This is a genomic window from Streptomyces cyslabdanicus (assembly GCF_052663305.1).
The window spans coordinates 55863-102546 of the sequence record NZ_JBQRUW010000004.1 but is presented as its reverse complement, the minus strand read 5'-3'; the positions used below and the strand labels follow the sequence as shown (position 1 = coordinate 102546).

At 72.9% G+C, this 46684-nt stretch carries 34 protein-coding genes (1 of these 34 running past the window's edge); 25 read left to right on the top strand and 9 right to left on the bottom strand.

The window, feature by feature from the left end; translation table 11 throughout:
• Positions 1–108: 108 nt before the first annotated feature.
• The gene (locus ACTYVM_RS03975; RefSeq protein WP_400025149.1) at positions 109–690 is read right to left on the bottom strand and encodes a biotin transporter BioY; all 582 of its coding nucleotides are present in this window, start codon (positions 688–690) and stop codon (positions 109–111) included.
• A gap of 407 nt (positions 691–1097) precedes the next feature.
• Here ACTYVM_RS03975 and ACTYVM_RS03970 point away from each other — a divergent pair, with 407 nt between their 5' ends.
• A complete protein-coding gene (locus ACTYVM_RS03970) occupies positions 1098–2480 on the top strand; it encodes an amino acid permease (RefSeq protein ID WP_445524566.1) in 1383 nt (460 codons plus the stop codon).
• Positions 2481–2641: 161 nt separating this feature from the next.
• Here ACTYVM_RS03970 and ACTYVM_RS03965 read toward each other — a convergent pair whose 3' ends face one another.
• A complete protein-coding gene (locus ACTYVM_RS03965; protein ID WP_445524565.1) occupies positions 2642–3316 on the bottom strand; it encodes a mycothiol-dependent nitroreductase Rv2466c family protein in 675 nt (224 codons plus the stop codon).
• A 135-nt stretch (positions 3317–3451) separates the two neighbouring features.
• Here ACTYVM_RS03965 and pepN (ACTYVM_RS03960) point away from each other — a divergent pair, with 135 nt between their 5' ends.
• The 4 genes from pepN (ACTYVM_RS03960) to ACTYVM_RS03945 all read left to right on the top strand — a co-directional run bounded on the left by pepN (ACTYVM_RS03960) (position 3452) and on the right by ACTYVM_RS03945 (position 12195).
• Complete coding sequence (pepN, locus tag ACTYVM_RS03960; RefSeq protein WP_445524564.1) at positions 3452–6052, top strand: aminopeptidase N; 2601 nt, start codon at positions 3452–3454, stop codon at positions 6050–6052.
• 203 nt (positions 6053–6255) lie between these two features.
• Complete coding sequence (locus ACTYVM_RS03955) at positions 6256–7317, top strand: amino acid adenylation domain-containing protein (protein WP_445524563.1); 1062 nt, start codon at positions 6256–6258, stop codon at positions 7315–7317.
• A 294-nt stretch (positions 7318–7611) separates the two neighbouring features.
• The gene (locus tag ACTYVM_RS03950; RefSeq protein ID WP_445524562.1) at positions 7612–10938 is read left to right on the top strand and encodes a S8 family serine peptidase; all 3327 of its coding nucleotides are present in this window, start codon (positions 7612–7614) and stop codon (positions 10936–10938) included.
• Positions 10939–11178: 240 nt separating this feature from the next.
• A complete protein-coding gene (locus tag ACTYVM_RS03945) occupies positions 11179–12195 on the top strand; it encodes an aspartate-semialdehyde dehydrogenase (RefSeq protein ID WP_445524561.1) in 1017 nt (338 codons plus the stop codon).
• Positions 12196–12243: 48 nt separating this feature from the next.
• Here ACTYVM_RS03945 and ACTYVM_RS03940 read toward each other — a convergent pair whose 3' ends face one another.
• Positions 12244–12750, bottom strand: a complete 507-nt coding sequence (locus tag ACTYVM_RS03940) for a DUF1203 domain-containing protein (protein ID WP_445524560.1) — start codon at positions 12748–12750, stop codon at positions 12244–12246.
• Positions 12751–12862: 112 nt separating this feature from the next.
• Between ACTYVM_RS03940 and pepN (ACTYVM_RS03935) the strand changes: the two genes are divergently transcribed.
• Positions 12863–15490, top strand: a complete 2628-nt coding sequence (gene pepN, locus ACTYVM_RS03935; protein WP_445524559.1) for an aminopeptidase N — start codon at positions 12863–12865, stop codon at positions 15488–15490.
• A 268-nt stretch (positions 15491–15758) separates the two neighbouring features.
• On the opposite strand, the gene ACTYVM_RS03930 is transcribed toward pepN (ACTYVM_RS03935), so the two are convergent.
• Positions 15759–17216 carry an FAD-dependent monooxygenase gene (locus ACTYVM_RS03930; RefSeq protein ID WP_445524558.1) on the bottom strand — a complete coding sequence of 486 codons (1458 nt, stop codon included), beginning with the start codon at positions 17214–17216 and terminating at the stop codon, positions 15759–15761.
• A 113-nt stretch (positions 17217–17329) separates the two neighbouring features.
• On the opposite strand from ACTYVM_RS03930, the gene ACTYVM_RS03925 reads away from it, so the two are divergent.
• The gene (locus ACTYVM_RS03925; protein ID WP_445524557.1) at positions 17330–17935 is read left to right on the top strand and encodes a TetR/AcrR family transcriptional regulator; all 606 of its coding nucleotides are present in this window, start codon (positions 17330–17332) and stop codon (positions 17933–17935) included.
• Between the two features lie 142 nt (positions 17936–18077).
• Here the strand turns inward: ACTYVM_RS03925 and ACTYVM_RS03920 are convergent, their stop codons facing one another.
• The 3 genes from ACTYVM_RS03920 to ACTYVM_RS03910 all read right to left on the bottom strand — a co-directional run bounded on the left by ACTYVM_RS03920 (position 18078) and on the right by ACTYVM_RS03910 (position 20983).
• A complete protein-coding gene (locus ACTYVM_RS03920; RefSeq protein ID WP_445524556.1) occupies positions 18078–18359 on the bottom strand; it encodes a hypothetical protein in 282 nt (93 codons plus the stop codon).
• An 86-nt stretch (positions 18360–18445) separates the two neighbouring features.
• Complete coding sequence (gene malQ, locus ACTYVM_RS03915) at positions 18446–20650, bottom strand: 4-alpha-glucanotransferase (protein ID WP_445524555.1); 2205 nt, start codon at positions 20648–20650, stop codon at positions 18446–18448.
• Complete coding sequence (locus ACTYVM_RS03910) at positions 20651–20983, bottom strand: hypothetical protein (protein ID WP_445524554.1); 333 nt, start codon at positions 20981–20983, stop codon at positions 20651–20653. It abuts the gene before it with no gap.
• 239 nt (positions 20984–21222) lie between these two features.
• Between ACTYVM_RS03910 and ACTYVM_RS03905 the strand changes: the two genes are divergently transcribed.
• The 4 genes from ACTYVM_RS03905 (at position 21223) to ACTYVM_RS03890 (ending at position 26970) form a co-directional block, all read left to right on the top strand.
• The gene (locus tag ACTYVM_RS03905; RefSeq protein WP_445524553.1) at positions 21223–24258 is read left to right on the top strand and encodes a glycoside hydrolase family 84 protein; all 3036 of its coding nucleotides are present in this window, start codon (positions 21223–21225) and stop codon (positions 24256–24258) included.
• A 131-nt stretch (positions 24259–24389) separates the two neighbouring features.
• Positions 24390–24932 (top strand): PadR family transcriptional regulator, encoded by a 543-nt coding sequence (locus ACTYVM_RS03900; protein ID WP_445524552.1) that lies wholly within the window; start codon positions 24390–24392, stop codon positions 24930–24932.
• Positions 24929–25618, top strand: a complete 690-nt coding sequence (locus tag ACTYVM_RS03895; protein ID WP_445524551.1) for an ABC transporter ATP-binding protein — start codon at positions 24929–24931, stop codon at positions 25616–25618. Before ACTYVM_RS03900 ends, ACTYVM_RS03895 begins: the two co-directional genes overlap by 4 nt.
• Positions 25615–26970, top strand: a complete 1356-nt coding sequence (locus ACTYVM_RS03890) for an ABC transporter permease (RefSeq protein WP_445524550.1) — start codon at positions 25615–25617, stop codon at positions 26968–26970. The genes ACTYVM_RS03895 and ACTYVM_RS03890 overlap by 4 nt, the downstream gene beginning before the upstream one ends.
• 134 nt (positions 26971–27104) lie before the next feature.
• Here the strand turns inward: ACTYVM_RS03890 and ACTYVM_RS03885 are convergent, their stop codons facing one another.
• The gene (locus ACTYVM_RS03885) at positions 27105–27641 is read right to left on the bottom strand and encodes an HNH endonuclease (protein WP_445524549.1); all 537 of its coding nucleotides are present in this window, start codon (positions 27639–27641) and stop codon (positions 27105–27107) included.
• Positions 27642–27952: 311 nt separating this feature from the next.
• On the opposite strand from ACTYVM_RS03885, the gene ACTYVM_RS03880 reads away from it, so the two are divergent.
• The 10 genes from ACTYVM_RS03880 (at position 27953) to ACTYVM_RS03835 (ending at position 40215) form a co-directional block, all read left to right on the top strand.
• The gene (locus tag ACTYVM_RS03880; RefSeq protein ID WP_445524571.1) at positions 27953–29068 is read left to right on the top strand and encodes a mechanosensitive ion channel family protein; all 1116 of its coding nucleotides are present in this window, start codon (positions 27953–27955) and stop codon (positions 29066–29068) included.
• 278 nt (positions 29069–29346) lie between these two features.
• A complete protein-coding gene (locus ACTYVM_RS03875) occupies positions 29347–30606 on the top strand; it encodes an ROK family transcriptional regulator (protein ID WP_445524548.1) in 1260 nt (419 codons plus the stop codon).
• Positions 30607–30676: 70 nt separating this feature from the next.
• On the top strand, positions 30677–32023 hold the full coding sequence (locus ACTYVM_RS03870; RefSeq protein WP_445524547.1) for an ABC transporter substrate-binding protein: 1347 nt from the start codon (positions 30677–30679) through the stop codon (positions 32021–32023).
• 6 nt (positions 32024–32029) lie between these two features.
• Positions 32030–32971, top strand: a complete 942-nt coding sequence (locus ACTYVM_RS03865) for a carbohydrate ABC transporter permease (protein WP_445524546.1) — start codon at positions 32030–32032, stop codon at positions 32969–32971.
• Between the two features lie 2 nt (positions 32972–32973).
• The gene (locus ACTYVM_RS03860) at positions 32974–33879 is read left to right on the top strand and encodes a carbohydrate ABC transporter permease (protein ID WP_445524545.1); all 906 of its coding nucleotides are present in this window, start codon (positions 32974–32976) and stop codon (positions 33877–33879) included.
• A 7-nt stretch (positions 33880–33886) separates the two neighbouring features.
• Positions 33887–35152, top strand: coding sequence for a 6-phospho-beta-glucosidase (locus ACTYVM_RS03855; RefSeq protein ID WP_445524544.1), 1266 nt, complete (start codon positions 33887–33889; stop codon positions 35150–35152).
• Positions 35143–36114, top strand: a complete 972-nt coding sequence (locus tag ACTYVM_RS03850) for an N-acetylglucosamine kinase (RefSeq protein ID WP_445524543.1) — start codon at positions 35143–35145, stop codon at positions 36112–36114. Before ACTYVM_RS03855 ends, ACTYVM_RS03850 begins: the two co-directional genes overlap by 10 nt.
• A 205-nt stretch (positions 36115–36319) precedes the next feature.
• Positions 36320–37768, top strand: coding sequence for a GlnX family signal transduction membrane protein (locus ACTYVM_RS03845; protein ID WP_445524542.1), 1449 nt, complete (start codon positions 36320–36322; stop codon positions 37766–37768).
• Positions 37769–37803: 35 nt separating this feature from the next.
• Positions 37804–38820, top strand: a complete 1017-nt coding sequence (locus ACTYVM_RS03840) for a glutamate ABC transporter substrate-binding protein (RefSeq protein WP_445524541.1) — start codon at positions 37804–37806, stop codon at positions 38818–38820.
• 81 nt (positions 38821–38901) lie between these two features.
• Positions 38902–40215: a hypothetical protein gene (locus ACTYVM_RS03835; protein ID WP_445524540.1), complete on the top strand. Its 1314-nt coding sequence runs from the start codon at positions 38902–38904 to the stop codon at positions 40213–40215.
• 19 nt (positions 40216–40234) lie between these two features.
• Here ACTYVM_RS03835 and ACTYVM_RS03830 read toward each other — a convergent pair whose 3' ends face one another.
• Positions 40235–40546, bottom strand: coding sequence for a hypothetical protein (locus tag ACTYVM_RS03830; protein WP_445524539.1), 312 nt, complete (start codon positions 40544–40546; stop codon positions 40235–40237).
• Between the two features lie 16 nt (positions 40547–40562).
• Between ACTYVM_RS03830 and ACTYVM_RS03825 the strand changes: the two genes are divergently transcribed.
• The 4 genes from ACTYVM_RS03825 to ACTYVM_RS03810 all read left to right on the top strand — a co-directional run.
• The gene (locus tag ACTYVM_RS03825) at positions 40563–42794 is read left to right on the top strand and encodes a serine/threonine-protein kinase (protein WP_445524538.1); all 2232 of its coding nucleotides are present in this window, start codon (positions 40563–40565) and stop codon (positions 42792–42794) included.
• A 3-nt stretch (positions 42795–42797) separates the two neighbouring features.
• Entirely contained in the window at positions 42798–44477 is a 1680-nt protein-coding gene (locus ACTYVM_RS03820; RefSeq protein WP_445524537.1) for a PP2C family protein-serine/threonine phosphatase, read from the top strand.
• A 135-nt stretch (positions 44478–44612) separates the two neighbouring features.
• Entirely contained in the window at positions 44613–45959 is a 1347-nt protein-coding gene (locus tag ACTYVM_RS03815; protein WP_445524536.1) for a vWA domain-containing protein, read from the top strand.
• A gap of 93 nt (positions 45960–46052) precedes the next feature.
• A protein-coding gene (locus tag ACTYVM_RS03810; RefSeq protein ID WP_445524535.1) for an FHA domain-containing protein crosses the window boundary here: on the top strand, positions 46053–46684 show its 5' portion. 625 nt of this gene lie beyond the right edge of the window; the window shows 632 of its 1257 coding nt (coding positions 1–632); the start codon lies at positions 46053–46055; its stop codon lies beyond the right edge, outside the window.

Genomic DNA, 46684 nt, shown 5'->3' with positions numbered 1-46684 from the left:
GGGAAAAAAGGAAGGAAAGAAAAAAGGGAGCGGGAGAAGATCCGACCCAATCCCCCCCCCCCCCCCGGGCCTCTTCCGGTGGGGACTACGACTTGGCGAAGCGGACGGTCACTTGCCGGCCAGCTTCCAGGCGGTGGGGAGCAGGCCCATCGCCAGGGCGGCCTTGAGGGCGTCGCCGATCAGGAACGGGACGAGGCCGGCGGCGAGCGCGGCGGACGCGGACATGCCGGTGGCCAGGGCCAGGTAGGGCACGCCGACCGCGTAGATGACCGCCTGGCCCAGCACCATCGTGCCGGCCGTGCGCCAGACGTTACGGTCGCCGCCGCGGCGGGCCAGGGCGCCCACGACGGTGGCGGCGAGCAGCATGCCGACCACGTAGCCGAAGGAGACGGAGCCCACGCCCGAGGCGCCGCCGGCGAACCACGGCATACCCGCCGCGCCCAGGAGCGCGTACAGCGCCAGGGAGAGGAAACCGCGGCCGGCGCCCAGCGTGGTGCCCACGAGCAGCGCCGCGAAGGTCTGGCCGGTCACCGGCACCGGGGAGTGCGGCACGGGCAGCGAGATCTGGGCGGCGAGTCCGGTGAGCGCGGCGCCGCCCACCACGAGGGCCGCGTCCCGGACACGGGAGGAGGGCAGCAGGTCGGCGAGGACGACCCCGGTACGGGCGGGGGCGGCGGCAGCGGTGCTCATGGGGACTCCGCGGGGTGAGGACGGTTCGGGACAGCGTGACGCTATCCCAGCGGCGGCGCGACGATCACCGTCAGCGCCCGACAAGGGGGGAACGGACGCTTGGTCGGTTCCACACAAAGGAGCGGCCGTAGACCCGGTGGGGCGTGACGCCTGTCACTGAGTTGACGCGGTTTCCGCCCCGCTCGCCGAGGGAAGCGCGACTGTAGGATCCCGCCAAACGGCCCGGCTGCTCGATCATGCACGGCACCTCGCACCGCGCCGCGGCCGCGGCCACCCGGCGCGGGGTAGTCGCCGTCTCACGCTGTGCACGGAGCGCGTCCGGATGGTGAGCGGCCGATCCTTCGCGGTGCGGCGGCCGCCCAGACTGTGGGGGCTTTCGAATCCGCCCCCCACCGGACGAGCCGCCCATGCCAAGCAGCACCCGTGTCGAAACGCCCCCGCGGGCGGACGACGCCTCCCTGTCCCACGGTCTGAAGCAGCGCCACCTGTCGATGATCGCCCTCGGCGGTGTGATCGGCGCCGGCCTGTTCGTCGGCTCCGGCGCGGGCATCGCCGCCGCCGGACCCTCGATCGTCGTCGCCTACGCCCTGTCCGGCACGCTCGTGATGCTGGTCATGCGGATGCTGGGGGAGATGTCGGCCGCGTATCCGTCGTCGGGCTCGTTCTCCGCGCACGCCGAGCGGGCGTTCGGCCCGTGGGCCGGTTTCACCGCGGGCTGGTCGTTCTGGGTGCTGCTGTGCACCGCGGTCGGTCTGGAGGGCATGGGCGCCGCGAAGATCGTCACGGGGTGGCTGCCGGGCACGCCGGAGTGGGTGTGGGTGGCGCTGTTCATGGTGGTGTTCTGCGGCACGAACCTGGCCGCGGTGAAGAACTTCGGCGAGTTCGAGTTCTGGTTCGCCGCGCTGAAGGTCGGCGCGATCGCCCTGTTCCTGGTCCTCGGCGTGCTGGCCGTCGCGGGCGTGCTGCCCGGCACGCACTCCCCGGGCGCCTCGAACCTCACCGACTTCCTGCCGCACGGCGGCCACGGCCTGGTCGTCGGCCTGCTCGCCTCCGTCTTCGCCTACGGCGGCCTGGAGACGGTCACCATCGCGGCGGCCGAGTCGGAGAACCCGGTGCGCGGTGTGGCGAGTGCCGTGCGCACGGCGATGTGGCGCATCGCGCTGTTCTACGTCGGTTCCATGGCGGTGATCGTCACGCTCGTCCCCTGGGACTCCGAGGAGGTCGTCGGGAGGGGCCCGTACGTGGCCGCGCTGGACCACCTCGGCATCCCCGGGGCCGGCCAGCTGATGAACGTGGTGGTGCTGGTCGCGCTGCTGAGTGCGATGAACGCCAACATCTACGGCTCCTCGCGCATCGCGTACTCGCTGGTCGAGCGCGGTCAGGGCCCGAAGGCGCTGGCGAAGGTGTCCGGCGGGGTGCCCCGGCCGGCGGTGCTCGCCAGCTCCGTCTTCGGTTTCGTCTGCGTGCTGCTGAGCTACTGGCGGCCGAGCGACGTCTTCCCCTGGCTGCTGAACATGATCGGCGCGGTGATCCTCGTCGTCTGGATCTTCATCGCCGTCTCGCAGCTGCGCCTGCGCCGCAGGCTGGAGCAGGAGGCGCCGGAGAAGCTGGCGGTCCGGATGTGGGCGTTCCCGTGGCTGACCTGGGTGGCCCTGGCCGGTATGGCGGCGGTCTTCGTCCTCATGGCCGGTGAGTCCGGCACCCGGGTGCAGCTGTACTCGACGGGCGGCATGACGATCTTCCTGGCGGCGATCGGGTACGTCCGGCAGCGCACGCGCACCCGGAGCTGACCCGGCGCCGGGCGTCGCCCCGGAGCGGAGAGAAAGCCCCCACGGGCAGGAGAAAGCCCCCGCGAGAAGGCGACTCGCGGGGGCTTTCGCCGATCGGAACGCCTCAGAGGGTGACCGGACGGCTCAGAGGGTGACGGGTCGAAGGTCGCGGACCTGTCGGGTCACAGGTTGCTGAAGTCCGGTCCCACCGTGCGGGTGCGCTTGATCTCGTAGAAGCCCGGGACGGAGGCGACCGCGAGGGTGCCGTCCCAGAGCCGGGCGGCCTGCTCGCCCTTGGGGGTGGGGGTGACGACCGGGCCGAAGAAGGCGAGCTGCTCGCCGTCCGGGCCGGGCACCGCGATGACCGGGGTGCCGACGTCCTGGCCGACCTTCTCGATGCCCTCCTTGTGCGAGGCGCGCAGCTCGGCGTCGAACTCGAAGTCCTCCTGGTCGGCGTACTCGATCAGGTCGGCGGGCAGGCCCACCTCCTCGAGCGCGGCGACCAGGGCCTCGCGGGTGGGGCCCTCGCCGCGGTTGTGGAAGCGGGTACCGAGCGCGGTGTACAACGGGCCGAGGACGTCATGGCCGTGCTTCTGCCAGGCCGCGGTGACCACCCGGACCGGCGCCCACGCCTTGGTGGTCAGCAGCTCCCGGTACTCCTCGGGCAGCTCGTCCAGCCTCGGCTCGTTGAGCACCGCGAGGCTCATGATGTGCCAGCGGACCTCGATGTCCCGCACCTTCTCCACTTCCAGCACCCACCGGGACGTGATCCAGGCCCAGGGACACAGCGGGTCGAACCAGAAGTCGACGGGAGTCTTGCCGGACGACGGGGTCGCGGCGGAGGCGGTCTCGGACATGGCTCTCCTCGGTAAGGGGTCGTTGAAGTGCCAACATCAACGATCGCGTACGGCATTCCCGGCTGCCGCGCGGCAAACCCGCATGGCAGGATCGGTGCTGTCCACATCGTGAAACCATCCGAGGGAGTGCCGCCTGTGCCCGGTGAGAATCTGTCCCGCGACGAGGCCCGGGAGCGGGCCGCCCTGCTGTCCGTCGACGGATACGAGGTGTCCCTGGACGTACGGTCCGCGGTGGGCGAGGACACCGGGGACGGTCCGCGGACGTTCCGGTCCGTGACGACGATCCGGTTCCGCTGCAACGAGCCGGGCGCGTCGAGCTTCGCCGACCTGCTCGCGCCGAGCGTCACCGCCGTCTCGCTCAACGGCAGGGACCTCGACCCCAGCGAGGTCTTCGACGGCTCCCGGATCCTCCTGGAGGACCTGGCCGCCGACAACGAGCTCGTCGTGGACGCGCAGTGCGCCTACTCGCGCACCGGCGAGGGCCTGCACCGCTTCGTCGACCCGGAGGACGGCGAGGTCTACCTCTACACGCAGTACGAGCCCGCCGACTCCCGCCGGGTCTTCGCCAACTTCGAGCAGCCCGACCTCAAGGCGCCGTACCGCTTCGAGGTGCGGGCGCCGGAGGGCTGGACGGTGTGGAGCAACGGGGCGGGCGAGGTCCAGGACGGGGTGTGGCGGTTCGCCGAGACCAAGCCGATCTCGACGTACATCACCTGCGTGGTCGCGGGCCCGTACCACTACGTCACGGACTCCTACGAGCGGGTGTTCGAGGACGGCACGCGGCTGGAGATCCCGCTGGGCGCGCTGTGCCGCAAGGGACTCGCCAGGCACTTCGACGCCGACGACGTCTTCCTGGTCACCAAGCAGGGCCTGGACTTCTTCCACGACTACTTCGACTACCCGTACCCGTTCGGCAAGTACGACCAGGCGTTCGTGCCCGAGTACAACCTCGGCGCCATGGAGAACCCGGGTCTGGTCACCTTCCGGGAGGAGTACATCTTCCGCGGGAAGGTGACGCAGGCCTCCTACGAGGCCCGGGCCAACGTGATCCTGCACGAGATGGCGCACATGTGGTTCGGCGACCTGGTCACCATGGAGTGGTGGGACGACCTGTGGCTGAAGGAGTCCTTCGCTGACTTCATGGGCTCCTTCTCGCTGGTCGGCGCGACCCGCTTCACGGACGGCTGGATCACCTTCGCCAACCGCCGCAAGGCCTGGGCGTACCGCGCGGACCAGCTGCCCTCCACGCACCCGGTCACCGCGGACATCCGTGACCTGCAGGACGCCAAACTGAACTTCGACGGCATCACCTACGCCAAGGGCGCCTCGGTGCTCAAGCAGCTGGTGGCGTACGTCGGCCAGGACGCGTTCCTGGAGGGCGCGCGGCGCTACTTCAAGCGGCACGCCTACGGCAACACCCGGCTGGGCGACCTGCTCGCGGTGCTGGAGGAGACCAGCGGCCGGGACATGGGCGCGTGGGCGCGGTCGTGGCTCCAGACGGCCGGGGTCAACTCGCTGACCCCGCAGGTGGTGCTGGGCGCCGACGGCCGGATCGAGGAGCTGGCGGTGGTGCAGGAGGCCTCTGCCATCGCCCCGGCGGACCACCCCGAGCTGCGCCCGCACCGGGTGGCGGTGGGCCTGTACCAGCGGTCCGAGGTGGGGGCGCTGGAGCGGTACGCGCGTGCCGAGACCGACGTGGCCGGCGCCCGTACGGTGGTGTCCGAGCTGGCGGGTGCGGACGCGCCCGATCTGGTGCTGGTCAACGACGACGACCTGACCTACTGCAAGATCCGCTTCGACGAGACCTCGCTGGCGGTCCTGCGGGAGCACCTGGGCGCCCTGACCGACCCTCTGGCCCGTGCGCTGTGCTGGTCGGCGCTGTGGAACCTGACCCGGGACGCGCTGCTGCCGGCGCGGGACTTCGTCGACCTGGTGCTGCGCTTCGCCGGCCGGGAGACCGACATCGGTGTGCTCCAGATGCTGCACGCCTGGGCGGAGTCGGCGCTGGTGCACTACGCGGCGCCGCAGTGGCGGGAGACCGGCGGGCGGGCGCTGGCCGAGGGCGCGCTGGCCGAGTTGCGGCAGGCCGAGCCGGGCAGCGAGCACCAGCTCGCGTGGGCGCGCTTCTTCGCCACGACGGCCTCCGCGCCGGGCGACCTGGAGCTGCTGAAGTCGCTGCTGGACGGCACGGAGGAGATCGCCGGCCTGGACGTCGACCAGGAGCTGCGCTGGGCGTTCCTGGAACCGCTGGCGGCGCACGGGGTGGCGGACGAGAAGGCGCTCGCCGCCGAACTCGCCCGGGACGACACCGCCTCCGGCAAGCGGCACCAGGTGCGCTGCCTGGCCGCGCGGCCCTCCGCCGACGTCAAGGCGCGGGCCTGGGAGCAGGTGGTGGACTCCGACGCGTTGTCGAACGCGCTGGTGGAGGCGACGATCGCGGGCTTCGGGCAGGCCTCCCAGCGGGAGCTGCTCGCGCCGTACGCGTCGAGGTACTTCGAGGCGATCGAGCGGGTGTGGACCGAGCGGTCCATCCAGATCGGCATGGATGTCGTGCAGGGTCTTTTCCCGGCGTTGCAGGACTCGCCGGGGACGGTGGAGGCGGCCGACGCGTGGCTCTCCGCGCACGAGGGAGCCGCTCCCGCCCTGCGCCGCCTGGTGCTGGAGGCCCGGGACGACCTGGCCCGGGCACTGCGCGGACAGGCGTGCGACGCGGCGGCCGGAACCTCCGCTGCCTGAGCCGTAGTTCTGGCCAACGGTCGGGCGCGCCTCAGCTGTTACAAGATGCGTGCCCGGCTCGCCGTAACCCCTGGTCCACCCGCGTGGGGATCAGGGGTTTCCGGCATCCGAACAACCGTCCTTCAGGGCGGGCTTGTCCAGGTTTGTCGACGGGCCTGTAACAGCGGTTGAAGGCCGGACACGGGGCGGGGAACGTGCCGGACATGAACCACGAAACCCCGCTCTCCCCCCGCCCCCTGCACCATCTGGCCGAGGCGCCCCGCCGGGTCCTGACCGCCGCTCAGCTGCGCGAGCACGGAGTGTCGGCGGCCGAGGCGGCCGTGCGGTGCCGCGCCGGCGGGCCCTGGCGGCAGCTCCTGCCGGGGGTGTTCCTGCTCCATCCCGGCCCACCGACGAGTGAGGAACGGCTGCACGCGGTCCTCCTGTACGCGGCGCGCGGGCCCCTTCCGCGCACGGCCGCCGGGGTGCCGGCGCAGCCGACCGCCGGGGATCCGCAGCGCCCGGTGTACGCGGACGTGATGGTGACCGGTCTGGCGGCGCTCACCCTGCACGGCTTCGCCACGTCTCCCGGCCTGCCGGCGCTGGAGGAGATCGACGTCCTGGTGGAGCGCGGCCGGCGGCTGCGCTCGGCCGGCTGCGCGCGGATCGTCCGGGCGGCCGGGCTGCCCGCCGCCGAGGCGGTCACGGGTCTGCCGGTCGCGCCGGTGCCGCGCGCCCTGGCGGACGCGGTGGCCGGCCTGTCCGACGCGGGCACGGTACAGCGGCTGCTGACGGAGGCGGTGCGTGGCGGGTACTGCGAGCCGTCCGCCGTGGTCCGCGAGTTGGCCGGGGCCGGGCTGCTTGGCCGGCCGTACGTGGTGGACGCGGTGGACCTGCTGCTGGCGGAGGGGCGGGCGCTCGCGGAGGGCCGGCTGTACCGGATGGTGCGTGAGCACGGCCTGCCGGACCCGGTCTGGAACGTGGACCTCCGCCTGCCGGGCGGGCCCCGTCTCGGCGGCGTGGACGCCTACTGGCCACAGCAGGCGGTCGCGCTGGAGCTGGACACCCGCGCACCCCGCCCGGGCGGCCGGCCCGACGACGGGTCCCCGTGCTCCGAACACGCCCGCAGGCGCGAGCACCTGGAGCGGCTGGGCATCACGGTCGTCCACATCAGCCCCAGGAAGCTTCGGGAGTCCCTGGACCAGCAGGCGATCGTCGTCCGCACCGCCCTGATGGCAGCCGCCGACCGCGATCCTGCCGCATCCGTGGCAGTGCTTCCCCGGTAGCGGCCGGGCGCCCACGGGGGCACGTCGGGCAGGTCCGGGCGCGACGGAGTGAACGCCCGTGCCGGCAGGGGCGGTTGGGGCCCCGCGCCGTCGAGGGAAGTGGCACGGTTTGGGCCTCTATGCCTCTCGTGGCGCATGGCGGAAGTACGCCATGCTTCCATCCCGACAAGACCAAGTCTCGTCAAACATCTTTCCCTTGGGTAAAGCTGAGCGATCATCCGACCCCGAAATCCGGACGATCGCGATCGACCTCGATCGCACCTCGCTTGGTTCCTTTACCTGCAAGGGATGCCGATGACCCCCGACCCCCAGCGCGCACCGATCACGGGCGCGAGACGCCTGGCCCGCATCGCCATGGCCGCCGGCGTGGTGGCCGCGCTCTCCGTGGCCGGCCCGATACCCCTGGCCGTCGCCCAGGACGGCCCCGCGTCCGCCGACCCGACCGCCAAGTCGGCGCGCCACCACAAGTTCGGTTCGGCCGGCGCCGAACTGCTCGCCGAGGCCAAGGCCGAGGGCGCCAAGAACGTCACCATGATGATCGCGACCGAGCCCGGCAAGACCGAGCAGGTCGCCGAGCAGCTGGACGCCGTCAGGGGCGGCGCCGTGGGCCGCACCTACGACAAGCTCGGCTACGTCCGCGCCACCGTGCCGACGGACAAGGCGGACTCGGTGATCGACGCCGCCACGAAGCTGTCCTCCGTACAGGCCATCGACCTGAAGCAGGACATCCCGCTCGACGACCCGAGGCCCGAGGCGGACACCGCCCAGGGCAAGGACAAGGGCAAGGACAAGGGGAAGGGCACCTACCCGGCGCCGGACAAGAACACCCCCGCCGAGAACCCGTACAACCCGTCCTTCGAGACGGGCGCCGTCGACTTCGTGAAGAAGAACCCGAAGGCGGACGGCCGGGGCATCACCATCGGCATCCTCGACTCCGGCGTGGATCTCGGCCACCCGGCGCTCCAGAAGACCACCACCGGCGAGCGCAAGATCGTCGACTGGGTCACCGCCACCGACCCGATCGTCGACGGCGACGGCACCTGGCGGCCGATGACCACCGGCGTCACCGGTCCCCAGTTCACCGCGGGCGGCAAGACCTGGAAGGCGCCGAGCGGCAACTTCCTGTTCAACACCTTCAGCGAGTCCGCGACCAAGGGCGGCGACGCCAACGGCGACCTGGACCGCGACGGCAAGACCACCAGCGTGTGGGGCGTCCTGTACGACCCGGCCAACGGCACCGTCCGCGTCGACCTGAACAACAACAACGACTTCACGGACGACGTCCCGATGAAGCCGTACAAGGACGGCTACCAGGTCGGTTACTTCGGCCAGGACAAGAAGGACCCGGCCACCGGCGCCGACCTGCGCGTGCCGTTCGTCGTGGAGATCCGCAAGGACGTGGCGATGGACCCCTACGGCGGGTCCTGGATCGGTCAGAAGGCCGACTTCGTCAACATCGGTGTGATCGAGTCCGAGCACGGCACGCACGTCGCCGGCATCACCGCCGCCAACAGCCTGTTCGGCGGCAAGATGAACGGCGCCGCCCCGGGCGCGAAGATCGTCTCCTCCCGGGCCTGCAACTGGAACGGCGGCTGCACCAACGTCGCGCTCACCGAGGGCATGATCGACCTCGTCGCCAACCGCGGCGTGGACATCGTCAACATGTCCATCGGCGGCCTGCCGGCGCTCAACGACGGCAACAACGCCCGCGCGAAGCTGTACACGCGGCTCATCGACACCTACGGCGTGCAGCTCGTGATCTCCGCGGGCAACAGCGGCCCGGGCCTGAACACCATCGGTGACCCCGGCCTCGCCGACAAGGTCCTCTCGGTCGGCGCGAGCATCTCCAAGGAGACCTGGGCGGCCAACTACGGCTCCATCATGGACACCAAGTACTCCATGATGCCGTTCTCCTCGCGCGGTCCGCGTGAGGACGGCGGCTTCGCGCCGATCATCTCGGCGCCCGGCGCGGCCATCAACACCACCCAGACCTGGCTGCCCGGCGGCCCGGTCGCCGAGGCCGGCTACTCGCTGCCGGCCGGCTACTCGATGCTCCAGGGCACCTCGATGGCGTCCCCGCAGGCGGCCGGCGCGTCCGCGCTGCTCCTCTCCGCGGCCAAGCAGAAGCACATCGACCTCACCCCGGCGAAGCTCCGCACCGCGCTGACCTCGACCGCCCAGCACATCAAGGGCGAGCAGCCGCACAGCGAGGGCGCGGGCCTGATCGACATCGTCAAGGCCTGGAAGTCGATCGAGAAGGGCGCCTCGGCGCAGGAGTACACGGTCAAGGCCCCGGTCAGCACCTCGCTGTCCTGGGCACTGGAGACCCCCGACTTCGGCACCGGCCTGTACGACCGCGAGGGCGGTCTGAAGAAGGGCCAGAAGAAGACCTACGAGGTCCAGGTCACCCGCACGACGGGCCAGACCGGTTCGGTCAAGCACCACCTGAGCCTGCAGAACGGCGACGGCACCTTCAAGATCGTCGGTTCGCCCGAGGTCTCGCTGCCGCTGAACAAGCCGGTGACGGTCAAGATCGAGGCGAAGCCCGGCTCCGCCGGTGTGCACAGCGCGATCCTCGAGGTCGACGACCGCGGCACCGAGGGCGTGGACAAGCAGATCATGCTGACCGTGGTGGTCTCCACGGAGATCGCCAAGCCGTCGTACGCCTACTCGGTCTCCGGTGTCGCGCAGCGCAACAGCACGCTGTCGTACTTCGTGACGGTCCCGCAGGGCGCGAAGACCCTCGAGGTCTCGATGAGCGGGCTCAAGGGCCAGAGCCAGACCCGCTTCATCGCGATCCACCCCTACGGCACCCCGGTGGACGACACCTCGACCCCGAGCTGCTACCCGAACTACAACCCGGCCAACACCTGCCGTCCGGACGTGCGTTCGTACGCCAGCCCGATGCCGGGCGTCTGGGAGATCGAGGTCGAGGCGCGTCGCACCTCGCCGCTGCTGGACAACCCGTTCACGCTGAACGCGGCGGTGTACGGACTGGACTTCGACCCCGCGGTGCAGACGGTCGAGGAGGCGAAGGCCGGTACGCCGGCCCCCGTGACCTGGACGCTGACGAACAAGCTCGCCGGGCTGGACGCCAAGCTGAAGGGCGGCTCGCTGGGCTCGGCGAAGTCGGACCGTCCCACCATCCGTGACGGCGAGGAGCAGTACCTGACCGTCGACGTGCCCGCGGGTGCCGAGCGCCTCGACATCGCCATCGGCAACGTCTCGGACGCCGGGGCCGACCTGGACCTCTACGTGTACAACGCCGCCGGCACGCGCGTCGCCTACTCGGCGGCGGGCGGCTCGGAGGAGTCCGTCTCCATCGCCAAGCCCGCCGCGGGCACCTACACCGTCCTGGTCGACGCCTACTCGGTGCCGGCCGGCACCACGGCCTACGACTACCGGGACGTGTACTACTCGGCGGCGCTGGGCTCGGTGAAGGTCGACGAGTCGAAGGTGTACTCGCTCGCCCCGAACGGCACGGCGCAGATCACCGCCGAGGTCGTCGCGAACGCGTCGGCCCCCGCGGGCCGCGAGTTCTTCGGCGAGGTCCAGGTGCTGAACACCCGGGACACCGTCGCGGGCGTCGGCAGCGTGAAGATCGGCAAGGTCGTCCCGTAACGGCGGTCTCCACCTCCGGTACGTGACGGCGGGGCGGGCTCCACTCGGAGCCCGCCCCTTGCGTGTGCGGCGGAGCGTTCGCCGCGGAGCCCAGCCACCGGGCCGTCCCGCACCGCCCCGTCCCGGTCCGTCCCACTACGTGGCGATGATTGGACAGACCGGCCCGGGACAGACGCATGATGGAAGCGTCGTCCGCGTACCGCGTACGCGGAACCAGTGAAGTGAGCAGAAGGAGTCCCCGTGAGGATCGGAATCGTCGGAGCCACCGGTCAGGTCGGCACGGTCATGCGCGGCATCCTCACGGAGCGCGATTTCCCGGTCACCGAGCTTCGCCTGTTCGCCTCGGCCCGCTCGGCGGGAACGGTCCTCGACGGGGTCACGGTGGAGGACGCGGCCACCGCGGACTACAGCGGCTTGGACATCGTGCTGTTCTCGGCGGGCGGCGCGACCTCGAAGGCGCTGGCCGAGAAGGTCGCCGCGCAGGGCGCCGTGGTGATCGACAACTCCTCGGCGTGGCGCAGGGACCCGGACGTCCCGCTGGTGGTGTCCGAGGTGAACCCGCACGCGATCGCCGACCGCCCCAAGGGCATCATCGCGAACCCGAACTGCACGACGATGGCCGCGATGCCGGTCCTCAAGCCGCTGCACGCGGAGGCGGGTCTCGAGGCGCTGGTCGTCGCCACCTACCAGGCGGTGTCCGGATCGGGCCTCGCGGGCGTCGCCGAGCTGCACGGCCAGACCCAGAAGGTCGTCGCGGAGGCCGACAGGCTGACCCACGACGGCGCGGCCGTGGACTTCCCCGAGCCGTCCGTCTACAAGCGCCCGATCGCCTTCAACGTGCTCCCCTTCGCGGGCAACCTCGTCGACGACGGCCTGAACGAGACCGACGAGGAGCAGAAGCTCCGCAACGAGTCCCGCAAGATCCTGGAGATCCCGGAGCTGAAGGTGTCCGGCACCTGCGTGCGCGTGCCCGTCTTCTCCGGCCACTCCCTCCAGGTCAACGCCCGTTTCGCGCGCCCGATCGACGTGGAGCGCGCGACCGAGCTGCTGGCCGGCGCCCCCGGTGTCGCCCTCTCGGACATCCCGACGCCGCTCCAGGCGGCCGGCCAGGACCCGTCGTACGTCGGCCGCATCCGCCGCGACGAGACGGTGGACAACGGCCTGGCCCTGTTCATCTCCAACGACAACCTCCGCAAGGGCGCGGCCCTGAACGCGGTGCAGATCGCGGAGCTGGTGGCGGCGGAGCTCAAGGGCTAGCCGGCTCGAGGACCGGTCGGCCCGAAGGCCGGTCGGCCCGAAGGCCGGTCACCGGTCACCGGTCCTGCGCACCTCGTAGAGGAAGCAGCCGTACTCGACGGCCCGGACGTGGACGAGCGCCACGGCCGGGTCGTCGAACGCTTCCGCGAAGGCCGCGTCGAACCGCGCGGAGCCCTCCTGGGCCAGCCGCCCGCCCAGGATGCGCCCGTCGGCGCCGTAGCGCCGGACCACACGGTGGGCGTTGGTGAACGGGTGGCCTTCGCCGACCGACCCCGCGCACTCCCGCGCGTGGACGAAAACCGGCCCTTGTTCGTCGTACGCCCCCGGGGTGGCGCCCGTCCGGGCCGCCCAGCGTCGCAGCGGGGCGTAGGTGACCAGCGCGATCCGCTCCCCCGGCACGCTCCTGCGCAGACAGCAGCGCAGGGGCGCGCCGCCCTCCTCGTCGGTGAACGGGGCCGCCGGGCGTCCGGCGTCGTCCCGCTCCCGCAGCTGCGCCAGCGTGGCCGGTGCGATGGCACGCGCGCCGTGTCCCGTCGTTTCCCTCAGTGTCGTCATGCGTCCAGGCTCGCGCCCCGCCGACCCGGCCACCGGCGCATTCCGGTCGTCGCGCTCCGCGCGCGTCACGTGGAAGGATGGCGCAATCCACACATCACGAGGAGATGACCGCGTGCCTGGCACAAACCTGACTCGCGAAGAGGCGCAGCAGCGGGCGAAGCTGCTCACCGTTGACTCGTACGAGATCGATCTCGACCTCTCCGGCGCGCAGGAGGGCGGCACCTACAGGTCCGTGACCACGGTGCGCTTCGACGTCGCGGGTGGGGGCACCTCCCGCTCGAGCGAAGCCGAGAACGGCGGAAGCACCGCCTCCTTCATCGACCTGGTGGCCCCGGCCGTCCACGAGGTGACCCTCAACGGCGAGTCCCTGGACCCCGCCGAGGTCTTCGAGGACTCCAGGATCGCCCTGCCTGGCCTGCTCCAGGGCCGCAACGTGCTGCGGGTCGTCGCCGACTGCGCGTACACCAACACCGGTGAGGGCCTGCACCGCTTCGTCGACCCGGTCGACGACCAGGCCTACCTCTACACCCAGTTCGAGGTCCCGGACGCCCGCCGGGTCTTCGCCTCCTTCGAGCAGCCGGACCTGAAGGCCACCTTCCAGTTCACGGTCAAGGCGCCCGAGGGCTGGACGGTCGTGTCCAACTCGCCGACCCCCGAGCCCGAGAACAACGTCTGGGTGTTCGAGCCGACGCCGCGCATCTCGACGTACATCACGGCGCTGATCGTCGGGCCGTACCACAGCGTGCACAGCGTGTACGAGAAGGACGGGCAGTCGGTCCCGCTCGGCATCTACTGCCGGCCCTCGCTGGCCGAGTTCCTCGACGCGGACGCGATCTTCGAGGTGACCCGGCAGGGCTTCGACTGGTTCCAGGAGAAGTTCGACTACGCCTACCCGTTCGAGAAGTACGACCAGCTCTTCGTGCCCGAGTTCAACGCGGGCGCGATGGAGAACGCGGGCGCGGTGACCATCCGCGACCAGTACGTCTTCCGGTCCAAGGTGACCGACGCGGCGTACGAGGCGCGGGCCACCACGATCCTGCACGAGCTGGCCCACATGTGGTTCGGCGACCTGGTCACCATGGAGTGGTGGAACGACCTGTGGCTGAACGAGTCGTTCGCCACCTACGCCGAGGCCGCCTGCATGGCGTACGCCCCCGGCTCGAAGTGGCCGCACTCGTGGACCACGTTCGCCAACCAGATGAAGACCTGGGCGTACCGGCAGGACCAGCTGCCCTCCACCCACCCGATCATGGCGGACATCCGCGACCTGGACGACGTGCTCGTCAACTTCGACGGCATCACCTACGCCAAGGGCGCCAGCGTGCTCAAGCAGCTGGTGGCGTACGTCGGCATGGACGAGTTCTTCCGGGGCGTGCAGGCGTACTTCAAGCGGCACGCGTACGGCAACACGCGCCTGTCCGACCTGCTGGGCGCGCTGGAGGAGACCTCCGGACGCGATCTGAAGACCTGGTCGAAGAAGTGGCTGGAGACGGCCGGGATCAACGTCCTGCGTCCGGAGATCGAGACAGACGGTGAGGACGGGGCGGGCGTCATCACCTCCTTCGCGATCCGCCAGGAGGCCCCCGCCCTGCCCGCCGGCGCCAAGGGCGAGGCGACCCTGCGCCCGCACCGCATCGCGGTCGGCCTGTACGACCTCGACGCGGCGAGCGGCAAGCTGGTGCGCGCCGCGGACGGCCGGATCGAGCTGGACGTGGACGGCGAGCTGACCGCCGTGCCGCAGCTGGCCGGCCGGCGCCGTCCGGCGGTCGTCCTGCTCAACGACGACGACCTGTCGTACGCCAAGGTGCGCCTGGACGAGGCGTCGCTGGCCGTCGTCACCGAGCACCTGGGCGACTTCGAGTCCTCGCTGCCGCGCGCTCTGTGCTGGGCGTCGGCCTGGGACATGACCCGGGACGGGGAGCTGGCGACCCGCGACTACCTGTCGCTGGTGCTGTCCGGGATCGGCAAGGAGTCCGACATCGGCGTCGTGCAGTCGCTGCACCGCCAGGTGAAGCTGGCCGTCGACCTGTACTCCGACCCGGCCGCCCGGGAGGCCCTGCTCACCCGCTGGACGGACGCCACGCTGGCGCACCTGCGCGCGGCGGACGCGGGCAGCGACCACCAGCTGGCGTGGGCGCGCGCCTTCGCGGCGACCGCGCGCACGCCGGAGCAGCTGGACCTGCTCGAGTCCCTGCTGGACGGCTCGCACACCGTCGAGGGCCTGGTCGTGGACACGGAGCTGCGCTGGGCGTTCGTGGAGCGGCTGGCGGCCGTCGGGCGGTTCGACGAGGCGGAGATCGCGGGCGAGTACGAGCGCGACAGGACCGCGGCCGGTGAGCGGCACGCGGCCACCGCGCGGGCGGCCCGTCCGACGACGGAGGCCAAGGCCGAGGCGTGGGCGTCGGTCATCGACTCCGACAAGCTGCCGAACGCCGTCCAGGAGGCGGTCATCGAAGGCTTCGTCCAGACCGACCAGCGGGAGCTGCTCGCACCGTACGCCGACCGGTACTTCGAGGTGGTCGAGGACATCTGGGAGTCCCGGTCGTACGAGATCGCCCAGCAGATCGCGGTCGGACTGTACCCGTCGGTCCAGGTGTCCGAGGACACCCTGCGCAAGACCGACGCGTGGCAGGCCTCGGCCGGGCCGAACGCCGCCCTGCGCCGGCTGGTCGCGGAGTCGCGGTCGGGCGTCGAGCGCGCCCTGAAGGCCCAGGCGGCGGACGCGGCGGCGCGGTCGTAACACCGACCCTGCGGTGACAGGGGGCGCCCGGTGCTCGACCGGGCGCCCCCTGTTCCGCTCTCGCGGGGAAACAGGAAAGGCGCGGGCCTGCCGTGCCGCTCACGAAGCTCTCGGCGCGGGGGCCGGCCGTACCAGACGGCGGCACGGTCCTCACCCCGGACGCCGAGCGGGCGGGCCGACCGCCCTGCCCGCTCATGGAGATACCGGCGGGGACTGGCTCGAAGCCGGCGTTCCTGCGCAGGCCCGCCGAGGTCGTCGAGTGGACCGCTCAGCCCACATGGGCGGCGAGCGCGGCGTCGATCGCGGCCGGGTCGGCCGAGTCCGCCGCCCAGGCCACGTAGCCGTCGGGGCGCACCAGCACCGCCGTGCGGCGCCCACTCGCCCAGCGCGCCGCGGTCAGCCGGCCGGCCCTGTCCTGCCCGACCTGGTGCGCGCCCGGCGCGATGAGCACGAACCGGCCGCCGCGCAGGGCCTCGTGGAGCCGGCCGCCACCGGCCAGGGCGACGTCCGGGACGCGGGTGCCGACGAGCCGGTGGGCGCCTCGAGGAGCGGGGTACCGGTAGCCGATGCCGGTGATCTGGGCCGCCGCCCTGCGGCGGACGGGGCCCACCTTGTCGAGGACGGTGGCGAGCGCGGCGCGCAGGGCCAGGCTCCAGGGGCGGTGGGCCATGGCGAGGCGGATGATGCCGCCGCTGCTGCGGAGTACGGACCTGCCGACGGGGTGACGTTCGGCCTGGTAGGTGTCCAGGAGTGCCTCGGGGGCGTGCCGGGTGACGACCTGGGCGAGCTTCCAGCTGAGGTTGGCCGCGTCCTGCAGACCGGTGTTCATGCCCTGCCCGCCGGCCGGGCTGTGGACGTGGGCGGCGTCGCCGGCGAGGAGGACCCGGCCGACGCGGTAGGCGGGCGCCTGACGCTCGTCGCTGTGGAAGCGGGACATCCAGCGGGCGTCGTGCATGCCGAAGTCGGTGCCCAGGGCGAGCCGCGTGATCTCCCGGATCTCCTCCAGGCCGACGGGCGCGCCGGCGGCGGCCTCGGTGCCGCGGCGCCAGCCGATGGCGCGGTAGTAGCCGTCGCCGAAGGGAGCGAGGAAGGCGAAGGCGTCAGCGGCGGCGTTGACAGTCAGCAGGGTCTCGGGCGGCTGGGCGAGGCGTACGTCCGCGAGGACGACGGAGCGGATCACCGAGCGCCCCGGGAAGGGCAGCCCGACCGCCTGCCGCACGCGGCTGCGCATCCCGTCCGTGCCGACGGCGTACGCCGCCCGCAGCGACTCCGCACGGCCGCCGGGCCCGCGGACCTGGACCGTGACGCCGTCCGCGTCCTGGGTCAGGCCGGTCAGCTCGGTCTCGTACCGGAAGTCCACCCCGGCCTTGACCGCACGCCCCTCCAGGGCCCCCTCCACCTCGTACTGCGGAAGGATGAGCACATGGTTGAACCGGGAGGGCAGGGCGGAGAGGTCGATGCCGAGCCGGCCGAAGAGCCGGAGCCGGGTCAGGGGGCGGCCGACGGCCTCCAGGCCGTCGGCGAGGTCGCGGGCGTCGAGCTGTTCGAGGGTGCGGGCGTGCAGGGCGAAGGCGCGGGACAGGTTGCTGACGCGGTGCGGCCGCTTCTCGACGAGGGTGACGGGGACGCCGGCGGCGGCGAGGTCACCGGCCAGGAGCAGCCCGGTGGGGCCGGCGCCGACGACGATCACGGGGGTGCGGTTTCCAGTTCCAGTTGTGCCGGTCATGGGGACCTCCCGGGTCCAACACCTGTTGGCCAACAGCCGTTGACCAACGCTTGTTGGCAAACGTAGTGCGGCAGAGTGGACGTGTCAACACCTGTTGGCCTACGTTTGTTGGCATGCGTGACAGTGCCCCCATCACTCCCAGAACGTCCGCGGCGGCGCCCACACCCGTCCGCCGCTCCGACGCGACCCGTGCCGCCATCCTCGACGCCGCCCGCGAGCGCTTCGCCGCCGACGGGTACGAGCGGGCCACCATCCGGGCCATCGCCAAGGACGCGCACATCGACCCGTCGATGGTCATGCGGTACTACGGCAACAAGGAGGGCCTGTTCGCGGCGGCCGTCACTCTTGATCTACAGCTTCCCGACCTGGCCGCGCTGCCCCGCGACGAGGCCGGACGGACGCTGGTGTCGCACTTCCTCGACTTCTGGGAGGCCAACGGGGAACTCACGGCGATCCTGCGGGTCGGCGTCACGAACACGGCCGGGGCCGAGCGGATGCAGCGGGTGTTCCAGGACCAGTTGCTGCCGATGGCCCGGCAGGTGTGCCCCGACCCCGAGCAGGTCCCGGCTCGGGCCGCGCTGTGCGCGTCGCAGCTGCTGGGGCTCGCGCTCACCCGCTACGTGCTGCGGGTGCCGTCGACCGTCGCCCTGGCACGCGAGGAGATCCTGGCGTGGCTCGCACCCACCGTGCAGCGGTACCTGACCGCACCGCACCCCTGACGAACGCACGCCCCCGGAACACGCCGAGGGCGCCCACCTCGCCCACGTACGGCAGTGCGCGTACGTGCGACGGGGTCGGCGCCCTCGGGTGAGCGTGCGGCGGGCCGCCTCGGGGGCGGGCCCATGGGGGAGGAGAACTCGGTCAGGCCTTGGCGTCGGCCTTGGCCTTGACGTCCACGTCCTGGCTCACGCGCGGCTTCCGGTCCTTGGACTTGTCCAGGGCCATGACCAGGCCGGTGATGACCAGGAACAGCAGGAGGGGGAGACCGACGAACAGACCCAGCGTCTGGATGACGCTCAGGCCCGGGCCGGGGTCGTCGCCGTCGTCGCGGGTCAGCGCGAGCGCGGGAGACGACATGAGCAGCATCATCAGCGTCGTACCGGCGGCCAGAGCGCCGGCGCGCAGGGCGTTCTTCTTGTCCACGGTGCAAACGTAGCGAACGCCGGAACCGGTCGCGCGCGCGGGGTACCGTATCCGCGCCCGAGCACCGGCGTGAGCGGCCCGGCAGGTCAGCCCGCGTCGCCCGGCGCGGTGCGCGCGTCCGTGCGCAGCACGTCCGTCAGGGCATGCAGCCGAGGGGAGGCGGCAAGGTCCTCCAGGGTCACCGGACGGCCCTCGGCATCCGCGACCGGCAGGCGCCAGTTCGGGTACTGGTCCCAGGTGCCGGGCAGGTTCTGCGGACGCCGGTCGCCGACCGCGTCCGGCAGCCACAGGCCGATCATGCGGGCCGGGGTGCGCAGCAGGAAGCGGTGGACGGCCTGGATCCCGGCCTCCTCCGAGGCGGCGCCGGCACCGCCGCCCGCGTCCCGCAGCAGTCCCAGTTCCGCCAGCAGCGCCAGCCACTCGTCCGTGTCCGCGGCCGCCTCCGCGCGCTCCTCCGCCGGCGGGCGGGTGAGCAGGCCGAGGCGGTGGCGCAGTGCGACGTGTTCGCCGGTGAGGCGGGCCGCGGTGGACGGCAGGTCGTGGGTGGTGGCGGTGGCCAGGCAGTCCGCGCGCCAGCGTTCGGGGGGCAGCGGGCGACCCGAGCCCTCCCAGTCCCGTTCGAACCACAGCACCGAGGTGCCGAGCACCCCGCGCCGGTCCAGGGTCTCCCGCACCCCGGGCTCCACCGTCCCCAGGTCCTCGCCGATCACCACGGCCCCCGCCCGCGAGGCCTCGAGGACCAGCACGGCGAGCATGGCCTCGGCGTCGTAGCGGACGTACGTGCCCTCGGTGGGCGGCAGGCCCCGCGGGATCCACCACAGCCGGAACAGGCCCATGACGTGGTCGATGCGCAGGGCGCCCGCGTAGCGGAACAGGGCGCGCAGCAGCCGCCGGAAGGGCGCGTAGCCAAAGGCGGCGAGCCGGTCGGGGCGCCAGGGCGGCAGACCCCAGTCCTGGCCGCGCGCGTTGAAGGCGTCCGGCGGGGCGCCGACCGACATGCCCGCCGCGAAGTGGTCCCGCTGCGCCCAGGCGTCGGCCCCGCCGGGATGCACGCCCACGGCGAGGTCGTGCACGATCCCGATGCCCATGCCCGCCTCGCGGGCGGTGCGTTGGGCGGCGGTGAGCTGGGCGTCGGTGAGCCAGGCGAGCCAGGAGTGGAAGTCGACGCGGTCCCTCAGCTCGGCGCGGGCGCGGGTGGTCTCCGCCGAGCGCGGGTCCCGCAGCCCCTCGGGCCACCGGCTCCAGTCCGAGCCGTGCACCTCGGCGAGGGCGTACCAGGTGGCGTGGTCCTCCAGGGCCCGGCCCTGCTCGGCGAGGAAGTCGGCGTAGGCGGCGCGGCGGCCGGGCCCGAGCGGTACCCGCCGCACCAGCTCCAGCGCCTCCCGCTTGAGCTCCCACACCGCGTCCCGGTCGATCAGCGCGCCCTCGTCCAGTACGGCGGCGCGCAGCCGGCCGGCCCGCTCCCGCAGGGCCCGCAGCCGCTCGCGGTCCTCGGCGTACGCGAACTCCGGGACGTCCTCGACGCGCAGGTGCACCGGGTCGGGGAAGCGGCGCGAGGAGGGACGGTAGGGGGACGGGTCGGCGGGCGGTCCGGGTACGGCCGCGTGCAGCGGGTTGACCTGGACGAACCCGGCGCCCAGCGCCCGTCCGGCCCAGCCGCTCAGCTCGGCGAGGTCGCCGAGGTCGCCCATGCCCCAGGAACGGTGGGAGAGCAGGGAGTACAGCTGGACGAGCAGCCCGTACGAGCGTCCCGCCGGGGTGGGCAGCCGGGGCGGGGCGGCGATCAGATGCGCCCGCGCGGTGCGGCCGTCGGGGGCGGTGGCGGTCAGCCGGTGGACGCCCGGCGGAAGGCCCTCCGCGCCGCCGGTCCGGTCCACTCCGTGCACCCACGTGCGGGTCCCGCCCTGCTCCGTCCCGACGTCCAGCCGGCTGCCGGGCGGCAGCCCGGCGAGGGCGGCCGGCGGCAGCCCGGCGTCCGCCTCTGCCGCCGGGTCGCCGCCCACGAGGGCGTCAGGCACGGGGCCCAGCCAGCACACGACCGTCGGCGGCAGCAGCCGTTCGTCCCGTTCCCGTTCGCGGATGGTGAGCGCGGCGCGGGCGGCCGCGGGGGTGCTCGCGTCGACGTCCAGGGCGGCCAGGGCTGCGACGACCGCGGTGGCGGAGGCGGTGACCGTGCGGCCCGGGGAGGGGCTGTAGGAGGTGGCCACGCCGTGCAGCGCGGCGAGCCGGGTCAGCTCGTCACCGAGAGGTCCGGAAGGTCCGGGAGGTTCGTCCGGCCGCGGTTCCGTCATCTACAGCTCCGCGCGACAGGGGTCCTGTTCGGTCGACTCGGCGACCGACTCGCTGGTCAGGGGGGCCGTCTCGGCGAGCGGCGGCTCGCTGGTGAGGGGCTCGGCGTCGGGCAGCGGCGGCTCGCTGGTCAGCGGGACGTCGGCGCGGGTTCCCTCCGCGCTGAACACGCTCAGGCCGGGGTCGGCGGGCAGCCGACGCTCGGGCGGCAGTCCGGCGGGGGACGGCAGTCCGGTGGTGGACGGCAGGTCGTCGGCGGGCGGCAGGTGGTCGGCGGGCGGCTCCGCCACGTGTTGGGACAGGGCCGAGAGCAGAAGGTGCGCCGGTGCGGCCACGGGGGCCTCCTTGTCGAGTACGGCATCAAGGGGATTACCGCAGCCCTACCCAGTGCACGCCACGGCAGACGTAGGAAGACGACCCGCGTGCCGCCGGTCACATTCACCTTCACCAGGTTGGGGCAATCTCGGCACAACGGCCACTCTCGTTGACACCTTCCGCCGGGGATGGTGTGGTCGAGAGTCTTCGACACCGCCTTCGGCTCCGCCCGGCCAAGGCCGATCGACGAGGAGGGGCCGTGCGGCTTCGGCGCGGTAGGGGGCACGGGAAGAGCACGGCCGCACTCGCGTTCGCCGTCGTGGCCGGAACACTGGGAGCCACGCCCGCGGCCGTCGCGGCGCCGTCCGCCCCCGACCCCGGCACCGGCCTCCCGGCCACGAACCCGGAGCACCCCGCCACCTCCTCCTCCGACCTCGCGGTGTGGCCGCGCCCGCAGTCCCTGCGGACGACCGGCGGCGCGGTGACGGTCGCCGACCGGGCCGTCGCCCTGGTCACCGACGCGGAGGCGGACCCGTACGCCCTGAGCGCGCTGCGCTCGCTGCTGTTCGAGGCCGGGGCCCGGACGGTCACGGACCTCGCCGGCTCGGACCCGGTTCCGGCGGGCTCCCTGGTGGTGCGCGCGTACACCGAGCGGGCGCACAGCGACCCGCGGCACGCGCTGCCCTCCGGCGGTTACCAGATCACCACCGGCGGCGGCTCCCTGACGCTCAGCGGCGCCGGGAAGGACGGCCTCTTCCACGCCGTGCAGACGCTGCGGCAGTTGCTGCGCCCCGACGGGACCGTCCCCGGCGTGACCGTCCGGGACTGGCCCGGCACCGCCGTGCGCGGCACCACCGAGGGCTTCTACGGCACCGCGTGGACGCAGCAGCAGCGGCTCGCCCAGCTGGACTTCATGGGCCGCACCAAGCAGAACCGTTACCTGTACGCCCCGGGCGACGACCTGTACCGCCAGGAGCGCTGGCGTGAGCCGTACCCGGCCGCGCAGCGGGCCGCCTTCCGGGAGCTGGCCGACCGGGCGCGCGCCAACCACGTCACGCTCGGCTGGGCGGTGGCGCCGGGCCAGTCGCTGTGCTTCGCCTCGGACGACGACGTACGGGCGCTGACGCGCAAGGTGGACGCGATGTGGGCGCTCGGATTCCGGAACTTCCAGCTCCAGTTCCAGAACGTCAGCTACAGCGAGTGGCACTGCGGCGCGGACCCGGCCCGTTTTGGTTCCGGCCCGGACGCGGCGGCACGGGCGCAGGCGCGGGTGGCGAACGAGGTCGCCCGTCACCTGGCGGAGCGGCACCCGGGCGCGGCGCCGCTGTCGTTGATGCCGACGGAGTTCTACGAGGACGGCACGACACCCTACCGGCGGGCGCTGGCGTCCGCGCTTGACGCGTCGGTCCAGGTCGCCTGGACCGGGGTGGGCGTGGTACCGCGGACCATCACGGGCGACGAACTGGCCGACGCCCGCGCCGCGTTCGGGCACCCGCTGGTCACCATGGACAACTACCCGGTCAACGACTACGCCGAGGACCGCATCTTCCTCGGCGCGTACACCGGGCGCGAACCGGCCGTCGCCAACGGCTCGGCCGCCCTGCTGGCCAACGCGATGGAGCAGGCGGAGGCCTCCCGCATCCCGCTGTTCACGGCGGCCGACTACGCCTGGAACCCCCGCGACTACCGCCCCGACGAGTCCTGGCAGGCGGCCATAGCCGACCTCGCGGGGGGCGACGCACGGCGTCACGAGGCGCTGTCGGCGCTGGCCGGCAACGACGCGTCCTCGGTGCTCGGCGGCACCGAGTCGGCGTATCTGCGCCCGCTGATCGCGGCCGTGTGGCAGGCCCGTACGACGACGGACCGGGGCGCGAACGAGCGTGCCGAGCAGCAGCTGCGCGCCGCCTTCACGACGCTGCGCGACCTGCCCCGAGGGCTGGGGGGCGATGGCACCCTGGCGGCCGAAGTCGCTCCGTGGTCGGCGCAGTTGGCCCGTTACGGCCAGGCCGGCGAGGCGGCGCTCGACATGCTCCGCGCGCAGCGCTCGGGCGACGCGACGGGCGCCTGGACCGCGTACCGGACGCTGGACCGCCTGCGGGCCGGGATCAAGCAGGCCGACGTGACGGTCGGCAAGGGCGTACTGGACCCCTTCCTCGACCGGGCACGGCAGGAGTACGAGACCTGGGCGGGCCTGGCGCACGAGCCGGCCGCGGACCCGGACGGGGCGCCGGACGGCCGCACGATCCGCTTCCCGCACGCCCGTGCCCTCACCGCCGTGACCGTCCTCAGCGACCCCGGAACCACCGGTAGCGTCGAGGTCCACGTCCCCGGCCAGGGCTGGCTCCGCGCGGGAACACTGGCCGAGCGGGGCGCGACGGAGATCTCCACCGCGCAGTCCCCGTCCCCGGGCGGCCCGGTGACGCACCCGCCGGCCCTCTGGCCGCCCGTCTCCCCGGCTCCGGACCTCTGGACGCGCCCGCCGGCCCTCGTGCAGCCCGCTCCCCCGCCGGCCGGCACCCGCGTCGACGCCGTCCGCGTCACCGGCGCCTACCCCTCCCGGGTGCGCCACCTGGTCCCCTGGTTCGCGGACACCCCGGTCGCGGACCTGGAGCTGCCGCGCGCCGAGGCCGACGCGGAGATCGGCGGCACGGAGCGGCTGACCGCCCGGCTGTCCTCCGGCCGCCCCGCCGACGTGCGGGGCAAGGTCACCGTGAAGGCTCCCGAGGGCGTCACGGTCCGTGTCCCCACCACCTCGGTCACCGTGCCCCGCGGCACCACCGTGGACGTCCCGGTCGAGGTGAGCGTGCCACCGTCCTCGCCCTCGCGCGCCTACGACATCCGCGTGACCTTCGCCGGAGTGACCCGCACCCTCACCGTCCGCGCCTTCCCGCGCACCGCAGGACCCGACCTGGCGCGCACCGGCACGGCGAGCTCCTCCGCCGACGAGACCCCCGACTTCCCGGCGTCCGCCGCGATCGACGGCAACCCGGACACCCGCTGGTCCTCCCCCGTCGACGACGGCGCCTGGTGGCAGGTGGAGCTCCCACACCCGGTGCACCTGGGCAAGGTCGCCCTCCACTGGCAGGACGCCCACCCCTCCGCCTACCGCATCCAGGTCTCCGCCGACGGCCGGCGCTGGCGCACCGCCACCACCGTCCGCGACAGCACCGGCGGCCGCGAGACGCTGCGCATGGACGCGCGGGACGTCCGCTACATCCGCGTACAGGGCGACAAGCGGGCCACCCAGTACGGCTATTCGCTGTGGTCGGTGGAGGCATACGCAGTCGCGGACTGAGCCGCGAACCGGACCGCGAACCGAACCGAACCGGTAACCGAGCCCGCCGTACCGCGCGCGATCGCACCCCGCGGACGTTTCTCGCCGATCACTATTCACTCAGTACATGTACGTAGTACATACTGAGTCGCATGAGCACCCGTCACATCCTGCTGGGCCTGCTCGCCGGAGGGCCGAGCCATGGCTACGACCTGAAGCGACGCCACGACGAACACTTCCCGCAGGCCCGCCCGCTGGCCTACGGGCAGGTCTACACGACCTTGCAGCGGCTGGTTCGCGACGAACTGGCCCAGGTGGAGGGCACCGACTCCGACGGCGGCCCGGAACGCACGCTGTACCGCCTCACGGCCGAGGGCTCCCGGGAGGTGGGCGCCTGGGCCGGGCAGGTCACGCCTCCCGCGCCCTTCGTGGCGAACGAGATCTTCGCGAAGGTCGTCGTGGCGATCCTCACCGGCGGCGACCCCGCCGCCCACCTGCTCGCGCAACGCGCCGCGCACATGGAGCGGATGCGGGAGCTGACGGCGGTCAAGACCGCCCCGGGCGCCGATCTGGCGACCGTGCTCTCGGCGGACTACGCCCTCAACCATCTCGACGCCGACCTGCGCTGGATGACCACCACGCAGGCCCGGCTGACCACCCTGACCGCTCTGACCGTGGAGGTCGACCGAGCATGAGCAACCCTCCGGCGCCCCTTGTGGTGGCCCGAGACCTCGTCAAGTCCCATGACAGGACCCCGGCGCTGCGCGGGGCGTGCCTGGAACTGCGCGAGGGCGAGATCGTCGCCGTGACCGGCGCGAGCGGCAGTGGGAAGTCCACGCTGCTGCACTGCCTGGCGGGCATCGTCCGGCCGGACGACGGCTCGGTGACGTACCGCGGGGAACGCGTCGACAGGATGGGGGAGCAGCGCCTGAGCGAGCTGCGCCGCACCGACTTCGGGGTGGTGTTCCAGTTCGGGCAGCTGATCCCCGAGCTGACCGTGGTGGACAACGTCGCACTGCCGCTGATGCTGGCCGGGGCCGCGCGGGGGGCGGCCCGGGAGCAGGCGGGGGTATGGCTGGAGCGGTTCGGGGTGCGGGAGCAGGAAGCCGCCCGCCCCGGGGAGTTGAGCGGGGGCCAGGCACAACGCGTGGCCCTGGCACGGGCGTTGGTGACCGGCCCGAAGGTGGTGTTCGCGGACGAGCCGACGGGGGCGCTGGACTCCCTGGCGAGCGAACAGGTGATGACGGCCCTGGTCGGAGCCGCCCGGGAGGCGGGTGCGGCGGTGCTGCTGATCACGCACGACGCCCAGACGGCGGCGTACGCCGACCGCGAGGTGCGGCTCCAGGACGGCGTGACGGTCGCGTCGGAGGTGCTCGTATGAGGACCGATCTGCGGCTGGCCTGGCTGCTCGTGCGGGGCTCGGACCGGCGGGAGTGGTGGCGGATCGCCCTGACCGCGGTGGGGGCGATGTGCGCGACGGGGCTGGGACTGGCGGCCGCCGTCCTGGCCACGGTACGCGGGCAGTACCGCTTCTCCTTCGGCAACGGCCTGCTCGACCAGCCCGGCGAGCGCTCCGGCGTGATCGTCACGCTGCTGCTCCTGCTGGTGCCCGTGCTCGGCTTCCTCGGGCAGTGCGCCCGGATCGGCGCGGTCCACCGCGACCGGCGGACGGCCGTGCTGCGGCTGGCGGGCGCGGAGCCGGGCCGGGTGCGGCAGATCGCGGCGCTGGAGACCGGGCTCGCCTGCCTGCTGGGCTCGGCGCTCGCCACGGCCGGGGCGGCGGCGGTGCTGGTGGCCGTGTGGGAGCGGCCGACCACGTCGGCCTGGGCCGGGATGGCGCTGGTCGCGGTCGTGGTACCGGTGCTGGGCGTGGCGGCCGGGGTGCTGGCGCTGCGCCGCGTGGTGGCCTCGCCGCTGGGATGGGTGCGGCGGAGCCGTACGCGCTCGGGGCGTGGTCCGGCGCTGCTGTTCGTGGGCGGACTGCTGGTCGTGGGCGTGGTGGCGCTGGGGGCGGTGGCCGGTACGTCCGCCGACTCCCGGAACACGGGCCTGGCGAGGGGCCCGGTCATCGTCCTGGCGGCGGTCCTCGCCGTCGGAGCGGGCGCGGTGTGGCTCACGGGCGCCCTGTCCCGGCTGACCGGCCGGCTGCTCGCGGCCCGGACCGGCTCCCCGGCGGTGCTGATCGCGGCGGAACGGCTGCGGGACGACCCGTGGGCAGCGGCCCGTACGCATGCGGCGGTGCTGCTGGTGACGGTCGTCGGGACCGGGTTCACGGGCGTACGGCAGGCCCTGCTCGCCACGTTGGAGGAGATGCGCCAAAGGCACACGCTCGGGACGGACATGTCGTTCTACACGACCGGGCTGAACCTCACCGCCGCGGCCATCGCCGTCGCCCTGGTGATCGTCCTCACGGCGCTCGCCGTCGGCACCGCCGAGTCGGTCACCACCCGTCGCCGCGCGCTGGCCGCGCAGGTGGCCGCCGGAGTGCCCCGGCGGGTGCTGGCCCGAGCCCTCCTGCTGGAGACCGCCCTGCCCCTGGCCCCGGCCGTTCTCGTGGCCGGCACGGGCGGCCTGGCGATCGGCCTCTGGTACGGCCTCCTCACCACCGGAACCGTGCCGTACACGGCGCTCCTGGTCCCGGCCGCCGTGTACGCCACCTGCCTGCTGGCCACGGCCGCCTCCCTGCCACTGCTCCGGCACTCGGTCCGCCCGGCGGAGCTGCGGTACGCGTAAACGTCCGGTCCCGGGGGTGCGGGGGACCCCCGGGACCGGAACAGCCGACGCCGGGTGTGACGCCCGGCCTGCGTACACGTACAGGACGCAGGCCGGGCGTCGCACCCGTCGGCCAATGCGAAGGCCCGGAATCGTCAGGCGGAGATGCCGTCGATCCGGGCCATCGCGTCGTCCGCGCCGTACGGCTGCAGGTAGGGCAGCCAGCGCGGGTCCCTATGCCCGGTGCCGATGATGCGCCAGGCCAGGCCCGTGGGCGGGGCCGGCTTGTGGCGCAGGCGCCAGCCGAGCTCGACCAGGTGGCGGTCGGCCTTGACATGGTTGCAGCGGCGGCAGGAGGCCACCACGTTGTCCCAGACGTGCTTGCCCCCGCGTGAGCGCGGGATGACGTGGTCGACGCTGGTGGCGATGCCACCGCAGTACATGCACCGGCCCCCGTCACGCGCGAACAGCGCCCTTCGGGTCAGAGGAACGGGCCCCCGGTAGGGAACCCGCACGAAACGCTTGAGCCGGACCACGCTGGGTGCGGGGACGGTAACAGTCGCGCTGTGCAGATAGGCGCCGGACTCCTCGAGGCAGACTGCCTTGTTCTCCAGGACGAGGATGAGCGCGCGGCGGAGCGGTACGACGCCGAGCGGCTCGTACGACGCGTTGAGGACCAGGACATGCGGCACGGATGCCTCCTTGTACGCCGGCGGCGCGTGGCTCGCGCCGGGGCTGCCTGCAGTCAGTTTCCCCTCATGCCTGGTGAACGCGCCACCATGTCCCGGTAACGGGCTGGGAGTGTTTTCGACCACACCCCATTCATCCCCCGCACCCCGGCCCCTTCACACAGCCTGTTCAGAGACCGGTGGTCACCGTCCCCCCGCGCGTCCTTCCTGGAACTTCACGGGAACCCACACACCCTGCCCCGTTAGTGTGGTGGTTCTGCCCGTCCGGTGATCTCCTCGTGACCCCGTCGATACTGACCCGTGCCGGAGGGCGGATGCACCTGGAGGTACCCGCTGTGTCCCTGCCCGCCGTCCCACTGGCCGCCGGTCCGTCGCCGTCGCCGCCGCCCTCCGAGTCGCCGGCCCTGACGGTCCCCACGCTCCAGGACGCCCACGAGAGCGCGACGAACGCGGCCAGCTGGGTCGAACAGAACTGGTCCACCTGGCTCGCCATCGGCCTGAAGATCCTGCTGATCCTGCTGATCGCGACGGTGCTGCGCGTGCTGGTCCGGCGGGCGATCACCAAGGTCATCGACCGCATGGCCCGCACCGCCCAGGCCGTGGACGGCACCGCGCTGGGCGGACTGCTGGTCAACGCCGAGCGCCGCCGGCAGCGCTCGCAGGCGATCGGGTCGGTGCTGCGTTCGGTGACGAGCTTCCTGATCCTGGGCACCGCGGCGCTGATGGTGCTGTCCACCTTCGAGATCAACCTGGCCCCCCTGCTGGCCTCGGCCGGTGTGGCCGGTGTGGCGATCGGCTTCGGCGCCCGCAACCTGGTCACCGACTTCCTCTCCGGCGTGTTCATGATCCTGGAGGACCAGTACGGCGTCGGCGACTCCATCGACGCGGGCATCGCCGTCGGCGAGGTGATCGAGGTCGGCCTGCGCGTGACCAAGCTGCGCGGCGCGAACGGCGAGATCTGGTACGTCCGCAACGGCGAGGTCAAGCGCATCGGCAACCTCTCCCAGGGCTGGGCGACGGCCGGCGTCGACGTCACCGTCAAGGCGGACGAGGACCTGGACAGGGTGAAGGCCACCCTCGACGAGGTCGCCGAGCGGATGAGCAAGGAGGAGCCCTGGAACGAGCTCCTGTGGAGCCCGATCGAGGTGCTCGGCCTGGACAGCGTGCTGATCGACTCCATGGTCGTCCACGTCACGGCCAAGACCATGCCGGGCAAGTCGGTGACCGTCGAACGGGAGCTGCGCTGGCGGGTCAAGCAGGCCTTCGACGCGGCCGACATCCGCATCGTGGGCGACGCGACGGCCCCGGAGGACGGGGCCCCGGCAGTCGACCCGACGGCGAGCATGTCGGCTCCCTCGGCGTTCGCCAGCGCCACCTCGCCGCAGTCCCTGGCGGCCTCGCCGATCCCCCCGCCGACGCTGTCGAAGTAGGGCCAGGGCGCCCGCGAGGAGGCCAGGAAGCCTGCTCCTCCCCGCGCCGTACCCCACGCTGGATACGGCACCGTTCCTCAAGGACTGACCGGACCGGGCTCCCGATCGCGCGCCTCTCACCGCCCCCGCGGCAACGACTCCGTCGCCGCGGGGGCGTTCTCTTCAGACGGCCGCTCCGTCTCTCTTGACGGCCGCTTCCCCCCGGGCATACCTTCCTGCCACTCGAACAGGAAACTTTCCTAACAGTGGTCCTCAGGGGAGGGCAGGTGACGACACGCATGCCAGGAACCGCCGGCTCGCCGGGCACACCGGGCACCCCACGGCTCCTGCGCGCCATGAACGACCGCGCCGCCCTGGACCTCCTGCTGGAGCACGGACCGCTGTCGCGCACCCGGATCGGCAAGCTGACCGGCCTGTCCAAGCCGACCGCCTCCCAGCTGCTTGCCCGCCTGGAGGCCGCCGGGCTGGTCCTCGCCACGGGGACCAGCGAGGGACGACCGGGCCCCAACGCCCAGCTGTACGCGGTCAATCCGGCCGCCGCCCACGCCGCGGGACTGGACGTCAACCCCGTCCGCATCCGGGCCGCCGTCGCCGACATCACCGGCCGCACCGTCGGCGAGTACGAGTTGCCGACCCCGGTTCGGCGTTCCTCCCCCAGGCCCTCGGCCCGGCCCGAGCAGGGGGGACCCCCGTCGCCCGTCGTACGGCAGGTCACCGACGCCCTCGACGGCGCGGTGCAGGCGGCCGGGCTGGGCCGCGGCGACGTGCGCCGGCTGGTCATCGGCACCCCCGGCGCCTTCGACCCCGGCACCGGCCGGCTGCGCTACGCCTCCCACCTGCCCGGCTGGCACTCCCCCACCCTGCTCGACGAGCTCGCCGCCGCCCTGCCGATGCCGGTGGAGTACGAGAACGACGTCAACCTCGTGGCCATGGCCGAGCAGCGGCTCGGCGCGGCCCGCGGCCACCGGGACTTCGTGCTGCTGTGGAACCAGGAGGGCCTCGGCGCCGCGCTGGTGCTCGGCGGCCGGCTGCACCGCGGCTGGACCGGCGGTGCCGGCGAGGTCGGCTTCCTGCCGGTGCCGGGCACCCCGCTGGTCCGCCAGGTGACCCGGGCCAACAGCGGCGGCTACCAGGAACTGGCCGGCTCGCAGGCCGTCCCCCGGCTCGCCCGCGAACTCGGCATCGAGGACGTGCCCTCCGGTCCCTACCCCGAGGCCGCCGCCACCCTGGTCGCCCGCGCCGCCGACCACGCCACCGGCCCCCACCGCACGCTCCTGACGACGTACGCGACCCGGCTCGCGACCGGTCTCGCCTCCCTCGTCTCCGTCCTCGACCCCGAACTCGTCGTCCTCAGCGGCGCCTCGCTCACCGCCGGCGGCGAGGTGCTGCGCGCCCTGGTCCAGGCCGAACTGGAGGAGCTGGCCGCCTCCCGGCCGCGCCTGGTGGTCGGCGACGTCCGTGAACACCCCGTACTGCGCGGCGCGTTGGAGAGCGCACTCGCGACCACCCGCGACGAGGTCTTCGACACCTCCCGCTGACCGCCGTACCGGCTGCCGTACCCGCTCCGCCCCTTCCCTCACCGCCCGCCCGTCCCAGGGAGATCCAGCCATGCCCGAAGTGTCCCGGAAAGCGGCCCTCGCCCTCGCTGCCTCCGCCGCCATGGCACTGCTCGCCACCGCCTGCACAGGTCAGCCCGACAGCTCGGGCTCCGGCGCGAACGACGACGCGTCCAAGGAGACGACCGTCAACTTCTGGCACGGCTGGAGCGACCCGAGCGAGGTCAAGGCCGTCACGTCGCTGGTCGCCGGCTTCGAGAAGGCGCACCCCAACATCCACGTGAACGTCGTCGGCAACGTGACCGACGACAAGATCAACCAGGCGCTGCGCACCGGCGGCGACAAGGCGCCCGACGTGATCTCCTCCTTCACCACCAACAACGTCGGAAAGTTCTGCTCCTCCGGCGCGCTGATCGACCTGAACCCGTTCTTCAAGAAGGCGGGCATCGACCCGGAGAAGACGTTCCCGAAGGCGATGAACGAGTACACCCAGTTCGACGGCAACCGCTGCACGGCGCCGCTGCTGGGCGACGCGTACGGCCTCTACTACAACAAGGACGCCTTCGCCAAGGCGGGCATCAAGGCTCCCCCGAAGACCTGGTCCGAGTTCGAGGCCGACGCCAAGAAGCTGACGATCACCCGGGGCGACGGCTACCAGCAGCTGGGCTTCATGCCGAACTACCACGGCTGGGAGACGCAGACCGAGCACTACTTCGCGCAGTTCTCGCCGACGTACTTCGACTCCAGCGGCAGGTCGAACCTCGCCAAGGACCCCGCGTTCGAAGAGGGCTTCACCCTTCAGAAGCGGCTCGTCGACGAGCTCGGCGGCTTCCAGAAGCTGGAGAAGTACCGCGCCACGCTCGGCGACGAGTGGGGCCCCAAGCACCCCTTCCACACCGGCCAGGTGGCCATGCAGCTCGACGGCGAGTGGCGGCTGGGCATGGCCGAGGAGGCCAAGCCGGCGTTCGAGATCGGCGTCGCCCCGCTGCCCGTCCCCGACGACCGGGCCGACCAGTACGGCAAGGGCTACCTCACCGGCACCATCGCCGGTATCGCCGCCACCAGCAAGAAGCAGAACGCGGCCTGGGAACTGGTGAAGTACATCACCACGGACACCGACGCGGTGGTCGGCTTCGCCAACGACATCCACAACGTGCCCTCCACGCTGGACGCGCTGAAGTCCCCGAAGCTGAAGTACGACCCGCGCTTCCGGACGTTCCTGGACATCGCCGCCGACCCGAACTCGACCACCACGCCCGCGTCGGTCAACGGCGGCCAGTACCTGGTGACGATCCAGCAGTTCGGCTACGACTACGAGAGCGGCAAGGCGAAGGATCTCAGGGCGGGCCTGGCCAGGACGGCCCAGCAGATCGACACGGACATCGCGCAGGCGAAGTAGGCGCGCATGACCACCGTCACCCTGGCGTCCAGGCGCCGCCGTTCGGCGCTGAGGACCCTCGCCTTCATGTCGCCGTGGCTGATCGGCTTCGCGGTCTTCTTCGCGTACCCGCTGATCTCCACCGTCTACTTCTCGTTCATGCACTACGACGGCTTCCAGCCGCCCACGTGGCGCGGGACGCAGAACTGGACGTACGTCTTCGAGAACTACCCCCTGTTCTGGCCGGCCCTGCGCAACACGCTGTGGCTGGTGCTGGTGATGGTCAGCCTGCGGGTCGTCTTCGGGCTCGGCGTGGGCCTGCTCATCACCAGGATCAAGACGGGCACGGGGGTCTTCCGCACCCTGTTCTATCTGCCCTACCTGGCCCCGCCGGTGGCGGCGACCATGGCCTTCGCCTTCCTCCTCAACCCCGGGACGGGCCCGGTCAACTCCCTCCTGGAGCGGGTCGGGATCTCCGCCCCCGGCTGGTTCAACGACCCCGCCTGGTCCAAGCCGGCCCTGACGATGCTCGCCCTGTGGGGCATCGGCGACCTGATGGTCATCTTCATGGCCGCGCTGCTCGACGTGCCCACGGAGCAGTACGAGGCCGCGGAGCTGGACGGCGCCTCGCCCTGGCAGCGCTTCCGGTACGTCACGCTGCCGAACATCTCGCCGATCGTGATGTTCGCGGTGGTCACCGGGGTGATCCAGACGATGCAGTACTACACCGAGCCGCTGATCGCCGGGAAGGTCGCCTCGGGCGTGATCCAGGGCTCGGGCACCCAGTTCGAGCCCGGCTACCCGGACAGGTCCACGCTCACCCTCCCCCAACTCGTGTACAACCTCGGCTTCCAGCGCTTCGAATACGGCCCGGCCTGTGTGGTGGCGCTGGTGCTGTTCGTCCTGTCGATGGTGTTCACCGCGTTCCTGATGCGGCGCCGGGGCGGTCTGATCCAGGCAGGTGACTGACGATGACCCACGTACTGGACACGCCGGTGGAGCCGGGGACCCGACGGCGGGGGCCGGTCTCCCCCGCCGAGCGCACGGCCCGCCGCAGGGCGGTGCTGGAGTGGATCGCGGTCCACGCGCTCGGCGTGGCGGCGGCCCTCTTCTTCACCCTCCCCTTCGTCTTCGTCTTCCTGACCTCGCTGATGAGCGACAGCCAGGCGCTCAGCCGCGACCTGATCCCGCACACCTGGGAATGGGGCAACTACCAGAAGGTCTTCGCCACCCCGGGCTTCCTCACCTGGTGGCGGAACACGCTGCTCTACGCCGGTCTGGGCACCGTCCTGACCGTGGCGTCCTCGCTGCCCGTGGCGTACGCGCTGGCCAAGTTCCGCTTCCGGGGCCGCAACCTGTCCCTCATGCTGGTGATCTCGATGATGATGCTGCCCCCGCAGGTGGTCATCATCCCGATGTACCTGTTCTGGGCCAAGCAACTGGACCTGTCCGGCACGCTGTGGCCGCTGATCATCCCGATGGCGTTCGGTGACGCGTTCTCCATCTTCCTGCTGCGGCAGTTCCTGCTGACCATCCCGAACGAGTACCTGGACGCGGCGCGGGTGGACGGCTGCGGCGAGCTGCGCACCCTGCTGAAGGTCGTCGTCCCCATGGCCAGGCCGGGCATCGCGGCCGTCGCCCTCTTCCAGTTCTTCTACGCCTGGAACGACTACTTCGGGCCGCAGATCTACGCCTCCGAGAACCCGGGCGCCTGGACCCTGTCCTACGGCCTCGAGTCCTTCAAGGGCGCCCACCACACCGACTGGAACCTCACCATGGCCGCGACCGTTCTGGTCATGGCCCCAGTGATCCTCGTGTTCTTCTTCGCCCAGAAGGCGTTCGTCGAGGGTGTCACGCTCACCGGAGTGAAGGGTTAGACAAGCTATGAAACTCACCGTGGTCGGCGGCGGTTCGACCTACACACCCGAACTCGTCGACGGTTTCGCGCGGCTGAGGGACACCCTGCCCGTCGAGGAACTCGTGCTGGTGGACCCGGCGACGGACCGGCTGGAGCTGGTGGGCGGACTGGCCCGCCGCATCTTCGCCCACCAGGGCCACCCGGGCCGTGTCGTCACCACCTCCGACCTGGACGCGGGCATCGACGGCGCCGACGCGGTGCTGCTCCAGTTGCGCGTCGGCGGCCAGGCGGCCCGGCAGCAGGACGAGACCTGGCCCCTGGAGTGCGGCTGCGTCGGCCAGGAGACCACCGGCGCGGGCGGTCTGGCCAAGGCGCTGCGCACGGTCCCGGTGGTGCTGGACATCGCCGACCGGGTCCGCCGCGCCAACCCGAACGCCTGGATCATCGACTTCACCAACCCGGTCGGCATCGTCACCCGTGCCCTGCTCCAGGCCGGCCACCGCGCGGTCGGCCTGTGCAACGTGGCGATCGGCCTCCAGCGCAAGTTCGCGGCGATGCTCGACCTCGCGCCCGCCGACGTCCACCTGGACCACGTGGGCCTGAACCACCTCACCTGGGAGACGGGGGTGCGCCTGGGCGGCCCGGAGGGCGAGGACGTGCTCCCCCGGCTGCTGGCCGAGCACGGCGGGACGATCGCCGGCGACCTGCGCCTGCCCCGCCCGCTCCTGGACCGCCTGGGCGTGGTCCCCTCCTACTACCTGCGCTACTACTACGCGCACGACGAGGTCGTGGAGGAACTGCGCACCAAGCCGTCCCGGGCGGCCGAAGTGGCCGCGATGGAGCGCGAGCTGCTGACGATGTACGGCGACCCGGCCCTGGTGGAGAAGCCGGCCCTGCTCGCCCGGCGGGGCGGCGCCTACTACTCGGAAGCGGCCGTGGACCTGGCGGCGGCCCTGCTGGGCGGAGCGGGCAACCCGTACCAGGTGGTGAACGCGTACAACAGGGGCACCCTGCCCTTCCTCCCGGACGACGCGGTGATCGAGGTGCAGGCGGCGGTGGGCACCAAGGGCCCGGTCCCCCTCCCGGTCTCCCCCGTCGACCCGCTGTACGCGGGCCTGATGGCGGACGTCACCGCGTACGAGGACCTGGCCCTGGACGCGGCCCTGCGCGGCGGCCGGGACCGGGTCTTCCGCGCCCTCCTCTCGCATCCCCTGATCGGCCAGTACGCCTACGCCGAGACCCTCACCGACCAACTGGTCGCGCACAACCGGGAGTACCTCGCGTGGGCCTGACCGCAAGCGTCCTCGCGATCGACGCGGGCAACAGCAAGACCGACGTCGCGGTCGTGGCGGCCGACGGGCACGTCCTCGCCACGGCCCGCGGCGGCGGGTTCCGGCCGCCGTCCGTGGGCGTCAAGGCCGCGGTGGACTCCCTGGAGGAAACGGTCCGGCGGACGTACGCGCAGGCCGGCGTCACCGCCGCGGACCATGTCGCGGCATGCCTGGCCAACGCCGATCTGCCCGTGGAGGAGGAGCAGTTGGCGTCCGCCCTGCACGCGCGCGCGTGGGGCACGACCGTGGAGGTCCGCAACGACACGTTCGCGATCCTGCGCGCGGGCGTGTCCGAACCGCGCGGTGTCGCGGTCGTCTGCGGCGCGGGCATCAACTGCGTCGGCATGCTCCCGGACGGCCGCACCGCCCGCTTCCCCGCCCTCGGCCGCGTCTCCGGCGACTGGGGCGGCGGCTGGGGCCTGGCGGAGGAGGCCCTGTGGTACGCGGCCCGTGCGGAGGACGGCCGCGGAGCGCCCACGGCCCTGTCCCGCGGCCTCCCCGCCCACTTCGGCCTCGACTCCGTGTACGCCCTCATCGAGGCGCTGCACCTGGGACACGTCGACCACCACCGCCGCCACGAACTGGCCCCGGTCCTCTTCGCCACGGCCGACGAGGGCGATCCGGTCGCCCGCACGATCGTCGACCGCCAGGCCGAGGAGGTGGTGGTCATGGCCACGGTCGCCCTGACCCGCCTCGGGCTGCTCGACGAGGAGACCCCGGTCCTCCTCGGCGGCAGTGTCCTCGCCGCCCGCCACCCCCGGCTCGACGACGCCGTCCGCGCCCTCCTCGCCGCCCGCGCGCCCAAGGCGGTCCCGCGGGTCGTCACGGCCCGTCCGGTCCTGGGCGCGGCCCTCCTGGGCCTGGACCACGTGGGAGCCCCGGCGGCGGCCCGGGAAAGGGTGCGGGCCCACTTCGAGCGGTGAGCGGCGGCGCGCCCGTGCGGGGGAGGCACGAGGGAAGCGCGGGCGGGCGCGGGGGGAACCGAACTGGTTCCCCCCGCGTATTCATGGGCAAGGGGTGGTACGGGGCGAGCGCGCCGCGGCCGGGCGAGATCCGGTGAAGGCGTCTGCGGATGCCGGTCCCGGCAGCGATACTTGCGGCGACGGATGACCACGGGGGAGGTCAACAGTGACACAACCGCCGACGAGCAGTTCGGCACCGGCGGGCCCGGGCCTGCCCACGCTGCCGGCGGTGCCACCGCAGCCCGCGGCGCCTGCTCCCGCCGCCCGGCCCGCCGCGCCGCCGCGCCGCACCGCCTTCGCCGAGGGTGCCGAGCGCCTGCGCGGCGCCGCCACCACGGAGCCCGGCCGCCTCCGCATCATCGGCGCCGTCCTCGCGCTCCTCGTCGTGGCCTTCGGCGCGGTCACCGCCCTGCAGACCACCGACCGCGCCTCGGCCGCCGACGACGTCCTCCACCGCAGCCAGCCGCTCAGCTCCGACGCCGCGGACATCTACCGCTCGCTCGCCGACGCCAACACCATGGCGACCAGCGGCTACCTGGCCGGCCTCCAGGAGACGGCGGCCACCCGCGAGCGCTACGAGTCCGACGTCCGCACGGCCGCCGCCAAGCTGGTCACCGCCGCCGCCAACTCCGCCCCCGGCAGCCCCTCCGCGAAGACCATCACCAAGCTCAACGAACTCCTGCCGCGCTACAAGGGCCTGGTCGAGTCCGCCCGCGCCAACAACCGCCAGGGCTTCCCGGTGGGCGGCGCGTACCTGCGCGCCGCCAACGACACCATGCAGACCGAGATGCTCCCGGCGGCCGAGGACCTGTACCAGAAGGAGAACCAGCGGCTGCGCTCCGACTACGGGGACGCGACACCGTACCCGTGGGCCGCGATCGCCCTCGGCGTGGTCGCCCTGGCAGCCCTCGCCTGGGCCCAGCGGCGCAACTACCGGCGGACGAACCGGGTGCTGAACCACGGCCTGGTCGCCGCCACCGCCGCCACCACGGTCGTCCTGCTGTGGCTGGTGATCGGCCACAGCGTCGCGCGCGCGGGGCTCAACGGCTCCTACACGCACGGCGTGCGCTCGCTGAACGTGCTGCACGACGCCCGTATCGCCTCCCTCAAGGCCCGCAGCGACGAGAACCTGACCCTCGTCAGCCGCGGCGCGGAGACCAAGACGCTGAAGGACGGCTCGATCATGGACGCCTACGACTGGGCGTACGACCAGGAGATCGACGCCCTCACCCGGACGCTGGCCCGGGCCGGCGCCCTCGCCGAGGACCCGGCCGGCAGGAAGCCGGTGAGCACGGCGAGCGAGTCGACGAAGGTCTGGAAGTCCCGGCACGAACAGGCCAGCCAGGCCAACGACTCCGGCGACTACCAGACGGCACGCGACCTGGTCATCGGCACCACCGCCAAGGACCGGGCGGAGTCCACGGGCGAGTGCTTCGACAGCGTCGACGCCTCCCTCGCCTCGGCGCTCACCCACGAAAGGGGCAGGTTCCAGCAGGCCGCGGAGGACGGCCGGGCCGCCATGACGGGCCTGCCCGTCGGCTCCGCGGTGCTCGCGGTGCTCGGCGCGGCCGGCGCGCTGCTGGGCATGGGGCGCAGGCTTTCGGAGTACCGGTGAAAGGGAGCGTGGCAGCGGTGAGAGGGGGCGTGGCGATGCGAGCACGACGTCTGCGGGCCGGCCTGAAGGGCTGGGGCGGTGTCGGCGCGATGGCGGCCGTCTGCGCCCTGGCGCTGGCGTTCGTCCTGCTGCTGCCCCGCACCCAGCCCGACGGCGCGGGCGGCACCGCCATGAGCGGTCCGCGCGCCGCGCGGGGCACCCAGTCCAAGGCGGACAACTGCGAGGACAGCCAGGCCCAGAACCTGAGCCCGGCCCCGTCGAGCGCCGACGGCCCCACGCTGAAGGCCATCCGCTCGCGTGGCTACCTGTCGGTCGGCGTCGACCAGAACAGCTACCGCTGGGGCTACCGCAACCCGAACAACGCCTCCGGCGCGCTGGAGGGCTTCGACATCGACCTCGTGCACCGCATCGCCGAGGACATCCTCGGCGACGCGGACAAGGTCCAGTTCAGGGCCATCCCCACCAACGAGCGGATACCCGCGATCCAGAGCGGCCGGGTGGACATGGTGGTGCGCACCATGACCGTCACCTGCGACCGCCTGAAGCAGGTGGCGTTCTCCGCCCCCTACTTCCTGACCGGCCAGCAGGTCCTGGCCCCCAGGACCTCGGACATCACCGGCTACGACGACTCCCTCGCCGGGAAGAAGATCTGCTCGGCGACCGGCTCCACGGCCTACGACCACCTGTCCGCGGACACGAAGAACGGCAGCCTCCCCGCGTCAACCGACATCACCACCACCGTCCCCAACCAGCTGGACTGCCTGGTGCGGCTCCAACTCGGCGAGGTGGACGCGGTGGTGACCGACGGCGCGCTCGCCGCCAGCCAGGCCGCGCAGGACCCCACGGTGGCCCTGAAGGGCGCCTCCTTCACCAAGGAGTTCTACGGTGTGGCCATGAAGCTCGGTCCGGACGATCTGGTCCGCCAGGTCAACCGGACACTGGAGAACTACCGCAAGGACGGGGGCTGGAAGGCGTCGTACGGCAGGTGGTTGTCCGCCACGTTGGGTAAGGACTCACCGTCGGCCACAGCGCCGACGCCGGTCTACCGGTGACCGGCCACCGGCCGGGGCGCGGGCGACGGACCGGTACCACCCGACAGGACACAGGCGACACGCAGCAGCGAGAGGTGATCGATGGGCGTCACGGACCCCGCCGGGCCGGTGATGGACCGGGACGAGGTGGACCGTGCGCTGGCGCGGCTCGGCGCGGAGCACGAGGCCATCGAGACCTCGCTGCTCGCCCTTCAGGACCACGCGGGCCGCAGACTCCTGGAGGGCGCCGAGCTGACCGGTGTCACCAAGGAACGCTGGGCGGCCACCGAGGCGTCGATCACGCTGCTGTGGGCGTACTTCGACGCCTACAGCGGCGCCCTGCGCGCCGCCCGTGAGATCCGTGCCCGCCGCCGCTGGTCCAGCCGCGAGGACCTGGCGGAGCTGACCGAGCTGCTGCGCGGCGAGTCCGTCACCGTCCCCGGCGCGGCCGCCGCGCCCGCGCTGCCCGGGCCGGGCCGGCTGAGCCAGAGTTTCTCCCTGGCCGCGCTGGTGGAGCGGATGAACGAGCTGTACGCGACCGGCCTGGACATGGTGGTCGCCGCCGACGCGGTCTGGTCGGCGCTGCCCGCGCGGATCGATCTGCTGGCCGCGGAACTCCAGCGCACCCGCCGGCTCGCGCACTCGGTCGGCGTCCGCCCCGGCGAGCACCCGGCGGGCGACGATCTGGAGCACGTCACACGCACACTGACGCGGCTGCGCGCGGAGGTGATCTCCGATCCGCTCGCCTTCTGGGTGCCCGCGCAGGGCAGTTCGGCCCCGGGCGGCGGACGGCCGGACACCACGGTGTACGACCGTCAGGCGCGGGCCCTGGACGAGGTGCGCCGGGAGATCGAGGCCGTGCTCGGGGTCCGGCAGGACGCCGAGCAGCGGCTGATCAGACTGCGGGACGTGCTCTCGCGCGCGGACCGCACGCTCGCCGAGGCGCGCACCGCGCGCGGCGAGGTGCTGGCGAAGATCGCCGCCACGGAGGTGCCGGTGGTCAGCGGTCCGCCGACCGTCCTTCAGGAGCAGCTGGCGACGGCCGCCGAGTACCGCAGGCAGGCCCGGTGGCACCGGCTGTCGCCGCTGCTGGAATCGCTGGAGCAGAAGGCGGATGACGAACTCCAGCGTGCCCGTGAGTCGTTGACGGCGGTCACCGCGCCGCTGGCGGTCCGTGCCGAGCTGCGCGGGCGGCTGGACGCGTACAAGGCGAAGGTCGCCCGGCACGGCCTGGCGGAGGACCCGCTGCTGGTCGAGCGGTACGACGCGGCCCGCCGCATGCTGTGGAGCGCGCCCTGCGACCTGCGGGTGGCCGAACAGGCCGTGCGGCGCTACCAGCAGGCGGCGGCCGAGCTGCTCGGCGGCTCCCGGGTGCCGGATCAGGGCGGGTCCGAGGGACGGCAGGGGGAGTCATGAGTCAGGCGGGGCAGACCTGTCAGCGGCCGGACTGCGGCGGGACGTACGAGGACGTCGGCGGCGGCGAGCTGTACTGCGACACATGTGGTCTGGCGCCGGTCGTGTCGGCATCGGGGTCTCCCCTGCTCGATCGCAGCCGAGAGCTCGGGGAAGGCTCGGTGGGGTCGCCGCCCACCGGGGTGGCCGTCGGCGGCAGGGGCTCGCGGGGCTCGGCGGGCAGCGGCCGTTCGTCCTCCAGCGCCCGCAGTTCGCGTACGTCGTCGCAGTCGACGGGTTCCTCACGGTCCCACCGCTCGGTGTCGGGACGGCTCTCGCGCTCTCTGTCGGGCAAGGTGACCGGCCGCTCGGTGTCGGTGCGCAGCTCCGGCTCCGCGTCGGGCTCCTCCAGCCGCAGCCGGCTGGGCGCGGGCCTGGTGCAGGTGCCGCAGGTGCCGCGGCCCGACCCGCGTTCGATGGTGCTCGAGAACCCCGAGGTGCCGGAACGCAAGCGATTCTGCTCGCGCTCGGACTGCGGGGGGCCGGTCGGGCGCGCCCGGGGGGACCGCCCGGGCCGTACGGAGGGCTTCTGCACCAAGTGCGGGCACCCGTACTCCTTCGTGCCCAAGCTGAGGGCCGGGGACATCGTCCACGGCCAGTACGAGGTCGTGGACTGTCTGGCGCACGGCGGCCTGGGCTGGATCTACCTCGCCGTGGACCGGGCCGTGTCCGACCGCTGGGTGGTGCTCAAGGGCCTGCTGGACACCGGCGACCAGGACGCGATGGAGGCGGCGATCTCCGAGCGGCGGTTCCTGGCCGAGATCGAGCACGCCAACATCGTGCGGATCTACAACTTCGTCGAGCACCTCGACCAGCGCACCGGCTCCCTCGACGGCTACATCGTGATGGAGTACGTCGGCGGCAAGTCGCTGAAGGAGATCGCCAACTCCCGCCGCACCCCGGAGGGCAGACGCGATCCGCTGCCGGTGGAACAGGCCTGCGCGTACGGCATCGAGGCTCTGGAGGCGCTCGGCCATCTGCATGGCCGCAACCTGCTGTACTGCGACTTCAAGGTCGACAACGCGATCCAGACCGAGGACCAGCTCAAGCTGATCGACATGGGCGCGGTGCGCCGTATGGACGACGACGAGTCGGCCATCTACGGCACGGTCGGCTACCAGTCGCCCGAAGTCGCCGAGGTCGGCCCTTCGGTGGCCAGCGACCTGTACACGGTGGGACGGACGCTCGCCGTCCTCACCTTCGACTTCCAGGGCTACACGAACGTCTTCGCGGACTCCCTGCCCGACCCCGACAACATCGACGTCTTCCGCCGGTACGAGTCCTTCTACCGGCTGCTGGTCCGTGCCACCGACCCCGACCCGGCCCGCCGGTTCGCCTCGGCGCAGGAGATGTCCGAGCAGCTCACGGGCGTGCTGCGGGAGGTCGTGTCCCTGCAGACCGGCCGGGCACGGCCGGCCCTTTCGACCCTGTTCGGCCCGGAACTCCGGGTGACGGACACGGAGTTGTTCCCGAAGCTGGACGGGGACGTGTCCCGGCTGGGGGCGCGGGCGACGCGCTCGCGCGGTTCGGCCCCGGCCCTCACGTCCGGTACCGCGCACGGCCACGGAACTCCGAACACGCCGAACGCCCCGGCTCCCCCGGCGCTCGTCAAGCCCGTCGACACGCAGGCCGCAGCGCTCGCCCTGCCGGTCCCGCACGTCGACCCGGGTGACCCGAACGCGGGTTTCCTGGCGGGTCTGTTGACGTCCGCGCCCGGGGAACTGGCGCACGCGCTCGCGGCGGCGCCCACGCAGTCGGCCGAGACCCGGCTGCGCCAGGTCCGCGCCCGCCTGGAGACCGGTGAACCGGCCACGGCGCTGGAGGTACTGCGCCAACTGGAGCAGCAGCACCCGGACGACTGGCGGGTCGTCTGGTACCGGGGCCTGGCCGCCCTGGTCACCGGCGACCACGAGGACGCGGCCCTCGCCTTCGACGCGGTCTACGACGCCTTCCCCGGTGAGGTCGCGCCGAAGCTGGCGCTCGGCCTGTGCGCCGAGGTGCTCGGCCAGCTCGACAACGCCGCCGAGTACTACCGCCTGGTGTGGTCGACCGATCCGAGCCAGGTCAGCGCCGCGTTCGGCCTGGCCCGCGTGCGGCTCGCCACCGGCGACCGGCACGGCGCGGTACGGACCCTGGAGTCCGTTCCGGAGTCCTCCATCCACTACACGGCGGCGCGCGTGGCGGCCGTACGGGCACGTCTGCGGCACCGTACGGCGGCGGCGTCCGACACGCCGTTCCTGGACGATCTGACGGCCGCCTCCGGGCAGGTCGAGGCGCTCCAGGCCTACGGTCTGGACCCGGCACGGCGCGAACGGTTGTCGGCGGAGGTCCTAGGCTGTGCCCTGGACTGGATACTCTCCGGGGGCCGGGCCACCGACCCGGCCGCCCAACGGGTGCTGCTCGGCAGCGACCTGGACGAGCGGGGACTCCGCTTCGGCCTGGAGCGTTCGTACCGCACGCTGGCCCGGCTGGCGCCCGGTGGCGAGGAGAGGATCGACCTGGTGGAACGTGCCAACCGTTACCGCCCCCGGACGTGGGTGTAGTTGATGTCGCAGATGCACCAGCAGGCCGCGCTGCCGAAGTGCCCGAGCTGTGCGGAGCCGCTCGAAACGGGTGACCGCTTCTGCGGCGCGTGCGGGTACGACCTGTCCGCGGCCGCCGCGGGACCGGGCGAAGCGCCGACGCTCACCATGGACCGCGGCGCGGTGCCGCGCCCGGCCGGCCCCGGTGAGCGTGCCGACGACGCCGTGTGGCCGCGCGCACCGCACCCGGACGCCTCCGAGGCCCCACCGCGGCTGCACCTGCCGACGGACCTGCCGGGCACGGACTCCAGCGGCTCCCCGCTGCCTGCACCGGCACGGCAGCCGCAGGCCCGGGCCCGGGCTCAGGCTCAGGAGCGGGCCCGGGCGGCGGTGCCGCAGCCGCACCCGGCGGAGCAGTCCGCACGGCAGCCGGAGGCGGCGGCCAAGCCGCATCCCCAGCCGCAGCCGCAGCCCCAACCACAGCCATCCGCCCAGGCCCAGGCGGCGGCCCAGCCACAGCCGACCGCCCAGCCGCCGCAACCGCAGCCGCAGGCCTCGGCGCAACCGCAGCCCCAGCCGCAGCCGCAGCCGCAAGGACAGCCGCGGCAGGGCCAGGGCCAGAGTCAGGGGCAGCCGCCGCTCTCCGAGGCGCCTGCCTCGGGCGTGCGGCTCGACCGGCCGGCGGAGCCAGACGAGTACCCGTTGCAGGCGCCGGATCCGCGCGTGCCCGCCGACGCCGACGCGGACGCGGACGCCGACGCCGCGCGCGAGGGCGCCTCGGGCGAGGCCGCCGCGACGTGCGTGGCCTGCCGGGCCGGCCGCGTCGACAGCGACGGCTACTGCGAGAACTGCGGGCACGCCCAGCCGCGCGAACGCGACCACATGGAAGAGGAGTCGGGCCCGATCGCCGCCGTCAGCGACCGCGGCCTGCGCCACCACCGCAACGAGGACGCCTTCGCCCTCGGCCGCGCCACGCTGCCCGACGGCTCGCCCGCCCTCGCGGCGGTCGTCTGCGACGGCGTGTCCTCCGCGACCCGCCCCGACGAGGCCTCCCTGGCCGCCTCACGAGCGGCGAGCGAGTCACTGCTGGCCGCACTGCACCGGGGCACCCACCCCCAGCAGGCCATGCACGACGCGATCGTGGCCGCCGCGCAGGCCGTCGACGCGCTCGCCGGACAGCCCGCGCCGGCCGGCCGGCACTCCGCCCACCAGAACGCGCCGGCCTGCACGTTCGTCGGCGCGGTGGTCACCCCCGGACTGCTGGTCGTCGGCTGGGTCGGCGACAGCCGCGCCTACTGGGTGCCGGTGGACCGCACCGCGCCCCCGGCCCGGCTCACCGAGGACGACTCGTGGGCCGCGCAGATGGTCTCCGCAGGCCTGATGTCCGAGGCGGAGGCGTACGCCGACCAGCGCGCCCACGCGATCACCGGCTGGCTCGGCGCGGACGCCTACGAACTGGAGCCGCACACCGCCTCGTTCAAGCCGGACCGGCCGGGAGTGGTCGTGGTGTGCACGGACGGGCTGTGGAACTACGCCGAGACGGCACAGGAAATGGCCGACGCCGTCCCCCTCGACGCCGCCGTGCGCCCGCTGCACAGCGCCCGGGTCCTGGTCGGCCACGCCCTGGACGGCGGGGGCCACGACAACGTAACAGTGGCCGTCGTGCCGTTCCCGGCCGCGCCGCAGGGGGCAGGATCGGCCTGAGGGACGTACGCCGGGGCGTGTGACGGACACCCCGGCCGAGTCCCCGGCGCGGGGAAGCTCCGAGGACCGGCGGGGGCCGGTCCCTTCACAGTCGTCGCCCCCGTTCGCGGGGTCCAGAGGGGGATCTGGGAAGACATGGCGAATTTCTCGAAGTCCAGCGTGCCGCAGTTCTCGGTGGACGTGTATCAGAACGAGTACCTGCCGGAGGGCGGCCGGGAGGTCAACGCGATCGCCACGGTCACCGCGACCGGCGGCGGCACGATCGGCAGCGCGGTCACGGCACCGCACCTGTACCCGCCCGGGGAGGGACCGTCCGCCGCGGTGGCGATCATGGTCGACTGCTCGGGTTCCATGGACTACCCGCCGACCAAGATGCGCAACGCCCGGGACGCCACGGCCGCCGCGATCGACACCCTGCGCGACGGCGTGCACTTCGCGGTGATCGGCGGCACGCACGTGGCCAAGGAGGTCTACCCGGGCGGCGGCCGGCTCGCGGTCGCCGACGCGACCACCCGCGACCAGGCCAAGCAGGCGCTGCGCAGGCTCAGCGCGAGCGGCGGCACGGCCATCGGCACCTGGCTGCGGCTGGCCGACCGGCTGCTGTCCTCGGCCGACGTCGCCATCCGGCACGGCATCCTGCTCACCGACGGCCGCAACGAGCACGAGTCGCCCGAGGACCTCAGGCAGGCGCTCGACGACTGCGCCGGACGCTTCACGTGTGACGCGCGGGGCGTGGGCACCGACTGGGAAGTGAAAGAAGTCACACAGATCGCCTCCGCGCTGCTCGGCACCGCCGACATCGTCGCCGACCCGGCGGGCCTGGCCGCCGACTTCACGCGGATGATGGAGACGGCGATGGGCAAGGAGGTCGCGGACGTCCGGCTGCGGGTGTGGACGCCGGTGGGCACGACCATCAAGTTCGTCAAGCAAGTCGCCCCGTCCGTGGAGGAGTTGACCGAACGCCGAACCGAGGCGGGCCCGCGCGCCGGGGACTATCCCACCGGCTCCTGGGGGGACGAGTCCCGCGACTACCACGTCTGCGTGGAGGTGCCCGCGGCCGGCATCGGACAGGAGATGCTCGCCGCCCGGGTCTCGCTGGTGGTGCCCACACCCGACGGGACGGTGCAGAACCTCGGCGCCCAGGGCCTGGTACGGGCCGTGTGGACCGACGACATGGCCGCCTCCACCTCGATCCATCCGCAGGTGGCCCACTACACCGGGCAGGCCGAACTGGCACAGGCCATCCAACAGGGCCTCGACCTTCGCAAAGCGGGCGATTTCGACGGAGCAACCGCCAAACTGGGCCGGGCGGTTCAGCTCGCCGGTGCCTCGGGGAACGCGGATACTGCGAAACTGCTTGCGAAGGTGGTGGACGTGGTCGACGCCGCGACGGGTACTGTGCGACTCAAAGCGAAGGTCGAAGAGGCGGACGAGATGACGCTCGAGACCCGGTCCACCAAGACCGTTCGTGTGAAGAGGTAACGCGGGACGACCGCGGAAGACGACGAGCCCGGCCCCTCGGGGTTGGAGAAATCCGGCCGCACCGGCCGGAACAGGAGAGGGGGAAGCGCCGACATGCCGACCTGCCCGAACGGACACCAGTCGGGATCCGACGACTGGTGCGAGGTGTGCGGTCACCGCATGGCCGGTGCCGTGCCTCCGCCTCCGCCGCCACCCCCGGTCGGCGGCTACGGCTTCCCGCCCGCGCCGGGGCCCGGCGGCCCCGGACAGCCGGGTGCGCCCGGCATGCCCGGCGGGCGCCCGCACCTGTCCGCCGTACCGGACCCCCAGCCGGAGCTGTGCCCGCAGTGCCGTACGCCCCGCGAGGGCGGCGCGCCGTTCTGCGAGGAGTGCCGGTGGAACTTCCTGACGAACACGGCGACCTCGTACACGCCGGCCGCTCCGCCGGCGTCCGGCCCCGCTTCCGGCCCGCGCTTCCCGCAGCCGCCCGGCCCGGCCTACGGCGGCGACTCGTTCGAGTACCAGGGCTCCCGGCCCTCCCAGATGAACCGGCCCGCCGAACCGATCCCGCACGCCCCGCCCTACGGCACCGAGCCCCCCGGCCGCCCCGGCCCGCCGAACTTCGGCACCGAGCCCCCCGGCCGCCCCGGGCCGCCCAACTTCGGCACCGACCCGTCCCGGCCGGTTCCGCCGCCGCCCGGTGCCCCCGGAGCGCCCGGTGGTGCCCCGCAGGCGTTCCAGCAGCC

Coding starts and splice junctions, on each gene's coding strand:
- ACTYVM_RS03815 (WP_445524536.1), top strand. CDS start 44,613: ATGGCGAATTTCTCGAAGTCCAGCGTGCCGCAGTTCTCGGTGGACGTG.
- ACTYVM_RS03895 (WP_445524551.1), top strand. CDS start 24,929: ATGAGCAACCCTCCGGCGCCCCTTGTGGTGGCCCGAGACCTCGTCAAG.
- ACTYVM_RS03925 (WP_445524557.1), top strand. CDS start 17,330: ATGCGTGACAGTGCCCCCATCACTCCCAGAACGTCCGCGGCGGCGCCC.
- ACTYVM_RS03970 (WP_445524566.1), top strand. CDS start 1,098: ATGCCAAGCAGCACCCGTGTCGAAACGCCCCCGCGGGCGGACGACGCC.
- ACTYVM_RS03950 (WP_445524562.1), top strand. CDS start 7,612: ATGACCCCCGACCCCCAGCGCGCACCGATCACGGGCGCGAGACGCCTG.
- ACTYVM_RS03875 (WP_445524548.1), top strand. CDS start 29,347: ATGCCAGGAACCGCCGGCTCGCCGGGCACACCGGGCACCCCACGGCTC.
- ACTYVM_RS03835 (WP_445524540.1), top strand. CDS start 38,902: ATGGGCGTCACGGACCCCGCCGGGCCGGTGATGGACCGGGACGAGGTG.
- ACTYVM_RS03820 (WP_445524537.1), top strand. CDS start 42,798: ATGTCGCAGATGCACCAGCAGGCCGCGCTGCCGAAGTGCCCGAGCTGT.
- ACTYVM_RS03955 (WP_445524563.1), top strand. CDS start 6,256: ATGAACCACGAAACCCCGCTCTCCCCCCGCCCCCTGCACCATCTGGCC.
- ACTYVM_RS03965 (WP_445524565.1), bottom strand. CDS start 3,316: ATGTCCGAGACCGCCTCCGCCGCGACCCCGTCGTCCGGCAAGACTCCC.
- ACTYVM_RS03870 (WP_445524547.1), top strand. CDS start 30,677: ATGCCCGAAGTGTCCCGGAAAGCGGCCCTCGCCCTCGCTGCCTCCGCC.
- ACTYVM_RS03855 (WP_445524544.1), top strand. CDS start 33,887: ATGAAACTCACCGTGGTCGGCGGCGGTTCGACCTACACACCCGAACTC.
- ACTYVM_RS03975 (WP_400025149.1), bottom strand. CDS start 690: ATGAGCACCGCTGCCGCCGCCCCCGCCCGTACCGGGGTCGTCCTCGCC.
- ACTYVM_RS03880 (WP_445524571.1), top strand. CDS start 27,953: ATGCACCTGGAGGTACCCGCTGTGTCCCTGCCCGCCGTCCCACTGGCC.
- ACTYVM_RS03840 (WP_445524541.1), top strand. CDS start 37,804: ATGCGAGCACGACGTCTGCGGGCCGGCCTGAAGGGCTGGGGCGGTGTC.
- ACTYVM_RS03930 (WP_445524558.1), bottom strand. CDS start 17,216: ATGACCGGCACAACTGGAACTGGAAACCGCACCCCCGTGATCGTCGTC.
- ACTYVM_RS03865 (WP_445524546.1), top strand. CDS start 32,030: ATGACCACCGTCACCCTGGCGTCCAGGCGCCGCCGTTCGGCGCTGAGG.
- ACTYVM_RS03890 (WP_445524550.1), top strand. CDS start 25,615: ATGAGGACCGATCTGCGGCTGGCCTGGCTGCTCGTGCGGGGCTCGGAC.
- ACTYVM_RS03900 (WP_445524552.1), top strand. CDS start 24,390: ATGAGCACCCGTCACATCCTGCTGGGCCTGCTCGCCGGAGGGCCGAGC.
- ACTYVM_RS03940 (WP_445524560.1), bottom strand. CDS start 12,750: ATGACGACACTGAGGGAAACGACGGGACACGGCGCGCGTGCCATCGCA.
- malQ (WP_445524555.1), bottom strand. CDS start 20,650: ATGACGGAACCGCGGCCGGACGAACCTCCCGGACCTTCCGGACCTCTC.
- ACTYVM_RS03860 (WP_445524545.1), top strand. CDS start 32,974: ATGACCCACGTACTGGACACGCCGGTGGAGCCGGGGACCCGACGGCGG.